This window comes from Lactiplantibacillus pingfangensis, from assembly GCF_005404945.1.
Lineage (GTDB): Bacteria > Bacillota > Bacilli > Lactobacillales > Lactobacillaceae > Lactiplantibacillus > Lactiplantibacillus pingfangensis.
On record NZ_BJDG01000008.1, the window covers coordinates 57,672 to 115,342 of the forward strand.

At 44.5% G+C, this 57,671-nt stretch carries 56 protein-coding genes (1 of these 56 only partly in view); 37 read left to right on the plus strand and 19 right to left on the minus strand.

Annotation, left to right across the window (positions count from 1 at the left end; all coding sequences use genetic code 11):
* From FFM74_RS05245 to FFM74_RS05330, 18 genes are all read left to right on the plus strand, one after another.
* Positions 1-181 carry the 3' portion of an HU family DNA-binding protein gene (locus FFM74_RS05245; RefSeq protein WP_137625582.1) on the plus strand. Its footprint begins 98 nt before the window's first position, so only the last 181 of its 279 coding nucleotides appear in the window; its start codon lies beyond the left edge, outside the window; its stop codon occupies positions 179-181.
* Between the two features lie 119 nt (positions 182-300).
* Positions 301-1,569, plus strand: coding sequence for a tetratricopeptide repeat protein (locus FFM74_RS05250; protein WP_137625583.1), 1,269 nt, complete (start codon positions 301-303; stop codon positions 1,567-1,569).
* 67 nt (positions 1,570-1,636) lie between these two features.
* Positions 1,637-2,434 carry a Cof-type HAD-IIB family hydrolase gene (locus FFM74_RS05255; RefSeq protein WP_137625584.1) on the plus strand — a complete coding sequence of 266 codons (798 nt, stop codon included), beginning with the start codon at positions 1,637-1,639 and terminating at the stop codon, positions 2,432-2,434.
* A 994-nt stretch (positions 2,435-3,428) separates the two neighbouring features.
* Positions 3,429-4,214, plus strand: coding sequence for a 4-hydroxy-tetrahydrodipicolinate reductase (gene dapB, locus FFM74_RS05260; RefSeq protein WP_137625585.1), 786 nt, complete (start codon positions 3,429-3,431; stop codon positions 4,212-4,214).
* Positions 4,211-5,434, plus strand: coding sequence for a CCA tRNA nucleotidyltransferase (locus tag FFM74_RS05265; RefSeq protein ID WP_137625586.1), 1,224 nt, complete (start codon positions 4,211-4,213; stop codon positions 5,432-5,434). The genes dapB and FFM74_RS05265 overlap by 4 nt, the downstream gene beginning before the upstream one ends.
* Before the next feature lie 60 nt (positions 5,435-5,494).
* Positions 5,495-5,947, plus strand: a complete 453-nt coding sequence (locus FFM74_RS05270; RefSeq protein WP_137625587.1) for a hypothetical protein — start codon at positions 5,495-5,497, stop codon at positions 5,945-5,947.
* A gap of 505 nt (positions 5,948-6,452) precedes the next feature.
* Positions 6,453-8,345: an ABC-F family ATP-binding cassette domain-containing protein gene (locus FFM74_RS05275; RefSeq protein WP_137625588.1), complete on the plus strand. Its 1,893-nt coding sequence runs from the start codon at positions 6,453-6,455 to the stop codon at positions 8,343-8,345.
* A gap of 18 nt (positions 8,346-8,363) precedes the next feature.
* Positions 8,364-9,314 (plus strand): thymidylate synthase, encoded by a 951-nt coding sequence (locus tag FFM74_RS05280; protein WP_137625589.1) that lies wholly within the window; start codon positions 8,364-8,366, stop codon positions 9,312-9,314.
* 9 nt (positions 9,315-9,323) lie between these two features.
* Positions 9,324-9,812, plus strand: a complete 489-nt coding sequence (locus FFM74_RS05285) for a dihydrofolate reductase (protein ID WP_137625590.1) — start codon at positions 9,324-9,326, stop codon at positions 9,810-9,812.
* 107 nt (positions 9,813-9,919) lie between these two features.
* Complete coding sequence (locus tag FFM74_RS05290) at positions 9,920-10,771, plus strand: DegV family protein (RefSeq protein ID WP_137625591.1); 852 nt, start codon at positions 9,920-9,922, stop codon at positions 10,769-10,771.
* A gap of 233 nt (positions 10,772-11,004) precedes the next feature.
* Positions 11,005-11,970, plus strand: coding sequence for an SGNH/GDSL hydrolase family protein (locus FFM74_RS05295; RefSeq protein ID WP_137625592.1), 966 nt, complete (start codon positions 11,005-11,007; stop codon positions 11,968-11,970).
* Between the two features lie 13 nt (positions 11,971-11,983).
* Positions 11,984-12,625 carry a YpmS family protein gene (locus FFM74_RS05300; RefSeq protein WP_137625593.1) on the plus strand — a complete coding sequence of 214 codons (642 nt, stop codon included), beginning with the start codon at positions 11,984-11,986 and terminating at the stop codon, positions 12,623-12,625.
* 13 nt (positions 12,626-12,638) lie between these two features.
* On the plus strand, positions 12,639-12,860 hold the full coding sequence (locus FFM74_RS05305) for a YozE family protein (RefSeq protein ID WP_137607135.1): 222 nt from the start codon (positions 12,639-12,641) through the stop codon (positions 12,858-12,860).
* 30 nt (positions 12,861-12,890) lie between these two features.
* The gene (locus tag FFM74_RS05310) at positions 12,891-14,378 is read left to right on the plus strand and encodes a S41 family peptidase (protein WP_137625594.1); all 1,488 of its coding nucleotides are present in this window, start codon (positions 12,891-12,893) and stop codon (positions 14,376-14,378) included.
* Between the two features lie 312 nt (positions 14,379-14,690).
* Positions 14,691-15,041, plus strand: a complete 351-nt coding sequence (locus FFM74_RS05315; protein ID WP_137625595.1) for a hypothetical protein — start codon at positions 14,691-14,693, stop codon at positions 15,039-15,041.
* Positions 15,042-15,065: 24 nt separating this feature from the next.
* On the plus strand, positions 15,066-15,641 hold the full coding sequence (locus FFM74_RS05320) for a transcriptional regulator (RefSeq protein ID WP_137625596.1): 576 nt from the start codon (positions 15,066-15,068) through the stop codon (positions 15,639-15,641).
* A complete protein-coding gene (locus FFM74_RS05325) occupies positions 15,641-16,057 on the plus strand; it encodes a protein-export chaperone SecB (protein ID WP_137625597.1) in 417 nt (138 codons plus the stop codon). Before FFM74_RS05320 ends, FFM74_RS05325 begins: the two co-directional genes overlap by 1 nt.
* A 419-nt stretch (positions 16,058-16,476) precedes the next feature.
* Positions 16,477-16,680, plus strand: a complete 204-nt coding sequence (locus FFM74_RS05330; protein ID WP_137625598.1) for a peptidoglycan-binding domain-containing protein — start codon at positions 16,477-16,479, stop codon at positions 16,678-16,680.
* 224 nt (positions 16,681-16,904) lie between these two features.
* Here the strand turns inward: FFM74_RS05330 and FFM74_RS05335 are convergent, their stop codons facing one another.
* The gene (locus FFM74_RS05335) at positions 16,905-17,174 is read right to left on the minus strand and encodes a Txe/YoeB family addiction module toxin (protein ID WP_137625599.1); all 270 of its coding nucleotides are present in this window, start codon (positions 17,172-17,174) and stop codon (positions 16,905-16,907) included.
* Positions 17,158-17,451, minus strand: a complete 294-nt coding sequence (locus tag FFM74_RS05340) for a type II toxin-antitoxin system Phd/YefM family antitoxin (protein WP_137625600.1) — start codon at positions 17,449-17,451, stop codon at positions 17,158-17,160. The genes FFM74_RS05335 and FFM74_RS05340 overlap by 17 nt, the downstream gene beginning before the upstream one ends.
* Positions 17,452-18,075: 624 nt before the next feature.
* On the opposite strand from FFM74_RS05340, the gene ylqF reads away from it, so the two are divergent.
* The 9 genes from ylqF (at position 18,076) to FFM74_RS05385 (ending at position 28,188) form a co-directional block, all read left to right on the plus strand.
* Positions 18,076-18,930, plus strand: a complete 855-nt coding sequence (gene ylqF, locus FFM74_RS05345) for a ribosome biogenesis GTPase YlqF (protein WP_137625601.1) — start codon at positions 18,076-18,078, stop codon at positions 18,928-18,930.
* A complete protein-coding gene (locus tag FFM74_RS05350; protein ID WP_137625602.1) occupies positions 18,923-19,684 on the plus strand; it encodes a ribonuclease HII in 762 nt (253 codons plus the stop codon). Before ylqF ends, FFM74_RS05350 begins: the two co-directional genes overlap by 8 nt.
* A gap of 39 nt (positions 19,685-19,723) precedes the next feature.
* Positions 19,724-20,590: a DNA-processing protein DprA gene (dprA, locus tag FFM74_RS05355; protein WP_137625603.1), complete on the plus strand. Its 867-nt coding sequence runs from the start codon at positions 19,724-19,726 to the stop codon at positions 20,588-20,590.
* A gap of 89 nt (positions 20,591-20,679) precedes the next feature.
* Positions 20,680-22,842, plus strand: coding sequence for a type I DNA topoisomerase (topA, locus tag FFM74_RS05360; protein WP_137625604.1), 2,163 nt, complete (start codon positions 20,680-20,682; stop codon positions 22,840-22,842).
* A gap of 137 nt (positions 22,843-22,979) precedes the next feature.
* Positions 22,980-24,314, plus strand: a complete 1,335-nt coding sequence (gene trmFO / locus FFM74_RS05365) for a methylenetetrahydrofolate--tRNA-(uracil(54)-C(5))-methyltransferase (FADH(2)-oxidizing) TrmFO (RefSeq protein WP_137625605.1) — start codon at positions 22,980-22,982, stop codon at positions 24,312-24,314.
* Positions 24,315-24,379: 65 nt separating this feature from the next.
* Positions 24,380-25,291: a tyrosine recombinase XerC gene (gene xerC / locus FFM74_RS05370; protein ID WP_137625606.1), complete on the plus strand. Its 912-nt coding sequence runs from the start codon at positions 24,380-24,382 to the stop codon at positions 25,289-25,291.
* Positions 25,292-25,306: 15 nt separating this feature from the next.
* The gene (gene hslV / locus FFM74_RS05375) at positions 25,307-25,849 is read left to right on the plus strand and encodes an HslVU peptidase proteolytic subunit (RefSeq protein WP_137625607.1); all 543 of its coding nucleotides are present in this window, start codon (positions 25,307-25,309) and stop codon (positions 25,847-25,849) included.
* 15 nt (positions 25,850-25,864) lie between these two features.
* Positions 25,865-27,286, plus strand: coding sequence for an ATP-dependent protease ATPase subunit HslU (gene hslU / locus FFM74_RS05380; RefSeq protein WP_137625608.1), 1,422 nt, complete (start codon positions 25,865-25,867; stop codon positions 27,284-27,286).
* Between the two features lie 23 nt (positions 27,287-27,309).
* On the plus strand, positions 27,310-28,188 hold the full coding sequence (locus FFM74_RS05385; protein ID WP_137625609.1) for an aldose 1-epimerase family protein: 879 nt from the start codon (positions 27,310-27,312) through the stop codon (positions 28,186-28,188).
* 261 nt (positions 28,189-28,449) lie between these two features.
* Here the strand turns inward: FFM74_RS05385 and plsY are convergent, their stop codons facing one another.
* Complete coding sequence (plsY, locus tag FFM74_RS05390; RefSeq protein ID WP_137625610.1) at positions 28,450-29,067, minus strand: glycerol-3-phosphate 1-O-acyltransferase PlsY; 618 nt, start codon at positions 29,065-29,067, stop codon at positions 28,450-28,452.
* A gap of 368 nt (positions 29,068-29,435) precedes the next feature.
* Between plsY and parE the strand changes: the two genes are divergently transcribed.
* The 6 genes from parE to msrB all read left to right on the plus strand — a co-directional run bounded on the left by parE (position 29,436) and on the right by msrB (position 36,907).
* Complete coding sequence (parE, locus tag FFM74_RS05395) at positions 29,436-31,442, plus strand: DNA topoisomerase IV subunit B (RefSeq protein WP_137625611.1); 2,007 nt, start codon at positions 29,436-29,438, stop codon at positions 31,440-31,442.
* Positions 31,443-31,454: 12 nt separating this feature from the next.
* A complete protein-coding gene (gene parC / locus FFM74_RS05400) occupies positions 31,455-33,905 on the plus strand; it encodes a DNA topoisomerase IV subunit A (RefSeq protein WP_137625612.1) in 2,451 nt (816 codons plus the stop codon).
* 186 nt (positions 33,906-34,091) lie between these two features.
* Positions 34,092-35,051, plus strand: a complete 960-nt coding sequence (locus tag FFM74_RS05405; RefSeq protein ID WP_137625613.1) for a LysR family transcriptional regulator — start codon at positions 34,092-34,094, stop codon at positions 35,049-35,051.
* Positions 35,052-35,072: 21 nt separating this feature from the next.
* A complete protein-coding gene (locus FFM74_RS05410; protein ID WP_137625614.1) occupies positions 35,073-36,002 on the plus strand; it encodes a manganese-dependent inorganic pyrophosphatase in 930 nt (309 codons plus the stop codon).
* A gap of 162 nt (positions 36,003-36,164) precedes the next feature.
* Positions 36,165-36,407: an AbrB family transcriptional regulator gene (locus FFM74_RS05415; RefSeq protein ID WP_223877169.1), complete on the plus strand. Its 243-nt coding sequence runs from the start codon at positions 36,165-36,167 to the stop codon at positions 36,405-36,407.
* Between the two features lie 71 nt (positions 36,408-36,478).
* A complete protein-coding gene (gene msrB, locus FFM74_RS05420; RefSeq protein ID WP_137625616.1) occupies positions 36,479-36,907 on the plus strand; it encodes a peptide-methionine (R)-S-oxide reductase MsrB in 429 nt (142 codons plus the stop codon).
* A 50-nt stretch (positions 36,908-36,957) separates the two neighbouring features.
* On the opposite strand, the gene FFM74_RS05425 is transcribed toward msrB, so the two are convergent.
* From FFM74_RS05425 to FFM74_RS05450, 6 genes are all read right to left on the minus strand, one after another.
* Complete coding sequence (locus FFM74_RS05425; RefSeq protein ID WP_223877170.1) at positions 36,958-37,161, minus strand: YozE family protein; 204 nt, start codon at positions 37,159-37,161, stop codon at positions 36,958-36,960.
* A 151-nt stretch (positions 37,162-37,312) separates the two neighbouring features.
* Positions 37,313-38,164, minus strand: a complete 852-nt coding sequence (locus FFM74_RS05430; protein WP_137625617.1) for a phage integrase N-terminal SAM-like domain-containing protein — start codon at positions 38,162-38,164, stop codon at positions 37,313-37,315.
* 651 nt (positions 38,165-38,815) lie between these two features.
* Entirely contained in the window at positions 38,816-39,826 is a 1,011-nt protein-coding gene (locus FFM74_RS05435) for an alpha/beta hydrolase (RefSeq protein ID WP_137625618.1), read from the minus strand.
* A 23-nt stretch (positions 39,827-39,849) separates the two neighbouring features.
* Complete coding sequence (locus FFM74_RS05440; protein WP_223877171.1) at positions 39,850-40,293, minus strand: zinc-binding dehydrogenase; 444 nt, start codon at positions 40,291-40,293, stop codon at positions 39,850-39,852.
* 90 nt (positions 40,294-40,383) lie between these two features.
* A complete protein-coding gene (locus tag FFM74_RS05445; RefSeq protein ID WP_137625620.1) occupies positions 40,384-41,025 on the minus strand; it encodes an NAD(P)H-binding protein in 642 nt (213 codons plus the stop codon).
* Positions 41,026-41,028: 3 nt separating this feature from the next.
* Positions 41,029-41,439, minus strand: a complete 411-nt coding sequence (locus tag FFM74_RS05450) for a DUF2255 family protein (RefSeq protein WP_223877172.1) — start codon at positions 41,437-41,439, stop codon at positions 41,029-41,031.
* A 162-nt stretch (positions 41,440-41,601) separates the two neighbouring features.
* Between FFM74_RS05450 and FFM74_RS05455 the strand changes: the two genes are divergently transcribed.
* On the plus strand, positions 41,602-42,486 hold the full coding sequence (locus FFM74_RS05455) for a LysR family transcriptional regulator (protein WP_137625621.1): 885 nt from the start codon (positions 41,602-41,604) through the stop codon (positions 42,484-42,486).
* A 53-nt stretch (positions 42,487-42,539) separates the two neighbouring features.
* Here FFM74_RS05455 and FFM74_RS05460 read toward each other — a convergent pair whose 3' ends face one another.
* The 3 genes from FFM74_RS05460 to FFM74_RS05470 form a co-directional block, all read right to left on the minus strand.
* The gene (locus FFM74_RS05460; protein WP_223877173.1) at positions 42,540-45,077 is read right to left on the minus strand and encodes an AAA family ATPase; all 2,538 of its coding nucleotides are present in this window, start codon (positions 45,075-45,077) and stop codon (positions 42,540-42,542) included.
* Positions 45,078-45,316: 239 nt separating this feature from the next.
* Positions 45,317-46,894, minus strand: coding sequence for a hypothetical protein (locus FFM74_RS05465; protein WP_171000656.1), 1,578 nt, complete (start codon positions 46,892-46,894; stop codon positions 45,317-45,319).
* Positions 46,895-46,899: 5 nt separating this feature from the next.
* Entirely contained in the window at positions 46,900-48,198 is a 1,299-nt protein-coding gene (locus FFM74_RS05470) for a glycosyltransferase family 2 protein (protein WP_137625622.1), read from the minus strand.
* A 313-nt stretch (positions 48,199-48,511) separates the two neighbouring features.
* Between FFM74_RS05470 and FFM74_RS05475 the strand changes: the two genes are divergently transcribed.
* Positions 48,512-48,871, plus strand: coding sequence for a hypothetical protein (locus FFM74_RS05475; protein ID WP_137625623.1), 360 nt, complete (start codon positions 48,512-48,514; stop codon positions 48,869-48,871).
* A gap of 41 nt (positions 48,872-48,912) precedes the next feature.
* On the opposite strand, the gene FFM74_RS05480 is transcribed toward FFM74_RS05475, so the two are convergent.
* From FFM74_RS05480 to FFM74_RS05510, 7 genes are all read right to left on the minus strand, one after another.
* The gene (locus tag FFM74_RS05480) at positions 48,913-49,434 is read right to left on the minus strand and encodes a GNAT family N-acetyltransferase (RefSeq protein ID WP_137625624.1); all 522 of its coding nucleotides are present in this window, start codon (positions 49,432-49,434) and stop codon (positions 48,913-48,915) included.
* Positions 49,435-49,454: 20 nt separating this feature from the next.
* Positions 49,455-51,335, minus strand: a complete 1,881-nt coding sequence (locus FFM74_RS05485; protein ID WP_137625625.1) for a CDP-glycerol glycerophosphotransferase family protein — start codon at positions 51,333-51,335, stop codon at positions 49,455-49,457.
* 14 nt (positions 51,336-51,349) lie between these two features.
* Positions 51,350-52,465 carry a CDP-glycerol glycerophosphotransferase family protein gene (locus FFM74_RS05490; protein WP_137625626.1) on the minus strand — a complete coding sequence of 372 codons (1,116 nt, stop codon included), beginning with the start codon at positions 52,463-52,465 and terminating at the stop codon, positions 51,350-51,352.
* Complete coding sequence (locus FFM74_RS05495) at positions 52,453-53,478, minus strand: ribitol-5-phosphate dehydrogenase (RefSeq protein WP_137625627.1); 1,026 nt, start codon at positions 53,476-53,478, stop codon at positions 52,453-52,455. Before FFM74_RS05495 ends, FFM74_RS05490 begins: the two co-directional genes overlap by 13 nt.
* A gap of 1 nt (position 53,479) precedes the next feature.
* On the minus strand, positions 53,480-54,181 hold the full coding sequence (locus FFM74_RS05500) for an IspD/TarI family cytidylyltransferase (protein WP_137625628.1): 702 nt from the start codon (positions 54,179-54,181) through the stop codon (positions 53,480-53,482).
* Positions 54,182-54,412: 231 nt separating this feature from the next.
* Positions 54,413-54,832 carry a MarR family winged helix-turn-helix transcriptional regulator gene (locus FFM74_RS05505; RefSeq protein ID WP_137625629.1) on the minus strand — a complete coding sequence of 140 codons (420 nt, stop codon included), beginning with the start codon at positions 54,830-54,832 and terminating at the stop codon, positions 54,413-54,415.
* A gap of 248 nt (positions 54,833-55,080) precedes the next feature.
* Positions 55,081-55,557, minus strand: coding sequence for a GyrI-like domain-containing protein (locus FFM74_RS05510; RefSeq protein WP_137625630.1), 477 nt, complete (start codon positions 55,555-55,557; stop codon positions 55,081-55,083).
* 81 nt (positions 55,558-55,638) lie between these two features.
* On the opposite strand from FFM74_RS05510, the gene FFM74_RS05515 reads away from it, so the two are divergent.
* Together FFM74_RS05515 and FFM74_RS05520 are read left to right on the plus strand one after the other, a co-directional pair.
* On the plus strand, positions 55,639-56,586 hold the full coding sequence (locus FFM74_RS05515; RefSeq protein ID WP_171000657.1) for a helix-turn-helix transcriptional regulator: 948 nt from the start codon (positions 55,639-55,641) through the stop codon (positions 56,584-56,586).
* Between the two features lie 245 nt (positions 56,587-56,831).
* The gene (locus FFM74_RS05520; RefSeq protein WP_137625632.1) at positions 56,832-57,662 is read left to right on the plus strand and encodes a hypothetical protein; all 831 of its coding nucleotides are present in this window, start codon (positions 56,832-56,834) and stop codon (positions 57,660-57,662) included.
* Positions 57,663-57,671 lie beyond the last annotated feature (9 nt).

Consider the following 57,671-nt stretch of genomic DNA (forward strand, 5'->3'; position numbering starts at 1 on the left):
AATTCAAAGCACTCTTGCAAAGGGTGAAAAAGTTCAATTAATCGGATTTGGTAACTTCGAAGTACGTGAACGTGCCGCTCGTAAGGGCCGCAATCCACAAACTGGCGATGAAATCCAAATTCCTGCAAGCAAAGTACCTGCATTTAAGCCAGGGAAAGCTTTAAAGGATGCAGTTAAATAAGCGTCATTGAGTTTTACTCGAGAAGTCAGTATAGCAACCGTTATACTGGCTTTTTTGTTGTCGTTTGCGTTATGATAGTAAGTCGAGTTATAAGACAAAATGGCTAAAGGATGGGTGCGATGACTTATTCAGAAAAAATGCTCGCGGCATTATCCAACGGGCAACTAGAAAATGCCAACAAGCATTATGCTTGGGCGTTGCGTAAAGATGATGATGAGACACTATATAGTTTGGCGGAAGAATTATACGGATTAGGATTTCTAAAGCAATCTGCCCGTATTTATAAAAAATTATTGGCCAAGTATCCAGATGAAGATGATTTACGGACTAGTCTGGCCGATATTGCGATTGATGAGGATGATACCGACTTAGCTTTGAACTATTTGTCTGAAGTGAAGCCGGAGTCGTCTGCATATGTCCAGGCCTTGCTGGTTGAAGCAGACCTCTATCAAACCCAAGAGTTATTTGAAGTGAGTGAACAAAAATTGGTTGAAGCGTACCAAATTGACCCAGATGAACCCGTGGTTGAATTTGCTTTGGCTGAATTTTACTTTTTGATTCGTAATTACGCCAAAGCGGTGCGATTCTATCTTGATTTAATCAAGAAGGGGCAATTAGAAATTTCTAAAGTCAACTTAGTTGAGCGACTGGGTGTGTCATATGCCGAATCCGGTCACTTTGAACAGGCGGTCGGCTATTTAGAGCAGATTAAACCGGCTAAATTGACGCCAGATAGTCAATTTGAATTAGGTTTCACCTATTTGCAACTGGACGAGCCACGTAAGGCAATTGATATTTTCAACAAGTTACGGGAACAAGATTCGCAATATGCGACGCTTTATCCGTATTTAGCCGAGGCTCAGGAGAAGTTAAATGAGTTAGACCATGCGTTGATGACCTTACAAGAAGGACTAGCGGTCGATCAATATAATGAAAAACTATATTTGCAAACTGCTCGAATTGCTTTGAAACTAGATGATCAAGATTTGGCAGAAAAGTATTTACGTGAAGGGTTAAGCATTGATCCAGACAATTTGACGACGGTACTGGAACTGTCTAATTTACTCGTCAAACAAGAGCGGTATCAGGATAATATTGATCTATTAGACCAATACTTGCAAATTAACGAATTTGATCCGCAATTTTATTGGAACTTGGCGATTTCAAATGATCACTTGGATCAGGTTAAGGCGGCCAAAGACAATTATTTGGCGGCTTACCCATTCTTCGAACATAACGAAGACTTCTTAAAACCAGCCATTTACTTCTTCCGTGAGGCCGGTATGCCTGAACAAACCGTTGCAGCCCTGCGCAACTACTTGGCAATCGAACCGGATGATGGCGAAATGGTCGCGATGTTGGAAGATTTTGAAGATCAAGGCTACTAGGCGATTGAAAATGCTTACAAGTTTGGTAGAATAAAACAAGAGATTGACTAAACTAGGGGGCATTGGATTGAAAGTAGCGTTAATTGCATCAGATTTAGATGGCACTTTTTTACGAGATGATCATGGTTTTGATCACGCGCGGTTTCAAGCACAATTGACTAAAATGATGGCGAATGGGCAACATTTTGCCGTTGCCAGCGGAAATCAACTCCAACATTGTATTGAAGTGTTTGACAAGATTGACGGCGAGATTACCTATGTGGCCGAAAATGGTGGCTTGGTCATCGACAATCATGGCACTGTTTTGAGTGAAAGTCTGCTAACGCCGACCGTTTTACAAGAATTGCTGACCTTTGTGGCAACTGCTCCCGAGTTAGCCGGTGCCGGGGCGTCGCTCTCTGGGAAAAATGGTGCTTATATTCGGCCGCAAGATGACAACGAAGTGATGCAGTACTTTTTGAGCAATCTATCAGTAGTCGATGATTTAGCCGCGGTCGATGACCATATTTATAAGGCCACGTTCGGCTGGCAAGATCAGCGAGCTGAATACCACGCTGACATCATTAATGCGCATTTTAAGGGGCGTTTACGGGCGACTGCGAGTGGTTACGGTGGTTTAGACGTGATTGCCCCCAATGTGGACAAAGCGTTTGGCTTAGCTTTCTTACAACGTCACTGGGGGATTGCTGCTAGCCAGACGGCCGCTTTTGGTGATAATAGCAATGATTTAGAAATGTTGCGTGAGGCTGATTATAGTTATGCCATGCGTAATGCCATTCCAACGGTCAAAACGATGGCCAATTATGAAACGGCCTTAGACAATAACCATGACGGTGTATTGGATACGATTGATGGGTTAATTTAATATACTAATTTTATCTAAGTGTTAACTTAAATTAGGATTGCTAGTGTGACTAGTAGTCCTTTTTATTTGGGGTAAGAAAGGGTCGTTTAAACGCGTTAAACTGTAAATTTATCACAGTTGTTGCACTAACGAAGGTTGTAAGATCAAAATCGAAAATCGTTAGTAACTACCGCTATGTCCAATGATTAGGGCCGCTTCCAGTCGCCACTGATCACATGCGGCCGTGGGACCGGGGCAAGCCTGAGGAACGTCTTGACCCTCGCCCGGAACCCTTGCCAAAATCGCAAGTGTCCCGGACCGTCCGTGGCGTAACGCCGGCGAGAAACATGCCGACCCAACGCCACGGTCACGACCGATGGGATCAGCGGCGACTTCCAGCTAATTTAACTGTTTTTAGGCTAGGTTTAGCGGAGGCCGGTAGAATCACTGTCCCACCATAGCACAGCGATGTCCGTCTGCCGGAGCGGGATCGCGACTAATTGGGAAGTAGCGGTTGCCTATGTGACCGTGTTTACGAGCCCTTTTGTCCTTTCAACCTTCAAGCACTAATCTGTCAGTCCAACCACCACAGATGAAATGGTCTGTTGTGTCGACTACTTTTAACTGTCGATTGTTTGCCGGTGGGTATCTGTCTAAGAAATTTAGGTGGCTGATCTTTCGAAACAATGCACGTTCTTAGCCGTGAGGGGGCTTCGTTTGGGGCTCAGCCGTGGCGTTTGACTTAGCGCGGGTTTTGTCCGCGGTTAGTCAAAAACCAGCTTTTGAGACCGCCCTTTGGCTCAAAACTGGTTCATGGCGTTCCAGCCCCAAACGCCCCCCCCGGTAGGCGGAAGTCGACCCACTCGATAATAAATTTAGAAAAAAACGAGGAAAACTTTACGATGAAAGGTTGACGATTAACCAATGCGTGGTTATCTGTTAAACTATAATAGTGATAAATTAACTGGACGCAGTTTTTTTGACTGAGACAGTTAAATTTGAGGAGGAAATTAATTTGGTTAAAGTAATAGTTGCCGGCTATCATGGTCGGATGGGTAGCACGGCTGCTCAAATGGTGATTGATAATGCTGATTTTGACTTGGTCGGGGTTTTTGATGCCCGCGGTAAGGATCGCAACTTGGGTGAAGATGATCGTTTTAAAGGTCAAGATGTGCCTGCTTTCCATAATTTAGACGCCATCAAAACAGATGCAACGGTTTGGATTGATTTTACGATTCCAACGGCGGTTTATGAAAATGCTAAATTTGCGATCAATCATGGGATTTCACCAGTGATTGGGACGACCGGGATGACCGATGAACAAGTCGCAGAGTTACAAAAGCTCGCTAAGGACAAACAAGTTGGTGGTCTAATCGCACCTAACTTTGGGATTAGTGCCGTCTTACTCATGCAATTTGCACAGCAAGCCGCTAAGTATTTCCCAGATGTTGAAATCATTGAAATGCACCATGATGACAAGATCGACTCACCTAGTGGGACGGCAATCAGCACGGCTAAGAAGATTGCTGAAGTGCGCAAGCCGAAAGAACAAGGCAACCCCGATGCTACCGAAACCATCCCAGGCGCCCGTGGTGCAGAATATGAAGGGATGCGGATTCATGCCGTGCGCTTGCCTGGTTTAGTTGCCCATGAAGAAGTGATGTTCGGTGGTCCCGGTGAAGGCTTGACGATTCGCCAAGATTCTTATGACCGGATTTCATTCATGACTGGTGTGAAGGTCGCGGTTGAAAAAATTAATCAGTATCATGAACTCTTCATTGGCTTGGAGAATTTACTATGATTTTGACGCCATTACCGACTGAGTTCGAACAAGCCAAGCCGATTATCGAGACGATTGAAGCGGCCGGCTATGAGGCTTACTTTGTTGGTGGGAGTGTCCGGGACACCATTTTAGGCAAACCGATTCACGATGTGGATATTGCGACGAGTGCGTTTCCAGCCGAAGTCAAGGGCCTGTTTAAACGAACCGTTGACACCGGGATCGAACATGGGACCGTCATGATTTTAGATCACGGTAACGGTTATGAAACCACGACGTTTCGGACGGAATCCGGCTATCAAGACTTTCGACGCCCTGATCAGGTCACCTTTGTTCGTTCATTAAAGGAAGACTTGAAGCGACGTGATTTTACGATCAATGCGTTAGCAATGCGAGCGAATGGCGAAGTCATTGATTTATTCGATGGGCTCGCTGACTTAAAGGCCCAAGTCATTCGTGCCGTTGGCGTTGCTGAAGATCGTTTTCATGAAGATGCATTACGCATGATGCGCGCGGTTCGTTTTGCTAGTCAACTCCGATTTAACATTGAACCTGCCACGAAACAAGCGATTGCGGATAACGCGCCACTGTTATCGAAAATCGCGGTTGAGCGTACTCGGGTTGAATGGGAAAAGTTGTTGATGGGGCAATGTCCGGATCGTGGCATACAGGCGTTGGTTCAAACTGATCTGTACCGCTACATGCCTAAGATGGCGACGCAGTTACCGATGCTAGAAAAACTAATCGCGCTACCAGCGTGGCAGTTGGACAGCATCGAAAGTACCTGGACGCTGCAAGCTTGGTTGATGGCATTGCCAGATGAAGCCGCAATCAAGCAGTTGTTGAAGGCTTGGAAGACGAGCAATGAGTTGATTGACCACGTCACGGCGGCTTGGACGGTCATGCGGGCACTACAGCGTGATGCCACGCTTGCACCCATGACTTTATTCAAGGCGGGGGCAGCGGCGCTTAAAACGGCTAATACGGTCGCGAACTTGTTAGGCTTTGGCCGGCCACAGTCAGAATTGGTGGCAGCTTATGCGGCATTGCCGATTCAAGATAAGCATGCGCTGGCAATTAATGGCGGTGACTTACTTAAACAACAAATTGTGCAACCAGGACCACAAATGGGCGCTGTTTTGGCCCAACTGTTAGTGGCCGTAGTGACCAGCCAAGTGCCAAATGAGCCTGAAAAATTACTTGATTTTGCAAGGATGGTAGCGGATACAGAAAATAATTGATATTTTCTGTTAATCTGTTACGATTGAGATGAAACTAATTCTTCAATGAGGTGATCATATATGGATAGAGCATTAGAAGCATTAAAGTTTTATTTCCGCAATGGTGATACTTGGGTCGTTAATCATAAAGACATTTCCGACCTTTGGATTAGCCGGGTTACGACCAGTTATGGCCGAATCAAGGGTGGTAAGATGACGATTATTCATCCTTGCAAGTCATTTAAGGCTGAATTTGAACCAGATGCTGACGCCGTTGATCCTGATACAACTCATTTGGCATCCGTTACCAGTGGGATGTTCGAACGGGTGACTCATTTCCAAGATATTGAAAAAGTTGATATCTTATTCGGTGACGAACGTGGCAGTGAACAAGTTTACTTGCCATTCAAAGCCAAGGATGTTGATGGCTTAGATAATGTCTACCAAACGAGTTCATTATCATCAGATGGGTTATTACATTTAGTTGTTGATGCTGAAAACACGGTTTTAGATGTTTACGGTGATCAAAAATAAGTTTCAATCAAATGAAAACTTGCGGTCGATATTGGCCGCAAGTTTTTTGTTGCAAAAAAATAATGTTGCACGGTTGTGAGTTGTGTTTTTAGTGAATTCTAGCTAAGATAGAACGTAATGATGCATTTTTGTATTAGTGTATAAACTGTTCTAATGCCGCCTGCCGGTCGGAAGTTAAAATGTGGTCCTCCAAGCGAGAATTTAACTAGGGAGGTAAACCCACCGATTGAGATAAAAGGTGTCTCTGAGCTATTTTTTTCAGATGACATTGACTGCCAGCGCAAATCTAGCCGAGAGGTTGGGGGCTAAAATGCTCAGCCATGAAATTGGTCTTAGTGCGGGTGGGTTTTCCCGGACTTAGACCAAGGCTGGCTTTGAAGACCGCTTTTTGGCTTCAAAACGGCCCATGGCGTTCCAGCATTTTAGCCCGCAACCGGTAGGCGGAAAATAGTACACAACACAAGTACAAAAAGTGCAATGATGACAAAAGGGTGGATCGTAGAAGATGCAAACATTAAGAGCAGAAAATCTGACCCGCACATACGGTGAGAAAACACTATTTAAGGACATTTCATTTATCATTAATGAACATGACCGGATCGGCGTGATTGGCGTCAACGGTTCTGGCAAAACGAGTTTGTTAGATGTCCTAGCAGGCATCACGACGCCAGAAGCTGGCGAACTAGTCATGCCCAAAAATTATGAAATTGGTTATTTGAAACAACAGCCTGATTTGGACGAAAACTTGACCGTGATTGATGCAGTGTTAGCGGGTAGTCAACAAGTTTTCCGAACGATTCGGCACTATGAACAAACCTTGACGGTCTATGGGCAACATCCCGAAGATCCACAGGCACAACAAGCCTACATGGACGCAGAAACGATGATGAACCAAGAAGATGCTTGGACCGCTGAAAGTGATGTCAAGACGATTTTAACCCAACTACACATTACCGATTTGAGCCAGCAGGTGAAAACGATGTCTGGTGGTCAACGGAAACGGGTTGGGCTCGCACAAGTGTTGATTCAGTCACCTGACTTATTATTGTTAGATGAACCGACCAACCACTTGGACTTTGACTCAATCGAGTGGCTTGAAACATACTTGGCGGCGTATAAAGGCGCCTTAATGGTCGTGACGCATGATCGGTATTTCTTGGATCAAGTTGCCAACCAAATGTTTGAATTATCTTTCGGTGCGTTGTATAAATATACCGGTAACTATCAAGCTTTCGTTCAGGCGAAAGCCGAGCGGGTCGCTCGTGACGTGACCGCCGAGCACAAACAACAACAGTTGTATAAAAAAGAATTGGCCTGGATGCGAGCGGGTGCGCCGGCCCGCAGTACGAAACAACAAGGTCGGATCAACCGCTTCAACGATTTAAAGGACAACCTAAATACGTTGCAAGTTGATAGCGATGTCGATATCTCACTTGGACAGCAACGTTTAGGTAAAAAAGTGATCGAACTGAAAAATGCTAGTTTAAAGTTTGACAATCAGACTATTTTGAATGATTTTTCAATGTTGATCCAAGCGAATGATCGGATTGGGATTACTGGGATCAATGGTGCCGGTAAATCCAGTCTACTGAATGTGATTGCTGAACGGTTGCCACTTGACTCAGGGACCGTCATGATCGGTGAAACGGTCAAAATGGCTTACTATACCCAACAAACAGAACCAATTCCAGGCGATAAGCGGATTATCACTTATTTGCAAGAAATTGGTGAAAACGTCTTGAACAAACAAGGGGAACGGGTCTCGGTCACTGAGCTGTTGGAAGAATTCTTGTTTCCACGGTCAATGCATGGCACGCTAATCCGTAAGCTCTCTGGTGGTGAAAAACGCCGGCTCTACTTGCTCAAATTATTAATGCAACAACCGAATGTGCTCTTGCTGGATGAACCAACGAATGATTTAGACATTGGCACGTTAACAGTGCTTGAAAATTACTTAGCGAATTTTGCTGGGACCGTGATTACCGTGTCTCATGACCGTTATTTCTTGGATAAAGTGGGCACGAAGCTGTTGATCTTTGATGGTCAGGGCCATATTGAGCGTTATGCCGGGCGTTTCTCAAGCTATTTGAAGGATCAAAAAACCGCCGCTAAGCCAGCGGCCAGCAAGTCGAAGCCAGTTGAAGAAAAAACAACGGCCAAAGCCGAGAAACCGAAGGAAAAGGTCAAGTTGACTTATGCTGAGCAGCTTGAATATGACAAGATCGAAAGTGTCATTGAAGGCCTAGATAATCATAAAAGTGAACTTGAAACTGCAATGGCTGATAATGCCAGTGATTATGGTAAGCTAGCTGATTTACAAAAAGACTTAACCGCAACCGAAAAGTCGATTGATGAAAAAATGGATCGTTGGGATTATTTAAGTCAATATGCCGATTAATGAGAGGATGTCTGTCGAATGTTAGAGGAACCTTATTTGCAAGTAGCCCGCGATATTTTGGATCACGGGACATACAAAGATGACCGGACTGGCACTGGAACCTATAGTCTTTTTGGGGCTCAAATGCGATTCAATCTCGCGGATGGCTTTCCGATTCTGACGACGAAAAAAGTCCCCTTTGGCTTAATTAAAAGTGAATTGTTGTGGTTCTTGCATGGGGATACCAATATTCAGTTTTTATTAAAACATCATAATCATATTTGGGATGAATGGGCCTTTAAGAATTGGGTGACTAGCCCAGCTTATCAAGGACCCGACATGACCAATTTTGAACATCGTCGCTTAGATGACCCGGATTTCAAGCCAGTGTATCAAGCGACGATGCAACAATTTGATGATCAAATTTTGAACGATGATGACTTTGCTGCTAAATTCGGCAACTTAGGCGATGTCTATGGAGCCCAGTGGCGGCATTGGCAGACGCGTAGTGGTGAGACGATTGATCAAATCGCCAACGTCATTGACATGATCAAGCAGACGCCAGATTCACGGCGCTTAATTGTCTCAGCGTGGAATCCAGAAGATGTGCCCAGCATGGCGTTGCCACCTTGTCACACCTTGTTCCAGTTTTATGTGGCGGATGGCAAGCTGAGCTGTCAACTCTATCAACGTTCTGGTGACGTGTTCTTGGGAGTACCCTTTAACATTGCCAGCTATGCATTATTGACAGCATTGATTGCGAAGGAGACTGGTCTCCAAGTTGGTGAGTTTGTGCATACGTTGGGCGATGCACATATTTATACGAATCACGTCGATCAAATTAAGGAACAACTGCAACGGACGCCAAAGGCCGCGCCTAAGCTACAATTGAGCGGTGATCATCAAAGCATTTTTGATTATCAAATGCGCGATATTAAACTCGTCGGTTACGACCCGGCACCGGCCATCAAAGCGCCGGTTGCCATTTAGGAGGGCGTCATGATTGCCTTAATTTGGGCGCAAGATGAAAATGGCCTGATTGGTGCCAACGGACAAATGCCGTGGCACTTGTCAGCCGACCTCAAACGTTTTAAAGCCCTGACGAGTCATCATACAGTCGTCATGGGGCGCAAGACCTTTGCCGGCTTTAAGCGGCCGTTGCCGAAGCGGCAAAACATTGTCTTATCGCATCAGTCCTTAGACTTGCCGGCGGGGGTGCAACAATTTAAGACGCTCGACGACTTGTGGGCCTTGAATGCCAAGCAACCGGATGAGGTGATCTTTGTGATTGGTGGCGCAACGGTGTATGCGGCCGTCTTACCACAGGCTGATCTGTTATACCAAACGCAGATTCAACATGCCTTTGACGGCGATACTTGGATGCCGGCGATTGATTATACACAATGGGAAGTCACGGCTAAGCAGACGGTTGCCGCTGATGATCAGAATCCCTGGACGTTTAGTTTTACCGATTACCAACGGCGTTAAATCGAGAAGTAACAGTGAAACTAACGGCTATTTCTGCTATACTAAAATCATTAATTTTATTGTAATGGTTCCGTAAACATTACAGATATAAGAAAGCGTGGCAAAGTATGACGAAAATCAAGATTGTGACCGATTCTTCGGCAAATTTAACGGACGCCGAAATCGAAAAATATGAAATTACGGTAATTCCGCTATCCGTCATGATCGATGGCACAATTTATATTGAAGATGAAACGATTACTCGCGATGAGTTTATCGAAAAAATGGCGACCGCTAAGTCGTTACCGAAGACTAGTCAGCCGGCCCTAGGCACATTTATTGAAACTTTTGATAAATTAGGCGCTGATGGTTCGGCGGTGGTCTGCATCAATATGCTCGAAGCCATTTCTGGCACCGTGCATACTGCTGAACAAGCGGCATCGATTACTAAGACAGATGTCACGGTTATTGACGCCCGGACGACCGATCGTGCGATGGCCTTTCAAGTAATGAACGCTGCCAAATTAGCGCAAACGGGTGCTGACAAGGATGCGGTGGTTGCGATGGTACATGCGACCCAAGCGCATACGAAGTTATTCATGGGCGTGATGACTTTAAATAACTTGGTTGCAGGTGGCCGAATTAGTCGGATCACCGGTGCGATTAGTACCTTGTTAAATGTCAAAATCGCCTTGGAAGTTGATGATGGCGCGCTCGACGTCAAGATGAAGGGGCGCGGCGTCAAAGCGATTAACAAGTTCTTCGACAAGGTCATTGACGAAATTATTAACACGCCCAATGTCGTTGAAGTGGCGATTTCACACGTTGGGGCAACGGAACGGGTTGAAGAATACAAAGCACGGCTGCAAGCGGCACTTCCAAGTCTTAAAGTGAGTGTTCAACCAACCGTACCAATTATTGCAACCCATGGTGGTCCTGGAGCATTTGCGGTGGAATATCACACGCAGACACCGGCTTAAAGAGCGGTCGTTTTAAAAGCGAATAGAACTAAAGGAAAAGGCAGGGGTGCTACTGAGCATAACCTAGGAACTGAATGATTGGAGCCTTTCAATCGTTTAGCTCCCGTAGCTCTGTTGCATCCGTGCCTTTTGTTAAACGTTTTGGCGATCATCGTCGGAACCAAAAGAGAGTCTGGGTGTTATTCCAGACTCCTTATTTTAAGTTAACCCCAAAAGAAAGGTTGTTGGATCGCATGCGAAAAGTATGGGAAGTTGTTAAAATTGTGCTCGTCTTGGCAATCGTTGGTGGTGGTGCTTTTTGGGGCTTGAATCATGTGTTACATCCAGCACCAGCAACAACAACCACCACGACGTCTAAAAAAACGACCAAAAAGACTAAAAAAACGACGGCCAAGAAGCCAACGGTCGCGCATAAAAAATCAATTAAGTTGGTTGCCGTCGGAGATTCTTTGACGGAAGGTGTCGGTGACGAAGCTGAAGGCGGTTATGTTGGTCAGATTAAGCAAATGTTGACGAGCAAGCAAAAGCTGACGGTTTCAACGACCAACGCCGGCAAATCTGGTGACCGTAGTGATCAGATCCTAGCTCGAATCAATCAGTCGAAGGCTTTGCAAGCCAAGATTGCGGCAGCAGATGTCTTAACGGTGACAGTCGGTGGCAATGACTTGTTGCAAACTTTAGAAGGGTCGATTACGTCCAATAATACGACCAAAAATGATGCGACGGTCACACGGGCCCAAAATACGTATGCCCAGAAGTTGACAAAGTTATTTGATAAGTTGAAGAGTTTAAATGCCAATGCGTCGATCTTTGTCTTTAGTATCTATAATCCAATCTATGTGAATTTCCCAAATGTCACGGCAATTACCCAATATGTCGATCAGTGGAATCATCAGACTGAAACAACGCTGGCGAGTTATCCGCATGCTTACTTTATGGATATTAATACGGCGATGTCACATGGCCAATATAAGACGGCTGCACAGATCAAGCAACTCGAGAAGTCTTCAACGAATACCGATTTGACGAAGATTACCAATTCGAAAGCTTTGGGGACGGCCTTGACGGCTGAATCCAAAGATAACGACTTGATTTCGAATAGTGATAACTTCCATCCAAATAAGCGTGGTTATCACGTCTTTACGACCAAGCTTTACAATACGATGTTGGCACATGACGCTTGGTTGATTAAAAAGTAAGGAGGGCGTTAAGATGAGAGAAGCAAAACGGGCGGAGAAGCAACCGCAACCGGCACCCAAAAAGTCCCGGGGTCCCGTTAATTTTTGGAAATGGCTGGCCATTGTCTTACTAGCCCTAGTTTTAGGTGGCGGTGCGTATGTTGGCAGTCAGATTTTTCGGACCCCAACTGAAGCCCAGTTAGTGACGAGCACGAAGACGACGGATGCCGCGAGTGTCCCAATCAAAATGAATCGGCAACAGCTCAATGCGTTGGCAGATTATTATTTGACGGATTTGCAAAAAGGTCAAGATTTAAAGTATCGGTTTGTGGTCCGTTCTGACGCAGCCTACTTACTTGGTACGACGCAGGTCTTAGGCCAAAATGTCTCGTTTGTCATTACGATGCAACCGACCGTGATTAGCGATGGGAATATTTCACTGAAGGCCACGAAGCTATCCGTTGGGACAATGTCGTTGCCAATCAGTTTTGTGATTAATTATATTAATAATAATTACAAGCTGCCAAAGTGGGCAAAATTGAGTGCTAAGAATAAGACGATTAATTTATATTTGAATAAAATCGTTGGGAAAAATGATGTGCGATTTAGTGTCGATAAATTAGATATCGCCAAAAACGAATTTAATTTTGAAATGCACATTCCCAAGACTAACTAAGTGAGGCGTGTTCATGCACAAAACGTTTTATCAATATTTAATGACCCAACGGAACCCTGACAGCACGGAGAGTGAGGCTGAGTTTGCCAACAACGCCTTCTTCGATCCACAATTTCCGAAGCAGAGTAAGGATTTTCACGAGGTGTCACAATATTTAGAATTAAATGCTGGTTATTTGCCATCAATGACGATTTTCGATGACAGCTGGCAGGCCTATTTGGCGAGTGAAGCCTAAGCCAATTTAGTGAGGAAAGAGGAGTCTGGCATGCCAGAACAACCAAAGCAAACAGAACCAACAAAAGCGGAACAACCACCCGTTCAACCTAAAAAGGCCAAGCGGCGCGTCGGTTTATGGACGTACATTATTTCAGTCGTGGTCGCGTTAGTTATCGGGATTGGCGGGACTTACTGGGTTTTAGGCCGTGCCGTGACGCAGCAAATCAACAGTATGCAACAGACCAATAGCGCCATGAAAAAAATTCAATCGGTCTATGCGACGATCAGTGATAACTACTATGAACCCGTCAATGCTAATAAGTTAGCGAACGGGGCCATCAATGGGATGGTCAGTTCGCTAGGTGATAAGTTCTCGGAGTACATGGATAAGAGTGAAACTGAGAGCTTGAATGACACCATTGACAGTTCCTTCTCAGGCATTGGCGCGCAAGTGCAAAAGTCTGGTAGTTATATCCAAATTATTTCACCAATTGCGGACACCCCGGCGAAAAAGGCTGGTTTGAAGCCCAAGGATATCATCAAGAAAGTTAATGGTAAGTCGATTGCGGGTAAGACGCTGACACAAGCCGTTAACTTGATGCGTGGGAAAGTTGGGACATCGGTTTCACTAGAGATTGAACGGGCGGGTAAGACGTTCACGATTAGTTTGAAACGGGCGAAGATTCCGGTCACGACGGTTAATTATAAATTGGTCGGTGGCGACAAGAAGATTGGGTATATTACCGTTTCAACCTTCTCAACGAATACTGCCAAGGAATTTAAGACCGCTTTAAAGGCACTGGATAAAAAAGGTGCCAAGAAGTTGGTGATTGACATGCGCGGTAATCCTGGTGGCTTGATGACGGCGGCCTTGAAGATGGCGTCAATGTTTGTGAAGAACGGCAAGACCATCATGCAAGTTCAAACCCGTGGTGCCCAAGCCGAAAAATATGTTGCTGGTAAGAAGTACGACGGCGGCTACAAAGTCACCAAGCCAACGACAGTGTTGATTGATGGTGGGAGTGCTTCGGCAGCTGAAATCTTCTCTGCGGCTTTACAACAGTCTGCGGGGGTTAAGTTGGTCGGGTCACAATCCTACGGGAAAGGGACCGTCCAAACGGTGACGAGTTTCAATGATAAGACCGAAATGAAGATTACCGTTGCCAAATGGTTAACCCCAGATGGCACTTGGATCAACAAGAAGGGCTTAACACCAGATGTCAAAGCCACTGAACCAAGTTACGCCAATTTGACGGTCATCAGTAAACCAGACGATTTGAAGGCTGGGAAGGTTAACGATGATGTGAAGACCTTCCAAGAATACTTGAAAGCGATGGGTTACTTCAAGGATGACGTCAATGGTTACTTTGGGAGTTCAACGACGGCTGCTGTGAAGGCCTATCAAAAACATGCTAATATCCAGGTGACTGGCGACGTTGACAAGAACACGTTAACGAAGTTGGAAACGGAATTAGCCACTAAGATCAGTGACAACGACAAGGCTTATGATGCTGCGTTGAAATTGATGTCAGAATAGTTTTGTAATTAAAAATTTCGGATAAAAGCCTAGATTTTCAAAGAATAAGTGGTGTCGATTGTTGATTCGTGGCGAGTGGCACCACTTTTTGCTGCTCACGGGTGGGGTGTAGTAATCTAATGGCTATTTTAGAAACATTCGTAAAAACTATGGTTTAATGGACTTAGATACTGAAGTTTCAAAATACCAATTGAATAACTATGGTTCTTGATCAATTATTAGGCGTTGATATCGAAGTAATATTGTTTTCTGTGAAAAACAGATATGGTAATATAATACAAGAGAATCAGATCGAGGTGGGTTATAATTGAAATGACTACTGAGGATGACGCACGTGAAATTGTCAGAAACATAAAAAGCAGACGGCAAAAATGGGCCGTTTCAGCACGTGAAAAAAATGAACAATTAGTTTCTATTTTGGCCGTGACTCAAGAAGAAATACTCAACGAGATTTATTCAAGATTGACTTGGATTAATTATAGTTCTGGGCCAATGGCAGATACTAGTCGCCGGCATCGTCAGGGGAATGTCTGGATATTTGGCCTAACAATCTCAGATATAGATTGTTATTTAAAGTTTCAGGATAGGCCGGATGCAAATGGACTTGTCATGTGGATTTCGATACATGAAGCAGAACGGCCATTGTATTTTCCGTTTCAATGATTGGCACCTTTTGGAGGTATTATTATGATTAGAGCAGGCGAAAATAAAAAAATTTACAATGAAGAGCTTGAAACTGAAGAATGGTATACCGGCGTAAAAAAGCTTAAAAAAGTACGCGTAAGAAATCGTGATGATATTTATGTTTATCATTATTACTGGATGGATAGTTATGGTGACTTGTGGTCAGATTTTGAAGCGCCCCTGGCCAATAATCAGCGGGATTTCGATGCTTATAGAAAAGTTGAAGGGTACATGACGCCGAATCAGATAAAAGAACTAATTGATGTGTCTGGTAAGTCTTTACGTGGCTTTTCAGCATATGCGAACTTAGGCCTATCCACGTTATCCCAGTTAATAAATAATTTGCGAGTGCAAACGCCGCAACAGGAAAATTTCTTTAAAATGGTAAGTAATTACATGAATAAAAATGGTAAATTGCCTATGCTACATGAACCTAACGATCTAGATCAGTTAAATAAAAAAATTGCTTTGGATGCTGATTTGGTTCAAAATATGGCATTCCAATATAGTATTGAGAACAATATGAACTACGATTTCTCTCTGGAATCCCCAAAAACATCAATAAGTGAGGCGGCCTAATGAGTGTCTTAAAATTTAAAGGTTATGTCGTTAATGACATGATTTATAGAAAGAATTCAAAATTTGAGAATGAAAATGGTAAAATAAGTCTAAAACCCAAACTTCATGAACATGATAAAGTTCAGGATGAGACTATTTTCGTTACTTTGGAAGTGACAGCCGGCTCGCTAGAAGATAAGCGTATGCCATTTGAGGCCAGCGTTTCTATTCAAGGAGAATTCGAATATATTCCTGAAGAAGATAAGGATGATTTCGGAATCACAACATTTATCAAACAAAATGCTGTTGCCATCTTGTATCCCTATGTTAGAACGCTAATGTCAAATTTGACATTAGCTTCAAACGAAAATCCGGCGTTTCTGTTACCAACAATTAATGTTAGTGAAGTTTTAGAAAGAGAACGTCAGAAAGATTAAATCTGAGTATGATTCAAGTATCAAATTAGTTATTAGGCAGGAATCAGTGCAATTCTTTTGAAATTTACGCAGTTGTTCAAGAATTGCTGGAAATCTTGAAGTTGGTTCAACGATAAGTGTTAATCAGAAATTTTAGTTCTAAACTTTTCTTGTCTGCTAGTAGCGGTCCTCGTGATGAAGGTTGACATCACGAGTGCCGCTTTTAATTTGGTCGGTGATTTCATAGCTGGTTGGTAATCAATCACATTTTGCTTAGGCCAGCTATTATCAAAACAAATTAAGTAAATAAATAGGCCTTGCATTATGATGCATTCAGCACTAACGATAGGGGTATTATCAGTAGTGTTGTTACAGCAAAGGGACTGTGTCAGTTGTCACGGCCCCTTTAGTGGCTTTAAACAGTGATTGGCGGGGCTCAGATGGGTTACTTCAAGGATGAGGTCAACGGTTACTTTGGAAGTTCAACGACGGATGCTGTGAAGGCTTATCAAAAACATGCTAATATCCAGGTGACTGGCAACGTTGACAAGAATACATTAACGAAGCTGGAAACGGAATTAGCCACTAAAATCAGTGACAACGACAAGGCTTACGATGCTGCGTTGAAATTGATGTCAGAATAGTTCGTATTTTTAGCGTAAAGGGATCGTGGCGGTTGTCACGGTTCTTTTACTGTCTTTAAACAGTGATTGGTAGTCAGTTAAGCGTCAGCTTGGCTGATGAAGCGAGATTGTATCGGACTTAACAAAAAATAGCCACTAGAATGCCGTTTATAGGCGTGCTAATGGCTATTACGATGGTTCTGTTTTTAGTCAGTTACGACATTGCGTTTGTTTGGCTGAGCGTGTTAGTCGTAATGGTATTTTAACTGCACAATTTTGATGCTGGATTCAGTCGTGAGATAAACAAGTCGATTTTGGTCATCGATACGTCGTGACCATGCGCCAGCCAGATTATATTTTAAAGGTTCTGGTTTGCCAATCCCCTCAAAAGGTTTCCTTTTAATCTCATTAATTAGTTTATTGATGCGTTTCAACGTTTTTTTATCTTCTGTTTGCCAGGCTAGATACTCGTTCCAAGCAACTGGTGAGAAAACAATATTAATCGCTTTCGTCATGCTGGATTTTCTCCCATTCTTTTGGTGTTAGTACATGTCCAGCACCACGATTGAGTTGATCTAGAGAGGTTTGAAGCGCATCGCGATTAGCTGAAGTGGCGAGTAAATAATTGGTTTCCTGAAGCGAATTATAATCTTGCTCGCTAATTAAGACGACATTTTTTTGTTTGGGGCGAGTAATGATTAATGGTTCATTCAAATCACTGACATCATCTGCATAAGCCTTAAACTTTTTTCGAAAATCGCTAACACTAGTTGCAGAAATACTCATGGTCATATTGCGACGCCTCCTTCTATATTGATAACGCTAGTATAAACCAAGTTTGGATATTTGTACACAATTATGTACAGGCTTGATGAAGCATCGTTATTTCCAGAGAACTAATGAATGAACCCGCACACTTTTGCGCTAATGTCAGCGTGCAGAGATGACTTAATTGATAATGACAGTTCAGGAGCGTATCAGCACTTATGTTCCAAATTACTGCGAAACGGAAATGATTCTCAGTGTGATTTTTAGCCGCCCAGCAGCAAAATGATCGCACTGATCATATCGGTCAATGCTGAAAGACAGCGTGGTTAATCAAGAGATGTGTTAAAATAGAAACTGCTAATTTGGAATTTAAGTGGGGTTCCATCGGATATCTCATTAGTTTTTTCAAATAGATCTGTGTTAATGAAACGCGCGGGATAAACGTCCTGTTAGGTTACGGGCAACCCAAGCTGAGAAAAGTATGAGTCGGCAACGTGTATTAAGGCGGATTTATGGTCATTAGTCAGAGGGGGTCATATACAGTTAGCCCATTTTTTTAAGCGAAAAAGTGTCCCCAAAGTGTCCCCAAGACAGAAAAACAGTAAAACAAGGGTGTCAAACCCTTGCTACGAAAGGAATTGAAGCATTATGGCAAATATACAATGGTATCCCGGACATATGGCTAAAGCGATTCATCAGGTGGAGGATAAGCTCCATTTGGTCGATTTAGTCTTTGAGCTCGTTGACGCGCGGATTCCTGAAGCTTCACGGAACCCAGCAATTGAAAAAGTCATTAAAAATAAACCCAAGCTCGTCATCATGACGAAGAAGGATCTCGCTGATCCACAAATGACTGCGGCTTGGGTCGCCCATTATAAGGCCCAAGGGCAAGTGGCGATTGCGGTCGATTCACGTAATCGTAATACGGCTAAACAGATTACGGATGCGGCGACGACAATGTTGGCTGACAAAATCGCCAAGATTGAAGCGCGCGGCATTACGAATCGGGCGGTTCGTGCCGTTTGCGTTGGGGTACCCAATGTTGGTAAATCAACCTTACTGAATCACATCGTGAATAAGAAGATCGCCCAAGTTGGTGACCGTCCCGGTGTCACGAAGAGTCAGCAATGGCTGAAAGCGTCCAAAAAATTGGAACTCTTAGACACACCAGGGATTCTCTGGCCTAAATTTGAGGACCCAATCGTGGGCACTAAGTTAGCGGTCACGGGTGCCATCAAGGAAAATATCTATCCGAATGATGACGTGGCGCTGTATGCCTTGACCTTCTTTAAAACGTATCATCCCGATCAGTTGGTCGCCCGTTACCATGTGACCCCCGATCAACTCGATTTGAGCGAACCGGAGCTACTCGTTGCAATGACTCAAAATGTTGGGATGCGCGATGACTGGGAACGGTTCTGTGTGGCGTTCTTACTAGATATTCGTAAAGGGCGTTTAGGCCGCTTTACTTTAGACTTGACTGGGGCGCAACCAGATGCCTGAGTATACCGTGGCGGACTATCAGCGCTTATTGGCAGTGCAGCCGAGTGATGCTGTGCTGCAGGCAGCTCAAGCCGATCCGCGTAAAGGTGTGCAACAAGCGTATCGACGCTATTTGAAACGGGCCGAAAAACAAGCGCAATTACTGGCACGTTTCAATCAACATATGTCTTTAGAGCGCGAGTTTTGGCAGGCTGGTGGGCAATATGTTGCCGGGATTGATGAAGTTGGTCGTGGGCCATTAGCCGGGCCAGTCGTTACGGCCGCCGTGGTCTTGCCGCGTGACTTCGACCTGGTTGAGGTCAATGATTCTAAACAGTTGACCGCCCAAAAGCGGGCCGAACTGATGCCCAAGATCTTGTCGGAGGCAGTGTCGGTGAGTCTCGGTGTGGCGGATGCGCCAACGATTGATCGCCTAAATATTTATGAAGCAACGCGGGTGGCGATGTGCCAGGCCGTTGAAAATTTGACGGTCACGCCAACGTTATTGCTAGTCGACGCCATGCAGATTCCGCTACCCATTCAGCAAAATCGGCTAATTAAGGGTGATGCTAAGAGCGCCAGCATTTCCGCGGCGAGTATCGTGGCTAAGGTCGCCCGTGACCACTTGATGGTCATGTACGATCAAGTCTATCCCGGTTATGATTTTGCCGATAACATGGGTTATGGTACCGCGAAACATCTGGCAGGCTTACGAGAATTAGGCGTGACCCCGATCCATCGCCATTCTTTTTCACCGGTGCGAGACGCAGAATAAACCCGTTTGCGTAGTTGTGCCTTAAAGAGGTGACAACACATGCAGTTACGGAGTTTATTGATTCGGCTTCACTTGGCCGAGGGAATCGGGTATGCTGGGATGGCAAAAGTGTTACACAGTTGTTTACGACAGCATCGGGTTTTAACGACCGTTGCCGAACTGACTAAGGCGGCTCACTTATCGACTGCGGATGCGCGGCGGTTCCGTGCGGACTGGGAGAGTGCGCGGTTTAATCAGGCCGTGGCCCGTCATCAGGAATTACAAATTTTAACAATCTTGGATACTGATTATCCCATAACACTAATGGAAAGCTTCCAGCCACCATTAGTGTTATTTTTGCAAGGAAAACGCCAATTGCTGGCGACACCGCAGTTAGCAATCGTCGGTGCGCGCCAAGCGAGTCCGTATGCCGCGCGTTGTGTGGCACAGTTGCTGGAGCCATTGGCAGGTAGTGGGCTTACGATTATTAGTGGGTTGGCACACGGCACCGACAGTTGTGCCCATCGTCAGGCGCTACGGGTTAAGTTACCCACGATTGGGGTGATTGGGACGGGGCTGGATGTGGTTTATCCACGTCAAAATAAAGACTTACAACGAGAAGTTGGTCAGGTTGGCTTACTAATTAGTGAGTATCCACTCGGCAGTGCACCGGCTCGCTACCACTTTCCGGAGCGTAACCGGATCATTGCCGGCTTGTGTGCCGCACTGGTTGTCGTGGAGGCCCGTGAACATTCTGGGAGCTTAATTACGGCCAACTTGGCGTTACAAAACAACCGCAATGTCTTAGCAGTCCCCGGTCCAATTGATGCCCCGATGTCCGTTGGTTGTAATCAATTAATCTTAGCGGGAGCCAAACCAGTACTAAATTCGCGACATATAATAGAAGAGATTTATCACAAAATTTGACAAGACTTAACTTTTGAAATATGATTACATGGATTTGCAAGAGCAAATGCCCCAAATAATCATGATCAAAAGCGTAAGGAGCTGATCAAGTGGCTGCTAGTACAACCAAAGCCAAGCAGGCGGCAACAAAGAAGCCTAGTACCCGAAAACCAGCCAAGAAGACCGCAACGAAGCGGCGCACTCGACAAACGGGGAAAAAATTAGTGATCGTCGAATCACCATCAAAAGCAAAAACGATTGAAAAATATTTAGGCCGTTCTTATAAGGTCGTGGCCAGTTTAGGTCATATTAGAGATTTACCAAAAAGTAAAATGGGTGTCGATGTCGACAATAATTATGATCCCCACTACATTTCGATTCGTGGTAAGGGTGATGTGATTAAAGGGTTACGCCGTGAAGCAAAAAAGGCCAAAGCCGTTTATCTCGCATCTGACCCGGACCGTGAAGGTGAAGCCATTGCCTGGCACTTATCTTACCTATTGGGCTTAGACCCGAAAGATAAGAACCGCGTGGTCTTCAACGAAATTACGAAGGATACGGTTAAGAATGCCTTCAAGGAACCACGCTCGATTGATATGGATTTGGTCGATGCCCAACAAGCGCGTCGAATCCTAGACCGATTAGTCGGTTATTCGATCAGTCCATTGTTGTGGAAGAAGGTCAAAAAAGGTCTCTCTGCCGGCCGGGTACAATCAATTGCGTTAGATTTAATCATCCAACGTGAAAAAGAAATCAAAGCATTCGTACCGCAGGAATATTGGACGATTGAAAGTGAGTTCCAAAAGGGCCGGTCGAAATTTATGGCGAGCTTCTATGGCACCCATGGGAAGAAACAACCGTTAGATGATAATGACGCCGTTCAAAAGATTTTAGGCCAACTCGATCGCAAAGGCGATTTTGACGTGGTTAAAGTCGTCAAGAAGGAACGGAAACGTTTCCCAGCACCGCCTTTTACGACGTCAACCATGCAACAGGATGCGAACCGTAAGCTAAACTTCCGGACGCGTAAGACGATGATGGCGGCCCAGCAATTGTATGAAGGGATTAACGTTGGTGGTAAAGAAGGTAGCGTCGGGTTAATTACCTATATGCGGACCGACTCAACCCGAATCTCCTCAATTGCCAAGCATGAAGCGTCACAGTTCTTGCACAAAGAATATGGTGCCGAATACGCCGCGACGAAGCCGGTCAAAGGCAAGTTACCAGAAGGCGCGCAAGATGCCCATGAAGCGATTCGGCCGTCATCCGTCTTCCGGACGCCTGCAAGTATTAAAGACTACTTGTCGAAAGATCAATTCCGTTTGTACCAATTAGTTTGGTCACGTTTTGTTGCCAGTCAGATGACCCCAGAAGTCTTAGACACGATGGCCGTTACGATTGATCAAAATGACGTGCAATTCCGGGCCAATGGGTCGAAAACGAAATTTGCCGGTTTCACGAAGATTTATGATAAGACGGAAAAGAATAACGTGCTGCCTGATTTAGCCGAGGGCGATGTGGTCAAGCTCAGCAAGACTGATCCACAACAACATTTCACTCAGCCACCGGCACGCTACTCCGAAGCCAACTTGATTAAGGCGTTGGAAGAAAATGGAGTTGGACGCCCATCCACGTATGCCCCAACCTTGGATACGATTCAACGGCGCTACTACGTGAAATTAGAGGCGCGGCGCTTTGTGCCGACTGAACTTGGTGAAATTGTCAACGACATCATCTTGGAATATTTCCCGGATGTCGTCAACGTTGGCTTTACCGCCAAACTGGAAGAACAATTGGATGCGACCGAAGAAGGCGAAGAAGACTGGGTTAAAGTCGTCGATAGCTTCTATCAGCCGTTTTCAAAGGAAGTTACTAAGGCTGAAGAAGGCATGGAGAAAATCCAAATCAAGGATGAACTTGCCGGCTTCAACTGTGAACTCTGTGGTGCGCCGATGGTAGTTAAGATGGGACGCTATGGTAAGTTCTTTGCCTGTTCGCGTTTCCCAGACTGTCGGAATACGAAGCCAATCGTCAAAGAAATTGGCGTCATTTGTCCGCAATGTAAAAAGGGACAAGTCATTGAACGGAAATCAAAGAAGAACCGGCTTTTCTATGGTTGTTCGCGTTTCCCAGAATGTGACTTCGTTTCTTGGGATAAGCCAATCGGTCGTGATTGTCCAAAAGATGGTCACTTCTTAGTTGAGAAGAAGGTCAAGGGCGGTAAGCAAGTCCTGTGTCCTAACGGCGATTACAAAGAAAATGTGCAAAAATAATTAAACGTGAAGCGTTATTAAGGTTCGGTTAAAAGCCAATCCTTGGTAACGCTTTTATTTGTATCAGACCGGGATTTCCGGTATGATTAGCATCAAGTACTATCAAGGGTACTGTTAAATGAAAAGAGGAATTCTGGATGGCATCAATACCAACAGTTAATGTAATTGGCGCGGGCCTCGCTGGCTCCGAAGCCGCGTGGCAGATTGCGAACATGGGCGTCAATGTGCGGCTTTACGAAATGCGGCCGACAAAAATGACCCCGGCCCATCATACGCCTCAATTTGCGGAGTTAGTTTGTACGAATTCACTACGGGCGAACCAGCTCAGTAATGCAGCTGGCTTGTTAAAGGCTGAGATGCGTCAGCTAGACTCCGTCGTGATGCGTTCCGCGGAACATCATGCGGTCCCAGCCGGTGGGGCACTGGCAGTTGACCGAGACACCTTCTCACAAGAGATTACGGATCAGATTACGGCCTTAGCCAACGTTGAAGTAATTAACCAAGAGATCACGACGATTCCTGAAGGGATTACCGTGGTTGCCACTGGCCCACTAACAGCGGCTTCGTTAGCGCAGTCGATTCAAGCGTTCAACGAAGAAGATGATCTGCATTTCTTCGACGCCGCTGCGCCGATTTTGATAAAAGAGTCAATTGATATGGACAAAGTCTATTTGAAATCACGCTATGATCGTGGTGAGGCTGCCTACCTCAACTGTCCGATGACTGAGGCAGAATTTGATGTCTTTTATGACGCCTTGATTCATGCCGAAATGGCCGAAGCGCATGATTTTGAAAATTCAGATGTCTTCGAAGGCTGTATGCCGATTGAAGTCATGGCACAACGTGGTCGTCAAACGATGCTGTTTGGACCCTTGAAGCCAGTCGGATTAGAAGACCCTAAGACGGGCCGGCAACCATTCGCCGTGGTTCAGTTACGGCAAGACGATGCCTCTGGTGAGTTGTATAATATCGTTGGCTTCCAGACGCATCTCAAGTGGGGCGAACAAAAACGCGTCTTCGGTCTGATTACAGGACTTGAAAATGCTGAATTTGTACGTTATGGTGTCATGCATCGCAACACCTTCATGAAGTCTCCGAAACTACTGGAACCCACTTATCAAACGAAGCAACGGCCGGACTTGTTCTTCGCTGGACAAATGACCGGGGTTGAAGGCTATATTGAGAGTGCCGCCAGTGGAATCGTGGCGGGGATCAATGCCGCGCGTTTGGCATTAGGCTTAACGCCAGTGGTCTTCCCTGAAGACACGATGATGGGGGCCATGGCCCACTACATCACCCACACCAATGCCAACAATTTCCAACCGATGAATGCGAACTTCGGGATTGTGCCCAAGTTGACTAAGCGGATTCGGGATAAACGGGAACGAAATACGGCAGTCTCGGAACGGGCCTTAACAGAACTCACGGCATTTAAAGCCAATGCCTTAAATTTGACTAAAGTTGACCAATAATCAGGATACTTAATTGTGTTTTCCTCCAGACTTTGCTAAAGTAGCAACGAATGGAGGTTTTTTGATTGGCAGAATCTGAATTAGACTTATTTTTAAAGTATATCCGCGTGGAGCGTCAATATTCAGAAGAAACCGCTGAGGCCTACCATGAAGATATTCAAGCCTTTCACGATTTTTTAGCGGCGAATGGCGGCGCCAAAGCGTATACTAAAGTTGACCACTTGGATGTGAACGTTTACTTGAGTTCACTCTATGACCGGCACTTAACGCGTAACTCGATTGCGCGTAAGGTGTCCAGTCTCCGGTCCTTTTACAACTTTCTCGTGAAAAATGATCTCGCTAAGTTGAATCCGTTCGTGTACGTGCAATTAAAAAAGCACGCGCCACGCTTGCCGCGGTTCTTTTATCAAAAAGAACTGGACGTCTTATTTAAGACCGTCTATGCAGATGATTCAGTGATGGGCACCCGCAATGCCGCGCTGTTAGAAGTGTTGTATGGCACCGGCATTCGTCTGAGTGAGTGTGTGAACTTACAACTGGCAGACGTCGACTTCGATCTTAAAATGATGTTGATTCGTGGGAAAGGTGACAAGGAGCGCTATGTGCCGTTTGGTCGCTATGCCGCCCATGCCCTGCGTCAGTATTTTGAGAGTTGCCGGACACCCGTGATGGCCCAGTATGAGCAAGTCCATCAAACGGTGTTCATTAATCGTCACGGCGGACCAATTACGGGTAAAGGCGTGGAATACGTCTTGAATCAGCTGGTGAAGAAAAGTAGTTTAACGGCGGATATCCACCCGCATATGTTGCGGCATACGTTCGCCACTCAGATGTTGAACAATGGGGCGGATCTACGGACCGTCCAAGAACTATTAGGTCATACGAGCCTATCAACCACGCAAATTTATGCGCACGTGACTAAGGAACATTTACAACAAGATTATCGAAACTTTTTTCCCCGCGCAACGCGGAAATAACTAAGGAGCGTTTTTATGACAGTAAAATTTGAAGCAACTACAATTTGTGCCGTCCGTCAAAATGGTCACAATGCGATGGCCGGCGATGGCCAAGTCACAATGGGTGAAAAGGTCGTCATGAAGGGCACGGCTCACAAGGTCCGTCGGATTTATAATAATGAAGTGGTCGTCGGCTTTGCTGGGAGTGTCGCGGATGCCTTTAACTTGGAAGAACGTTTTGAAAAGAAACTTAACGAGTTTTCTGGCAATTTACAACGTTCGGCCGTTGAACTTGCCCAAGAATGGCGGAGTGACCAGGCACTGCAAAAGTTAGAAGCCTTACTCATCGTCATGAATAAGGACGAGATGTTGCTGGTTTCTGGGAGTGGTGAAGTCATCAGTCCAGATAACGACGTTTTAGCGATCGGTTCAGGGGGCAACTTCGCCTTAGCGGCTGCCCGTGCCATGCAAGATCACGCTAAAGACATGAGTGCTAAAGAAATTGCTGAAGCCGCCATCAATTTGGCTGGTGACATTGATATCTTTACGAACCACAACGTTATTTCAGAAGAATTATAAAAAGGAGCAACCTCGATGGAAATGATAAATAAGACCCCGAAACAAATCGTGTCCGACCTTGATAATTACGTCATTGGTCAAGGCGCCGCTAAAAAAGCCGTCGCCATCGCTTTACGGAATCGGTATCGGCGGATGGAATTGTCAGCTGATATGCAAGAAGAAATTACCCCGAAAAATATGTTAATGATTGGGCCAACCGGGGTTGGGAAGACTGAAATCGCTCGGCGTTTGGCTAAGATTGTTAAAGCGCCCTTTGTTAAGGTAGAAGCGACTAAGTTTACCGAAGTCGGCTACGTTGGTCGAGATGTTGAATCAATGGTCCGTGATTTAGTTGATATTTCAATTGAAATGGAAAAAGCCCAGGCCTACTCAAATGTGCGGTCATCTGCTGTTCGTGAAGCCGACAAACGCTTAGTCAAACTACTCGTGCCTGCTCAGAAAAAGCAAACCAAGTCAAATGGTAATGATTTCCAAAGCATGATGAGCATGATTAATCAGATGCAACAGACGGGGCAAATGCCGACAGCCGACAACAACGATAATGAAGAAGTGACGGATGATATTCGTAACTCGCGCTTATCGGTTTCCGATCAACTGAAGAATGGCTTATTGGAAGACTCCGAAGTCACGATTGAAATGGATGATCCCCAACAAGCCGCGGCTGGAAACAATAACATGCTTGGTCAGATGGGGATTGATTTAGGCGATACTTTAGGCCAAATCATGCCCAAGAAGCGAATCAAGCGCTCAATGCCCGTTTCAGAAGCGCGTGAGATCTTAGTCAAGGAAGAATCAGAAAAGTTAGTCAACAGTGCTGATATTTATCATGACGCGATCGTTCGGGCCGAAAATACCGGGATTATCTTTATTGATGAAATTGATAAGATTACTGGTGGTGGGCAACAAAACTCTGGTGAAGTGTCACGTGAAGGGGTTCAACGGGATATTTTACCAATCGTCGAAGGCTCACAAATTTCAACCAAGTATGGTCCGATTAACACTGACCACATTCTCTTCATTGCTTCCGGGGCATTTGCTGAAAGTAAGCCAAGTGATTTGATTGCGGAACTTCAAGGACGTTTCCCAATTCGGGTCGAATTAGATGACTTGAGCAAGGAAGACTTTGTCAAGATTTTAACAGAACCTAAGAACGCATTAATCAAGCAATATATCGCCTTGATTGGCACGGATAACATCAAGGTCACCTTTACGATCGAAGCCATCGAAGCGATTGCTGAGATTGCCTATAAGGTTAACCATGAAACGCAAAACATCGGTGCTCGGCGTTTGCACACCGTCTTAGAAAAGTTATTGGAAGAATTGCTATATGAAGGCCCAGATATGGAAATGGGTGACGTGACAATTACAGAAAATTACGTCAATGAACGGATTGGGAATATTGCTAAAGACAAGGATCTCAGTCGTTACATTCTTTAATTAAATCAAAGGAGTCAGGGTGAATGACAGTTGAATTAAAAAATGACTTTCTCACGGTCAAGATCAATGAAGCTGGGGCTGAACTCAGCAGTGTGAAATCAGCAGATGGTATTGAATATATGTGGCAGGCGGACCCTAAATATTGGGGCCGGCACGCACCGGTGTTATTTCCAATTGTCGGTCGGTTAAAGGATGATCAGTATACCGTTGCTGGCCAAGCTTATCCAATGGGGCAACACGGTTTTGCTCGCGATCATGAGTTTCGCTTAGTTGCGGAGACGGCAACGAGCGCCACCTTGGAATTAACGGATAGTAGTGAGACCCGTGCCATTTACCCGTTTGCGTTTCGACTACGCTTGCATTACACGTTAACTGGCCAAGAATTGACAGTCGGCTACGAAGTCCACAATCCAGCTAACCATGACTTACTGTTCTCGATCGGTGGGCATCCCGCGTTCAACGTGCCATTAGCGTCGTCTACGGGGCGTTTGACGGATTATCGACTCACAGTTACGCCAGGGCAGAAGTATCAACATATCCCATTACAGGCGCCGTATAACGATGTGGCGAATGCGACTGAGCTTGATTTGAGTCAGCCATTACCATTGACACGCGACTTCTTTAAAGACGATGCGGTCATCTTAGGGCTAGATCGGCAAACGACGACCTTGAAATTGAGTTCTGATTTGGATGACCATGGCGTGGCGATGACGATTGAAGACGCTCCTTACGTGGGCATGTGGTCACCATATCCCGCGGATGCACCATTCGTTTGTTTGGAACCATGGTGGGGCATTGCGGACAACGTTGACCATGATGGCCAGTTGAGTCACAAGATGGGAATTAACCAGCTAGCGGCTAATCAGACCTTTAATCAGCACTATGCGATTAAATTCTTCTAGTTTTGGACTAATGCGATTGATTTGACCTGATGCTATTGGTAAAAATGAATCTAAATGAGTTGTCAGTAACCTTAATTGGGTGCTGGCAATTTTTTTGTGGACGGAAATTGCGTTGGAAATGTATGATACTTGTAACATGTTACTTTAACTAAATGTCGAAATTCAACTGCAAACCCAACCACTAGCATACCAGCTTCCCGAAAGAAGGCGTAAAAAAAGGAGCAATGAAAGTCATCGCTCCCTGAAATCTCGAACAGTTACTTAATGCTGTTTAGCTTGATAACGACGCCATCCCAGACCGAAGTGGACCAATGATTCAGTTCCCGCTTTAATCCGGGCAATGTTTGCACGGTGGCGGTAAAAGATGAAAATGGTCAAGGCAACGGCGACAATGGATAAAATCCAGTCTTGGTAATAGAAAATCGCAATCAAACTGACTAACGTGAGCGAAGCCATACTAGCGACACTCACCATGCTTGTCAAATAAACCAAGGTGAACATAATGGCACTGGCAATCAAGAAGAACTGCCAATTATAAGCGAGTAAAATCCCGGCACTGGTTGCCACGGCCTTGCCACCTTTAAATCCAATGAACACTGAGAAGGTGTGTCCGAGAATAGCAGCAAGCCCGATCAGTAGGGCATTAACTGGTAAGTGAAAGATTGCTGGTTGCGCAGCAGCCAAAGTACCCTTTAAGATGTCCATGGCCATAACAACTGTGCCAGCGACGGGTCCCAACACGCGATACGTGTTAGTCGTCCCAATGTTACCACTGCCAGCTTGTCGAATATCTGTATGAAAGAAAAGCTTGCCAATAATGACACCCGAAGGAATCGAGCCGAGTAAATAGGCGACGATTAGCATAAGTATGATTTCCACGATTGAAACCTCCTGCAATAGAGTCAACCAATATTTTAGCATGCTTTGCTAGTTGATGGGTTAGTTTTCCTCAAAAAATTTGTATTGACAAGCAGGGGGCGGAGTCATTACAATATAGTGAACGTATGTTCGGTGGTGAATCTAAAAGTCGCCCTAATGTTTAAATTTATTATTTTAGTTTAAATTTGGCTGAACCGACGCTTAAAAGTCGTCTCAGCGACATTAAAAAGTAAAAAAGAATCTTATTTTTTAACTTGCTGTGCTATAATTTAATCTGCATGGCTTACGTTAGCGTTGTCAAGCCTAGTAACTAGGCAATCTGACTAATTAACCGGTTATGACCAGAAACACGAAGGAGCAATTCATGAATGGCTAAAAAAGACTTAAAATATGACGATTCTTCAATTCAAGTGCTTGAAGGATTGGAAGCCGTCCGCAAACGACCTGGGATGTATATCGGGTCAACGGACGGTCGCGGTTTACACCATCTGGTTTACGAAATTGTCGATAACGCGGTCGATGAAGCTTTGGCTGGTTTCGGTAAAGAGATTAATGTTGTGATTCATGCGGACAACAGTATCACGGTTGTCGATCATGGTCGTGGGATGCCAGTTGGGATGCATGCCTCTGGGATTCCGACCCCAGAAGTTATCTTGACGGTCTTGCATGCCGGTGGAAAATTCGGCCAGGGCGGCTATAAGACTTCCGGCGGGCTGCATGGCGTTGGTGCGAGTGTCGTGAATGCCTTATCAACTGAATTGACGGTCACGATTATCCGTGACGGTTATCGCTATCAAGAAAAATTCAAAAATGGCGGGCAGCCAGTCGGCACCCTTGAAAACAAGGGTAAAACGGCTAAACCAACCGGAACGACGATTACGTTTAAACCTGACGCAAGTATTTTTACAACGACGGTTTATAATTTTCAAACGTTGTCCGAACGATTACGCGAATCAGCCTTCTTATTGAAGGGCGTTAAAATCACTTTGGCTGATGAACGTGAAGGCCAACAACAAGAAGAAGTTTTCCATTATGAAGAAGGCATCAAAGAATTTGTCACTTATCTCAACGAAGATAAGGATACCCTCGGTGATGTCATGTTCTTCGATGGCACCAAGGAAGGCGTTGAAGTTGAAGTCGCGGCGCAATACAACGACGGCTATTCTGAAAACTTGCTTTCCTTTGTCAATAATGTGCGAACGCCAGACGGTGGGACCCATGAAGCTGGGTTCCGTAGTGCCTGGACGAAAGCTTTCAATGAGTATGCCCGAAAAGTTGGCTTGCTGAAGGAGAAAGATAAGAATCTGGAAGGCTCTGACGTGCGTGAAGGATTGTCAGCGGTTATTTCATTACGGATTCCAGAAAATCTCTTGCAATTTGAAGGCCAAACTAAGGAAAAACTAGGTACACCGGAAGCCCGGACGATTGTCGACAGTGTCATCAGTGAGCAATTACAGTTTTTCTTGATGGAAAATGGTGAATTTGCCCAAATGCTGATTCGTAAATCGACGAAGGCACGCCAAGCACGTGAGGCCGCCCGTAAAGCTCGTGATGAGAGCCGTAACGGTAAGCGAAAGCATAAACAAGAACGGCTGTTGTCTGGTAAATTAACGCCGGCACAGTCTAAGAATGCCAAACGGAATGAACTTTTCCTAGTTGAAGGGGATTCTGCCGGTGGGTCGGCCAAGCAAGGCCGCGATCGGAAATTCCAAGCAATTTTGCCACTCCGCGGGAAAGTTTTAAATACCGAAAAGGCCAAACTACAAGACATTGTTAAAAATGAAGAAATTAATACGATGATTTATACGATTGGTGCGGGTGTCGGGACTGAATTTGATTTGAAAGCTAGCAATTACGACAAAGTCATCATCATGACCGATGCCGATACCGATGGTGCCCATATTCAGATCCTGTTGCTCACCTTCTTCTATAAATACATGCGGCCACTGATCGACGCTGGGAAGATTTATATCGCTTTACCACCGTTGTATCGTCTACAAAAGAAGCAAGGCAAACAACTGCGAACTGAATATGCTTGGACCGATGAGGAGCTTGAACTTCGGACTAAGACATTCGGTAAAGGGTATGCGCTACAACGTTACAAGGGGCTTGGTGAAATGAATGCCGAACAGCTCTGGGAAACGACGATGGACCCGGAAAAACGGACCTTGGTTCGTGTCCGGATTGATGATGCAGCCTTAGCTGAAAAACGGGTCACCACTTTAATGGGTGATAAGGTTGAACCACGTCGTAAGTGGATTGAAAACAATGTTCAATTCAGTCTCGATGAAGACGGCTCATTACTCGATAACCAAGCGCTTAGTTCGGCACATGAAAAGGCTGATGAAGAATTAGCGCAACAATTAAAGCAATAAGGAGGTCGCAATTTGACAGTTGAACAACCAAAAATTCAAGAATTAACCTTGGAAGACGTCATGGGCGACCGCTTTGGCCGTTACTCTAAGTATATTATCCAAGAACGGGCGTTGCCGGATATTCGTGATGGCTTGAAACCCGTTCAGCGGCGAATTCTCTATGCCATGAATCAGGATGGCAACACCTATGACAAGGCCTTCCGAAAGTCTGCAAAATCGGTCGGAAACGTCATGGGTAACTTTCATCCTCATGGGGATTCTTCAATTTACGAAGCAATGGTTCGCCTGAGTCAAGATTGGAAATTACGCGAACCACTCATTGAAATGCATGGTAATAATGGGTCAATGGATGGCGATCCAGCCGCCGCAATGCGATATACCGAGGCACGCCTCAGCAAAATCGCTGGTGAAATGTTACAAGATATCGATAAGAAAACCGTCGATATGGTTTTAAACTTCGATGATACGGAGTACGAACCGACAGTGTTGCCGGCCCGTTTTCCAAATCTCTTAGTCAACGGTGCGACTGGGATTTCAGCCGGTTATGCGACGGAGATTCCACCGCATAATTTAGGCGAAGTCATTGATGCAGTGCTCTATTTGATGAACCATCCCAAGGCCGAGATGGCTGATTTGATGGACTTTGTCAAAGGACCCGATTTTCCGACCGGCGGCATTATCCAGGGGATTGATGGGATCAAAAAAGCCTATGAAACTGGTCGTGGTCGAATTGTCGTCCGTTCACGGACACAGATTATGCCATTGAAAGGCAATAAATCCCAAATTGAGATTTCGGAGATTCCTTACGAAGTGAATAAGGCCCAACTGGTTAAAAAGATGGACGAAATTCGCATCATGAAGAAAATTGAAGGCATTGCGGAAGTTCGTGATGAAAGTGACCGTAAAGGGTTATCTATTGTGGTTGAACTAAAGCGTGACGTCAATGCAGAAGGTATTTTAAATTATTTATTTAAGAATACTGATCTACAAATTACGTATAATTTCAACATGGTTGCCATTTATCATCAACGGCCAGAACACGTTGGCCTGAAAACGATCATTGGCGCTTACTTGGAACATCAGCGTGATGTGATTACTCGGCGGACCCAGTTTAATTTGCAAAAAGCTGCTGATCGGCAACATATCGTCCAAGGGCTCATCAAAGCGATGTCCATTTTGGATGAAGTCATTGCGACCATTCGTGGCAGTAAAGATAAAAAAGATGCCAAAGCAAATTTAGTCGCAAAATTTGACTTTTCAGAACTGCAGGCAGAAGCCATTGTGACGATGCAATTGTATCGTCTAACTAATACTGATGTGACGCAGTTGGAAAAAGAAGCCGCTGAATTAGCCGAAGCCATCAAGCGCTATCAACTTATTTTGGCGGAACCTAAAGAGCTGGATAAGGTCTTGCGGCGCGAATTAAAGGCAATTCAAAAGGCTTATCCAAGCAAACGGTTTACTGAGATTCAATCTGAGGTTCAAGAATTGAAGATTGACACTGAAGTGGTCGTTCCACAAGAAGACGTCGTTGTCATGATTAGTCATGATGGGTATATCAAACGGACTAGCTTACGGTCATATACGGCCTCTGACGCTGCTGATAATGGGCTGAAAGATGAGGATTTCCCAATTTATTTGGCGAAAAACAATACGCTGGACCATCTGATGATGTTCACGAATCAGGGCCATTTGATCTATCGTCCCGTTCATGAGATTGCTGATGCGAAATGGAAAGACACCGGTGAACACATTTCACAAACGATCGGCTTGGCAGCTGACGAACGGATCACCTGGGTCTTTAATTTTACCGACTTAAAAGCCACTGGCAAGTTCTTAGTGGCAACGAATGACGGTTACATTAAGCAGACCGATTTTGCTGACTACACGCCGGGGCGGACGTATAAGACCCGCGCCAGTCAATTCATCAAATTGAAGTCTGACACATCTCAAGTTGTGACAGTCAAGTATTTGCCAACCGTGCCAGAGGGTACCTTGGTCTTGTTGACACAACATGGTTATGGCTTACGCTATGATCTGAGTGAAGTCCCAACGGTCGGTGCGAAGGCAGTTGGGGTAAAATCAATGGATCTGCGCGACGACTTAATTGTTCGAGCAGCGATTGCGGGTGAAAATGATTTACTGGCGATGATTACGCAACGTGGCTCATTTAAACAGATGAAGGTCAGTGATATTCCAGTCACCAGTCGTGCGCGTCGTGGCGTGCAAGTGCTACGCGAGTTGAAGAGCAATCCACATCGGCTTGTTGATGCGGTATTGATTGGCGCTAATCAGACCGGTGTGGCACTAGAAGTGTTGACGGATCGACTGAAGCAGCATTCGATTCTGAGCGATGATCACCCAGTGAGTGCCCGCTATTCGAATGGCTCATTTGTCGTGGATACGGATACTGAAGGGATTCCGGTTGCCATTCAGATTCATCCCATCCCGTTGACCGTTTAAAAAATAGAACGCCCAACGCTTGCAAGGCTTTCAGCATTAGCTTACTATGAAAACAGGTTAAAAATGATCACTTAATAATTAGGTGAGGTTTATTTACCGATAACAATCGCTTGCTTTAAAATCTAATCTTGTATATATTATAGACATCATAAGATGAAGATAAGACGAAAGGATCAGGTAAAATTCATGAAAACAACTCAAGAAAGTATTTTCTCTTCAAAAACGTTGACCTATTTCTTGCAATTAGCTGAAACAATGAATTATACGCAAGCTGCACAGATCTTAGGCATTACCCAGCCTGCGTTGACACAACAAATTAAAAAGTTGGAACGGACGGTTGGGGCACCATTATTTTATTCCGTTGGTAAAAAGTTACGCTTGTCCGACGCTGGTTATACGATGTTAAATGCGACGCATAATATTTATAATGTGTTGAATAAAGCCACCGATGAAATTCAGCAGACCACAAGTGCCACTCAAGGATCAATTAATATTGGGGTCTTGGCATCTATTGAGGATCATGTTTTTGAGGACTTTGCAATCAAGTATTACGAAGCCAATCCGAATGTGGTTATTTCGTTTCATATGTTAACCCGGAAAGAAATCTGGGAACGTTTAGAAAACAACCGAATTGATTTAGCGGTCATGTATTTACCCGATGAAAGCATCAAAAACTGGAAACCTTATCAATCGAAAAAGATTGTTCAGGAAGACTTGTTATTCATCACTAGTGATCCAAAGCAAGCGAAAAAGAAGCGCATCAAGTTTAAAGATACGACCAGTGAACCTTGGGTCAGGTATCCTGAAAACTATTATTTAGATCAAGTGATTAAGGAGTCCTACAAGAATCAGCTAGCTGATTTACCGACCCCGATTGCCCGGTTTACCACACCACAACAGATTTATCGTTTCGTGGCTGCAACTGGAACGAACACGGCATTGCCAAGTTCATTTATGGTCGCTAACCCTGCCAATGATAATCTGCATACGGTCTCGTTTGAACCAGCAATTAAGTTTGATTTGAATTTCGTCTTCCGTAAAGATAAAGATCAGATTCCACGAATCAAGAATTTCTTGGATGAATTTGATAACTATTTGCGTAAAGAAGACTATATCTCACGGTTACAAAAAATTAATCAAAAATAGACTAAAAGGAGTTTTTCGAAAATGAGTAAAGAACTAATTTTTGGTCACCAAAGTCCTGACACTGACGCTATTGTGGCGGCCAAAGCCTTGTCATATTTAGAAAATAAGTTGGGTAATGATACTGAAGCCGTTGCTTTAGGTGAACCTAACGAAGAAACCAAGTTTGTTTTAGATCACTTTAACGAACCGGCACCACGGATTATTACTAAGGCTGCGCCGGAAGTTGACTCAGTGATGTTAGTTGATCATAACGAACCGCAACAAAGTGTTAGCGATATTGCTGATGTGACTGTGACCGCGGTCGTTGATCATCACCGGATTTCTGGGTTCGAAACGTCACAACCATTGTTCTACCGTGCAGAACCACTTGGCTGCTGCAGTACGGTTATTTATAAGATGTTCAACGAACAGCACGTTGAAATTCCTGCTAAATTAGCTGGTTTGATGTTATCTGCAATCATCTCTGACACCTTGTTATTGAAGTCACCAACAACAACGCCAACCGATGTTGCCGTTGTGAAAGACTTAGCTAAAATCGCTGACGTTGATTACGAAAGCTACGGTTTAGCAATGCTTAAAGCTGGCACAAACTTAGCAAGCAAGAGTGAAAAAGAATTAATTGATGCTGATGCTAAATCATTTGAAATGGCCGGTACGACGGTCCGTGTGGCACAAATCAATACCGTTGACTTACCAGAAGTATTTGATCGCCAAGAAGCCTTAGAAGCTGCCGCAAAGGCCGAAAATGATGCTGATGGTTACGACTTATTCTTAATCTTAGCAACTAATATTTTAGACAGCAATTCTGAATTATTAGTCGTTGGTGCCCCAACTGCACCCGTAGAAAAGGCTTTTGGCAAAACGCTTAAAAACAATCGTTTGAGCTTGCCAGGTGTCGTTTCACGTAAGAAGCAAGTGGTGCCACAATTGACTGACGCCTTCAATGCTTAATCTGAATTTTCAAAAGACATCCTTAGTTGGATGTCTTTTTTGTTATACAGATCAGTATTTTAAGGATTAATGGCAGTGAAACTGTCTCTCAGGCGTTAGTAATTGACTTCGTATGTCCATAGAAGTAGTATGCACATACGTAAGCTGAGAGGAGGGATTTCAGTGACTAAAGCAGATAGTGTGAAGCCATTTAAAAGTGGCGAATCATTAGCATTTCGAATTTCTGAAAGTGACCGTGAACACTTGCAAATGGATACGACAACTGAGTTTGAAAAAATTATTTCTCCAGATGGTCAAGAAATCACTTTTCGCAAGCTTGGAGCAGTCCGTCCCAATATTTTGAAATTAGCGAATAGTCAATATGATCAGCATGCAGATTTAATGAAACGGCTCGAAAAATTGTGAGCTTTCTTTGAAGTAAAGTAATTTTTATGACAGTTGACTCAAGACAATGTCCGTTAAGGAGATGATTACGTTTGGATCAGGAAAAATTAAAACAAAAATTGACTGCTGAGCAGTATGCGGTCACACAAGAAGCTGCTACCGAACGGCCATTTAGCGGTCAATATGATGATTTTTATCAGGAAGGCCTCTACGTGGATGTTGTGAGTGGTGAACCGCTATTTAGCTCACGTGATAAGTATGATGCTGGTTGTGGCTGGCCATCATTTACTAAGCCAGTGACGAAAGCGGCCCTCAAAGAAAACTTTGATGACGCTTATGGGATGCACCGTACCGAGGTCTTGAGTCAGCAAGCCGACTCACACCTGGGCCATGTGTTTACTGATGGCCCTCAAGATCAGGGTGGTTTGCGATACTGTATTAATTCGGCAGCATTGAAGTTTATTCCGGTCGCTGAGTTAGCACAGGCAGGTTATGGCTCTTATGTCGCATTATTTAAATAAAGGCAGTAAAAAATTCCGCTTAGTTATGTTAACTAGGCGGAATTGCTTTTTTAGGCGGCTTGATAGGCATCTAATGCCGAATATAGCGAATTTTTAACGGTATCACGTGTATTCAAATAAGTAATATAATCAGATAATTCGGTGATGTTGCTCGTTCGCGGAAAATCAAAGTCAGCATGTGCGTAGCAAGCGGCCGAATTATAAGGTCCCCGTTGGTCGATAAATGGTTCCAGCCAGCGATAAAATGTCATCATCTCAAAATCATCCTTTCAAAACTCGATAATCCTAGTCTAAAGGCATTTAAAGCTGATGTACAGGATTCGACGGAAGCTTAACCAACTTGCAAATCAGTTGTAAGGTTTGTGATACGACTGTAAATTATTGTAAAGAAATTGCAACACAGTGTTAGTTTCTAGCTGCACGCAATTGTCGAAGTTCTTGCTGACGGGCTAGGTTTTGATAATAGCCTAGGCTGGCCAAATCCAATCGTAATGTTGTCATGATAACTGGGAGTTCGGTGTCGCGATGACCACGTAAGTACCACAGAATGAAGCTCTGACGCAGCCACACTGGTTTTAACGGCATGCCGGCCCGTTGACTGTCGCCACTGAGGTATTTATGCAGTGCCGCGAGACTGAGTCGTGGATCAGCGCCGCGTTTACGCTGTTTCAAAAATAAATCCCGAGTCTGAAACTCGGCCTGTAAGGGCGCTAAAAAGGTCTTAAATTTCGTCAAGAACACTTGTTCGTCAGCTGAAAAAGTGAGAGACTTAAGTTGTTGATAAAAATTAGGACTTAGGATTTCACTGGCCGTAAAACTATGACAAGTAAAGCACAAGAATGCCCTGGTATAGACGTGTAAGTCGTCGTTTGAGAGCAATTTTGACAGTTGCACTGGCCAGTCATCAGTAGTCTGATTTCCCGTTAGCGGTTGGCCCTTGATGGTAAATGTTGGCAGTGTCGTAATCCGACGATGCGCGAACAAGAAACTAAAATAGCCATTTAAATTGGATAAACTTTTATTTAACGTGCTGGTTTTAAATTGACGTTGTTCTTTGAGCATGCTTAAGTAGGCTTGAATATCATTTTCAGTAATATCGATCAGCAAACCGCTGGCTTGATAAGTGCCGTTAAAGTGTTGCTGATAGTTGAAAAAATCACGTAAGGTCAGTTGGTATTGAACGATTGTCTGTGGTTGTTTCGCATCAGCAGTCAACTGATCAACAAAACTTTGTTCATAAGGAAATGTTGGCGTCATAGCAGGTCACAAGCCTTTCTAATTATAAATTGTTACTTTAACTTAAACACAAATTCAAATCAAAAACAAGCCATTAGCGGAGATGCTGTGAGACGCATTTTAAGGCTCAGTTGAGTTAACACACGGATAAGTTATCGTCAAAGTTAACTGAGCTGACGTGATTAAGTTAGTCTAAAATACTGTCATTAACTCAGTTTAGGTTTAACGCCATTTTTTGCTAGTAATTAAAGTCAACACTAAAAACAACTTATTGAACATGAATTAAAGAATTCGACTCAGAAAAGTTTTTCAAAAAAATAAACCGAAAGTCTGAGTCACCAAATTATAAGTGACAGATCAATTTTTTTACCAAAAGTGCCAAAATTTGCTCAGGGGGTCTAAATTGGGTCATGGGGGAGGATTTTAAATCCAGCTTCTACTTCGTATAATATATATTATGTAAACTAGAATACTTTAAAAAAGCCCCCCGCTTAAATATCTGCCGTAATTAGCCTAATATGTTAAAAGACCGTTCTTTTAAATGTTTTACTGCAATGTTTTCTCACGACAGATTTCAATTGCTGACGGGTTTAAAATATTAGTAATTCCCACACAAATAGCCAGTAAAGTTGGCGATTTGTTTTCCAACTTTACTGGCTATGAACCCAGCAGTTATTTTAACGCTTGTTTAAAGAATGCTTCAATTTTATCAAATGGAATCAAATCTTTTCGGTCATATAAATCAACATGATCTGCATCTGGTACCACAACTAATTCTTTGGGTTCATTAGCGGCTTGATAAATGTCTTGCGAATAATATAGTGAATGTGCATTTTCACCAGCAATTAACATCAATGGTCTTGGTGAAATCTCTTGAACATTAGTCATTAACGGAAAACTAAAGAATGACATTGGCGTGGTTGCTGTCCAGGCACCAGTCGAGTTAATCGAATTCTGATGATACCCGCGTGGCGTTTTGTAGTAATCGTAAAATGAGGCCAAGACTGGATTCGGGTTTTCCGGTAAAACATCTGGCAAGCCTTTGGTATGCATGATTTCGCCATTTTCGTCAAAGGCAACTTCATGCGGTCCAATGGCTGGTTCACCATTTTTAGCGTCCTCCCAGCGTTGTTGGCTGAGATAATTCTTAATTTTTTGACGTTCTGCTTTAGTATAACTGTCATGATAACCACGACTAATACTGCGAGACATATCGTACATTGATGCCGTAGCAACGGCCTTAATCCGCGTATCGGTCGCGGTTGCGGTGATGGCCATCCCACTTAGACCACAAATCGCCATGGCACCAATCCGGTCACGATCCACATAGTCTAATTGGCCAAGATAATCGACTGCGGCACTAAAGTCTTCAGTATTAATGTCCGGTGAGGCAACGTTTCTGGGGCTACCTGAACTTTCACCGGTGTACGACGGGTCAAATGCGACGGCAACGAAGCCCCAAGTGGCCATCTCTTGAGCATATAAACCAGAGGATTGCTCCTTAACCGCACCAAATGGCCCACTAACGACAATTGCTGGTGATTTCTTCGTCGCATAGTCAGTTGGTAAATAAACATCACCAGCTAGAACTAAGCCGAACCGGTTTTTAAAATGAGCTTTATGCATTTCTATTTGGGGGTAAGTTTTAAATATTCGTGTATCAGCGTTGTTTGTAGTTTCCATAATTAAATAACTCCATTCACTCGTTATTTTAAGGTGTCCATATCAATGACAAAACGGTAATGAACATCACTGTCGATAATTCTTTGATAAACAGTTGGGACGTCATCAATGCCAATCATTTCAATCTGTGGCCTAACTTGATGTGCGGCTGCAAAGTTCAGCATTGCTTGTGTCATTGGGATACCACCGCCGTTTGAAACGGTGATCGTGCCCTGCTTGCTGAACAGACTGAACAAGTTAAATTGTTGTGCTGCCATCGTTAACCCAACAAAACAAAAGATACCATTGACCGTTAATAATTTAAGATAATAATCTAAGTTTAATTTAACCGCAGCAGTGTTCAAAATGAAATCAAATTGACCCGCAAATCGATCAAAGTCGGCATCATCGCGTAAGATTTCATAACCGGTAGCGCCAAATTTTTCTGCTTCGGCCCGCTTCCGCTCTGAATGGCCGTGCACTGTCACTTCCGCACCTCTCCCAATTTGATAGTGAACTAATGGGCTAAGACTACCAACCCCTGCCCTGTCGCCGACTTTGAAATCCAGTCCCAACCATTATAGCCAGCTAGGTTTATCGCCATCAGTATTAGGCTTATTTAAGCCAACGCTATGACGGGCCGCTAATTCCGGATGTTTAATTAATTTAAAGGCATAATCGGCAACACTGGCCCGTGAGACTTCAGTCCCCTTGAATGACTCACTAACATCAGTCGTTTCATAAGCCACTTCAGTTTGATCTGTTAGCCAAGCTGGCCGTAATTCAGTGTAGACAATATCCGACCCAGCCAATAATTTAGCGGATTCACGAAACCCCGGTAAGTATGCCGCAATGGCTTGTTCATTCCACTCGCCAAATTTACCTGGGACTTCATGATGCGCACCGAGCGCGCTAATGAAAATTAGTCGCGTTTGCTTAGCTTCGTGCATCGCGGTCAGGATACTTTGCGTTTGTTGTCCTAAATCGGTTCCGCCGACGTTGGAATAAACGAGATCGACGTCTTGCATTGCCAATCGCAGGGCCTCAGTGTCTAAAACATTACCATCAACTAACGTCACCCGTGGATTGTCCTGGTACTGTGACAATCGCTGAGTTTGTCGTAAAAACAACACCAGTTCATCTGTAGTTTCGTCTAATAATCGGTTAATGAGGATACGAGCGGTACCGCCATTAGCACCAATAATCATAATTTTTTTCATTAGTTAGGACTTCCTTTCTGATCTGGGGACAATTTCCAATGTGGATTCCCTAGGACACTTCTGAATCATTGACGCGAGATAGGGGCTATCCGCGTATTTCTTTTGATAGGCGCGGTCAATTTTGCGATTTAAGTCGGCATTGGCAACGTCAACAAAACCGATTTCGTAATTTGCACCAGCCAAATGCATACGACCGGCGCGCTGTTTAACTGCGGAACGGTGCCAGCGCGAGTTCACCCCATGCCACGCGCGGACAAACAAGTGACCAGCGACCACCACTGACCAGATCCACGTTGGTGTGCCGTAAGTCTTGCCATCACTATAAAATGGTGATACCTGGAAATCGTCAGCCACGGAAAAAGCCGTTAATTGTTGTGCCTGCCAGTGCGGAATCATTTCAGTTCGAGGCATCATTTCAACCCCCTCCTTTAAATTGGTTATCATTCGCCGGTCAGTCAACGGTGCCCGGAGAACGGCTCATTTCTTAACAATTACTAGCATAAGGGTTGACAAGTACTATGTCTAATGCTTAGATTAAATCAAAACATATACTTAATAAGCATGGGAGTGACTGAAATGGAATTACGGGTTTTACGCTATTTTCAAGCGGTTGTGCAAGAACGCAATATTAGCCGCGCGGCCTTACAACTGCATGTTTCACAACCAACAATTTCGCGACAATTACATGACTTGGAAGAAGAATTAGGAATCGTTTTGTTTGAGCGAGGTAGCCGTAACATTCAATTGACCGATAGTGGCGACTATTTTTCAAATCAGGTTAATCAAATTCTAGCTTTAACGGATAAAACGTTGGCAAATATTCATGAAGATCAAGATATTAGCGGCAACATTGTCATTGGTAGTGCGGAGGCACGGAGTTTTTTGACGATTGCCCAATCTTTCAATGGGTTACAAAAAAAGTACCCGCACATTCAAATTGATGTGATTAGTACCAACGCCGATCAAATCAGAACGAGTCTCAAATCTGGTTATTATGATTTTGGCATCATCATGGAGCCTGGTGATAAAACCGGCTATGATTTCATGCGCCTACCTGGCGAAAGTCGTTGGGGATTGCTCGTTTCGAACCACTCACCATTAGCGACTCAGGATCATATTGAACTGACAGATCTGGCCAATGAAAAGCTGATTATTTCTAGTCAACGTGGCATGACTGAACTTTTAAATGACTGGCTGGGTGGCAGTGCGACTAAGTTAACGATTGTCGCAACGTATACCTTGCTCTACAACGCCTCCCTAATGGTTTCTGCTGGTGTTGGCAGTGCGCTGTGTATCGACGGCATCGTCAATACAAATCAATCTGACTTAACTTTCATTCCAATCAAGCCACGGTTCACGGCTGGTACTAGTTTGGTTTGGCACCAAGGACAACGACATTCAGCCGCGTCGGAAGCTTTCTTAAAACAACTTTCAGCGGATATCGACCAACCACTACCATGAAAAAAGCTCACCGATTCGAATTCGGTGAGCTTTTTTCATGGTAATTTAATTTTCTAATCTGACATTAGTGAAAACTTTTCAAAATGAGCTTTCAAATAATCAAGCGTCAAACTGTGTGCCTCTTGAATGAGCGCTTGTGGTCGACCACTTGCCATTAATTGTCCACCCGCTTGGCCGCCTTTAGGGCCTAAATCAATGAGGTAATCAGCGTTGGTCATCAAATCAAGATCATGGGTAATGATAATAACCGTGGCCCCCTTAGCCTTTAAGCTGTTGATGACCCCTAGTAAAGTTTGGACGTCTTGCGGATGCAGGCCAACGGATGGTTCATCAAAAATAAATAAGGTCTTGCTCTGACGCTTATTTAAATGACTCATGAGCTTTAACCGTTGGGCTTCGCCACCAGAAAGACTGGGAGTGCTTTCACCTAAATGTAAATACCCCAGTCCCATTTCGTCAAGTAACTGTAGTTGTTTTTCAATCTTAGGGACCGTTTCAAAGACGTTTAAGGCGTCACGAACGGACAAGTTTAATAAGTCCACGATTGTATAATCGTGCCAGCGAATCCGTTGAATCTCGTCTTTATAGCGGGTGCCATGGCAGTAAGGACAAATTTCTTCCATATCAGGCAAGTATTGAATATCCAACGTAATGGTTCCGAGTCCCCCACAGTGTTCACAGGCGCCCTGCTTATTGTTGTATGAAAAATAAGCAAGACCGTACTTTTTAGCTTTGGCAGCTGGTAGCGCCGCAAAAAGGCGTCGCAAATTATCCATAATTGTCGTGTAGGTCGCAATCGTGGAACGCGTATTTTTACCAATCGGTTTGGCATCTACAGAGACGACGTCTGTCAAATGCGTCTTTAGGCGCGTCACTTGTTTTGGTAATGCAGCGTGCGCAGTCAACGCTTTAATCGCCGGAACTAGACTGTCTAAAATTAGACTGGTCTTCCCTGCGCCCGAGAAGCCCGTGACCGCGGTAATTTCATTGCCTGGGATTGTGACGGCAACATCATGCAAATTAAAGTAATTTTTGACTTCAAAGCTGGTGTCGAGCGTGCTGGCGTTCTTAGCCGTCGGAACTTTCGCGTGCAGAATATTAGCGGTACCCGCGATATATGGCCCGATTAAGGACTTCGGATTCCCAACCAAATCCTTGGGCTTTCCTTCGGCAATGACTGTCCCACCAGCATCACCTGAACCTGGGCCAATTTCAATCACCCAGTCCGCCGCTTCAATAATATCGACCTCATGATCGACCACTACGAGTGAATTTCCTTGGGCAATCAAGGCTCTAAAAATCCGAATCAGCCCTTTAACGTTATCTGGATGTAACCCAATTGAGGGTTCATCTAGGACGTACAACACGCCGGTGGTCTCTGTACGAATGGTTTTTGCCAATTGCAGGCGTTGTAGTTCCCCGGTTGATAAAGTATTACCATTACGTGACAGCGTCAAATAGTCCAACCCTAGTTCAAGCAGTGGACGCAAGCTGTCCGTTAAATTCTTGAATAGAATGGTCGCCATAGCTTGCATCTCATCTGGCAATTCAGCCTGTGCTTGGGCTTGCCAGTGAGCTAATTTTCCGAGTGATAAATCCGCCACTTCAGCAATATTTTGACCACCGACCAATTGGGTTAATAATTCTGGATTTAAGCGGGTTCCATGGCAAGTTGGACAGACCGAAAAATGGAAAAATTGATTGACCTTATTGATTGCCCGGTCACTTTTGACCGTTTTAAGTGAATCATAAACGGCGGCATGGGCATTTTCATACAACGTTTTGTCGGTATGGAAAACCCGCCCCGTTGACGTTCGAAAATCAACTGGGTATTGTTTTTTCTCACCATTCAGCACGATGTCTTTTTCGTGATCGGTCAAGTCTTTGTAAGGCACGTCCAGCCGAACACCTAATGTTTCCGCGACTGTCGGCATGAAGTTCCGCCCTGGTAAGTGCCAAGCTGCAACGACACCTTCAGCGAGCGTCAGGTTTTCATCGCCAATCAGTTTACTTTCGTCTAATTCACGAACTTTACCAGTACCGTGACATTCAGGACAAGCGCCACCCGAATTAAAGGCAAAGTCTTCGGCCGATTTCGCCATAAATTCAACGCCACATTCTGGGCAAGTCAGCAGACCCATTTTACTATCTGGTCCACCGGGCAAATCCATCGATTGGGCCACTTTTAAACTTGGTGCGATCCGATGACCATTCGGACAGACTAGTGACCCTAAACGCGAGAAAATTAACCGGACGACATTGAATAACTCACTCATTGAGCCCACCGTTGAACGCTCGGAAGGCACACTTGGTCTTTGACGCAACGCGATCGCTGATGGAATGTGCTTAACTTCCTGAACTTGCGACCGTTTTGCCTGTCCAATGCGGCGTCTAGTATAAGTTGATAACGCTTCAAGATACCGTCGTGATCCTTCCGCATACAAAATGCCCATCGCTAAAGAACTTTTCCCAGAACCGGAGGGACCCGAAATTGCGACAAATTGATTTAGGGGAATATCAACATTAATATTTTTTAAATTATGAACATTACCGCCACGAACGCTAATGTGCTCAGTCATTTTTTCACTCATCGCATATCTAACCACCTTTAAGCTAATCTTAGCGCAATCTGAACGGTTTTTAAATTAAACTAACGTTGAGACCGCTGGATAACTTTAATGATAAACTATCCCGTTCGGTGACAGTCAAGCAACTATTGGCCGTTTGTGTCTGTATAGTTAATCACCGATAAACCAGTTGCCACACAAAAAGTGATCGGCGTAGTTTACTCATGTAAACGGCGACGATCACTTTTGTCTCAGGTTGATATTTAAACTGCGTGAGCCTTCGATTCAATTGCTTGTATTGAACGCCAGGCATGTGATTTCAGCGTTGCGAGCCCACAAATACTTAGGAAAATTAATGGCAAATATAAAATGACGTGATAACGGCCCTGAACCTCGACTAATAGGCTACCGGTTGTAAAACCAGCTAGTAGTAACGCGGCATAGAAGAAATACTGCGTCAAATAATGGTTACGTTTTGACCATAACAGATAAAGCCCTAAGCCGCTACTCAGCAATGCGGCGCCCATTAATAGCTCAAAGTAAATCAAAGCTAGCCAGTTCCAGAAACCACGACTCCATTGCCACCAATGGTTGTTGGCGCGCTGAGACCGCTTTGGACTGAGATTATAGAGTACCCAGTCATAGCCGTAGTCTTCAGCCATGAAGTTTTGCATTTTTTGCTGCAGAAAGCCGCCCCATTGTCCGGTTCGTGCAAGCTCATGAAGCTGCTTTTGCGTGGCTTGACTCATTTTAGTGGCAATTTTGCTGTACGCAACGGTCGGAACCGGTTCAACTTTCAGTTCATGGGTTACGACCCCCATCAAGGCAGCATCATAGGCACCACCAGTTTTGGGGTCAGTCCCGGTTGCCATACTATAGGCCGTGCTCACGCGGTTAGGCGCAACCTCAAAACCGTACAGCCAACTATAAATGGTTGGGGCAACGAACATCAGACTGGCAAGCGACACGACAAAGAGACTAAAAAGTTTGAATGGCTGTGGTTGTCGGACCCCCCTGCCGCGTAGCCAAACCCCAATGCCTAAAAAGATTAGGGCAATCAGCCAAATCGCAACAATTGGACGCACCATATTGGCGGCAAAACTCGCAAGCAACGCAATTGAAAAATTAACCCAGTGATCACGTGGCGTGGCGGTGACGAGTGGTTGGACCATATTCGTTAGTGCCAACATTGCAATCAATAGAAAGGTTAGAAATACTGGTTCTGCCCCGTTTAGCAGACTCCCATATAACCAGAATGCCGGAATCCAGTAGAAGATCAGTGCCGCTGCAATGCCCAGTGATCGCGATAACCAACGCGCAACTAACCAATAGAGCAAAAACATGTCTAACAAGCTACAAGTAATATTGATCAGTTGACTAATCACGAAGGTCGATCCCCAAAAGGCCGCACCTAAGCTGAAAAGCGAGGCAATATTAATGGCATGCGGAAAAATGACATAATTCCCAATATCACCATTCACGAAGAGTTGTTTCCAGGTCAATCCTTGGGCGCTGAATGCAGCCAGCGCATGGTAATTCCAAAAATCTGAAGTGGGCTGTATTTTGAAAAGCCCTAGCAATGGGAGTTTGAGTGCAGTCAGGCCGATAAAAGTGGCAACCAGCCAACTCGTTTCGCGTCGTGTTAACCAGTTAGTCAGCAAAACGACACTACCTAGGATCAGGCCGATGACCACCACGGCAATCACGAGGGCCCAGTTGAATTGCAGCCCACTATTTTTTTGTGCATTGGTCGCAGTTGCCACCATCATCCAACCAATTAAGCCAATCGTGATGGTCAAGGTTAGCGCCTGCATCGTCATTAAAGTCCGTTGTTTTAACATAGACTTCATCCCCTTTGGTAGGAGCGTTTCAGGTCATTGGCAACGTGTGCCGCGCCATGCTGTGTCTTAGTCCAATTAGTTTGGCCAACCAATTGGCGGGTGATGGCTGCATAGGGCGTTAAACCGATAATCAATAAATACACTTGAAAACTAAAACTGTCCAAGAGTATTGACCAAAGCTTAAAGGGTAAGTGCGCGTCGGTGGCATTGCGTGCAAATAAGTTGGTGAAAACCAGACAACTCAATAACGTAATCACGATGATCGTTGCCAATGCTAAATGGTGCCAGCCGTCTGACCAATTTTGCAAACTGTTACTAATCAAGGTAACGAGCGCGACCAAGCTCGTCACCGGCACGATACAGCCAGTTATCGGCATCACGATCCAAAAAGTAGTATCAAATTTTTGAAAATTATTGACGAAACGTGACCGCCAAAGAACTGGTAAGTAATGTAAACACTGCACGGCGCCTTGACACCAACGGACACGCTGGTTGAAAAATGACGGTAACTGACGAACTGCCTCCTGTTGAACGACAATCGTATGTGTAAACCGGACTTGACCGCCGAGTAACCAAGTTCGCAAGGTGTACTCCAAATCTTCCAATAAGCTGTTTCCCCAGGCGTTATTTTGGGCTAAGGATAAGCGGACAAATTGCCCGTTTCCAGAAGCAATTCCTTGGCCCAGCCGGTTACGCAACTGTTGCGTCGAACTATTAACACACATAAATTCAAAATTTTGCATACGGGTTAACCAGTTTGTTTGATTGTTGATGCTGACTCCGGTTTGTAGCATCGCCATTTTGGGCAGCGCTTCGAACTGGGCCACGACTCGTGTTAAATCTTGAAAATTCATGTAAGCATCGGCATCCAGCACCCCAATGACCGTCGTTTCCGGTGAGGCTTTCCGGGCGAGTGTATGTTGCAAATAATGGACCGCGGTATTGATGACGGCCCCTTTTCCCTGCCGATCATTGCCAGCGCGATGCAAGATTTGTAGAAATGGTGATTTGGACGCAGCTAACTCCGCCAAACTACGATCGCTAGAGTTGTCATCTACCGCAATAATCTGCGGTTGAATGCTTATGGGAAGCTTTGCCAATTCCCGCGATAGCCGATCAATTGTCGTGGTAATGACTCCGGCTTCGTTTAAGACTGGAATGATCAAGTAGAGACGATAAGGTTGGGGCCCTTTTTGATAGTGCTGGCTTGGTTCACGATAATGATTAATGAGTAAAATGTTCAATAAGAAATAGCCATAAAACAAACTGGAAATTGTAATTGCAATGCGGCCTAAAATTATCATAGAAACTCCCCTCGAAACTTGTGCGCGACAATTTAATTAATTGTGACTGGTTTACATTATAAGCAGTCGGGCACTTTATCCCTACTAAATGGGGTGTGATAGCATAGTGAACTAATGAAATTGTTTGTATCCTGTTGTTTTAGCACAATCCTTTACAGCATCTTTACCTGAATTTAACGCCAACAAGCTAGTTGTCGACTTATGGTGCGATTAAACTAAACGTATCATTAATCGGAAAAAGGGTGAAAATTCGACTAAATTTCGATGGGGTTTAATTGGCCTAATACTTGGACAGTCGGTATTAGTAACGCTTTTGAGAACGAAGATTCAGCCGCCTGTTGCGACGCATTATGGCTTATTTGGGCCGGATGCTTGGTTGGCCGGCTCTGAACAGACTTATTGGGTGGCACTTTCATTGGTCATTTTAGTCCCACTGGCAACGCTGGTACTGACGACATTGCCACGGCCGGTCGTTAGGTCAAGGCACTGGTGGCTCCAAGCGCCGCGGACTGTCCTCATCGGCTGGTTGGGTTTGAGCAATTTTCTAATTTTAGCTGAGTTATTTAGCAACTCGATGGTACTCAGAAACATTGGCTTAGGGCTCAATTTCCTGGTGCTGACGGAGTTGCTTGGTTATGGCTTATGGCTGTTTTGGCGCCTAAAACGTGCCTAAAAAAACCGACTGGCCAGTGACGGTCAGTCGGTTTGGTGGGATTATTGTAAGGCCTTTTTCAGTAGAAAATCGGTTTGCGTATCCGTTCCCATCACAAAATCATGTTGATTAAAACGTTCGAAGCCCCACTTTTGATAAAAACGTTTAGCTGGTTCGTTGTGTTCCCAAACGCCTAACCATACGCCCGTCTTCCCTTCACTCTTTGCGAGTTCAATGGCGAACTTTAGAAACCGACTGCCCAAGCCTTGATGCTTTTGGGTTGGGCGGATATAGATTCGTTCAATTTCTAGGTTGTCGGCGCCCATGACTTCAGATTGGGCTGGATCAACATTCAATTTTAGATAACCTAATGGCTGACCATCAAGTTCAATAAAGTAAAAACGTGATCCGGGTTGTTGTAACTCTTTTTTGAGTTTGGGTAAATTGTAAGCGCTAGTTAAAAAAGCTGTCATATTTGCCGCCGTATTTTGAGCTGCAAACGTATCTTGAAACGTTTCGACGCTGAGTGCTTGTAAAGTTTCAGCATCAGCGAGTGTTAACTGACGAATTTTGGGTGTTGCCATGGTTGTCCTCCATCTAAGGGTTATGATTTAGGCGTCGTTTTGCCCCAGTTTGGAATCGCTTTGCCATCTTCACCGGCCGTTGGCTGATTTTTCTGGCCAGCTGGTTTAAATTGATTTTCTAGGGCATCAACAAAGCGTGCACTGGCCTTGCCATCAAGTTGATCAAAGAAAAAGTGAACAAATCCAGCCATTTTTTTCTGATTGATGACGGGCTGTTTCAATTGTTTAATCAGACTCTCAGTCGTCTCGGCTAACGGTCCCGGGATGAAGTCAAAATAGTCAAAATAAAAGTTTCGCGACTGCATGTAATCTGCTAAATCTGGGGCGAAAAAAATCATCGGTCGATTGAGTAAGGCATATTCAAAACAAACGGATGAATAGTCAGTAATCAACTGATCTGCCACTAAGAGTATATCATTGATTTCGCGATAATCTGAGACGTCATAATAAAAATTAGCATATTCATACGGCAATGTCGGTTTATTCTGAACAAATGGATGAATCTTAAGCAAGAAAACATAGTCCTCGTGCAGCGCCTCATAGATTGCCTTGAAGTTGAGCATTTCAAATGGATAGTAGGCAGATTGTTGGCCGTTACCACGAAAAGTTGGTGCGAACAAGATGACTTTTTTGCCTTTAATAAAAGGCAGTTCCAGTGTGACCCGTTCACGAACGGCTTGTTGTTTGGCTTGATCAAAGAAGATATCCGTGCGCGGAATGCCAAGGGGAACGATCTTATCTTCGCTAATGCCAAAGCCTTCCGCATATTTGTCGGCAATGTGTCTGGATGAGACTAACGCTTTAGTATAATTTCGATGGTTTAAGGATTGTGCTTTCGGACCGCCTGGCATGCCTAACCGGCTGTAGCCAAAGGTTTTAAAAGCGCCAACCGCGTGCCAAACTTGAATTAAATCGACTTTTTCTCGGATATGTAACGGATAAACCAACGGATAAAAGTCATCCAAAATGACATAGCGGCTAGTTGCCAATGCTTTGGCGAGCGTTCGAATTTCATGCCAGGATTTTTTGGCTTTAATGCTGGGTTTTAAATAAAATGACAACTTAAAGTCAGTGTTTCGACGTCTTAATTCTGCGGCGATAAATTCAAAGTTGCCAGAAATTGATGCACGACTATCGGAAACAAACGAAATTTGTTTCTGGCGCACAGGTTGTAAACAATACCAGTGGTACCAGAGCTTTAAGGCCCGGCGCTTGATGCCACGCATTGCCCGACTTTCGAGTGTCTCCCCAGAGGTAAAAGAATTTTCCAATGGATTAAGGTCACTCAACTGATGTGCAGTTACGCGTAGTGCTTGGGCCGCCAAGTTGTAACGAAAAATCAGGCTATAGGTCTTATTGCGTTTAGCTGAGTAACTGGTCATCTTCGTGGTATAAGTCAAATCTTTAGTCGTCTCGGCCACTTGCCCAATTGTCGTCCGGCGAATAAGCCAGCCATTAGTTAAGTATTGCTTTAATTGCAATTTAATGTCGTAAGTTCCGGGAATTAGCGGCTTGCCGGCACTGATCGTTGAGAAGTTAATTGCGCCACGATAACCGGCCATGGGATATTTTAAATCATCACAGGCCTGATTAACTAAGGGTATTTCGATTTCTTCACGTTGGTCACCAACTAAAATCAGACTTTTAATGAGCCGTTCTGGATCTTTTTCGGGGTAACTTTCGAAGTAGGCCTCACCCGCAATTTCCAAATAGGAGCGATTGAACGCTAACCGCGTCACTTTTCGCTTAATGAGTGATTCGGCATTTTGATCCAATCGTGGTTCATTCAAGTACTTATCACGGGCGTCAACCGTCACGTCATCTAATGAGACTGGTTGCACGCGCGCTGATTGTCGTCCAATTAAAAGGCGACGGATAAGCCGTTTTAAACGTTGTAACATGTGTAACTAACCTCCTACGACGATTTTATAATATGACTCAAATAGTCGTAAACACGTTGACTATTCTGCCGATCCTGATGGGCAAATGTGCTTGCTTTCAAGGCGCTGACGTACGACAAATCCAAGGTCGACAACTCTTGATTGATAAACTGGACGAGTTGGGTGGCGGCGTCAAAGTGTGGTGCGCCGATGGCTTGATAATAATCAACGTAAAAGCCAGTTTTTTTAAGATAATCTTGATAATCAGGTGTTAGTAATAGAATGGGCCGCTCGAAATAACTGAAATTCAATGATAATGACGAATAGTCCGTAATAAATAGCGCCATCGACGGCATCAGTGCCTTGACTTGCTGAGCATCCTGAAAAATATGATAGTTTTTCGGTAAGTTCAGTGCCGGTAAGCTTAAATATGGGTGTAAGGAGATGTAGATTTCCCAATCCGAAGTGAGCGCTTGGCCGGCGGTGACGAAATCTTGGACGTATGCCAACACTTGCTGTTCGCCGTCTAATCCTGGCCGATAAGTTGGCGAATACAATAAGCGTTTCGGCCCGACTAGCGTCTGAGGCGTTTGTGCCAACAAAGCGTCCAACATCGGCGCACCGGTGACTAGCACCCGACTGGAGTCAATTTCAAAGGCTTGCTCATACGCTGCCCGATTTTCCTCGCTGTTGATGAAGACCCAATCATAATTAGTGTGTGGCTTTAAAATGCTCTTTTCAGCACCAGGTAGACTGAGTCCGAACTTTTTCAAGGTTCCGACCGCATGCCAAAGCTGGACAACCTTGTTTTGCGGCTGCTTATTAATGGCATACAAGGGGAAAAAGTAATCGTCGACAATAAACAGTTCTGAGCGCGAAAGCGTGTTCAGGGCGCGCAGTGAGGCCCATAGAAAGCCAAGTTTACTTTTAAAACTGTGATCATAATGATAGCAACTCACCTTAAGATTAGGTGTATTCGCCCGTTCAAAGGTTTGATAAACCGCTTGTAGATTGTCAGCTAGGCTAGTACTGCGCATCGTGGCAAAGGTGATCTGTTGCTGTCGGCCGCGATTGACGTAATAGCAAATCTGGTAGCAAGTATTCAGGCCGACCTTCAACAACTTGAGTTTAAGTGTTTTTAGACCTCCCATGCCATCACCGCCTTGCCCCAGCAATGACTCAAATTACTTTCAAAAAATTCGGTGATGTCTTGTACCGTCCGCACTTTTCGGGTCAAACCGATCAAACTCTGTAATCGTTCCCGTGTCACCGGACTCGCAGCTAAGAGTGCAATGGCTTGTTCAAAATCGGCGCGGCTACTCCGACTGGTGCCACGTAAGGTGATCCCTTTTGCTAACAAGTCACGGGTATCAATATCGACTGGATCTTCTGACACGCCCATTAAGATCGCGGTACCCATCGGTCGAAGATGGTTAATAATCTGATCAATGGCCAGTTCACTGCCACGGCCGCCGGTACACTCAATGGCTTGACTGATTTGTAACGTTGCTGGAATGGCGTCCACTAAGTAGGTTTGGTCTGCGAAAGAAAAATAATCTAATTTTGATTGATGACGACCAAAAATAATCAATTGACTCTCAGTAAATAGTTGTTTTACCAGGACGGCCGTAATGTAGCCTAAGTTGCCATCACCCCAAATACCGATTCGTCGATCATCGGCATCCATGACCGTTGTTAGCCGCGTTAACCCTTGAACCCCAACCGACACCATCTCCAGAAAAGCAGACATTTCGGGGTCAAAATTACTTGGCAATTGAATGACCCGATCCCGTTTCATGCAGACATATTCTTGCATGAAACCATCGTAGCCACTTGAACGAAATTTTGAAGTCGGCAAATAGTTTTCTTGAATGACGTTGTCAGTTTGTTCCGGGGTATTTGGAATCATTGTGACTAGCGCGCCCGGTTTAAATTGGCCCTGTGGATCAACAATGACTTCGCCGACGCCTTCATGAATTAACGCCATCGCTAACTTTTGACGTAAAACGGCTTGCGGGCGATTACCCGTAAAATATCGTTGATCCGCATGACAAACGGATAAATACTTTGGACGCACGATGATGTCATTAGATGTCACTGTCTCAGTGACTGTCTGAACTTCAAATTGGCGGGCTGAAACCAGCCGATAAACTTGATTTAACATGCTAAGACCTCTCTTCGATTAATGCCGTTGCAACCCGTAAATCATAAGGTGTTGTAATTTTAATATTGAAAGCTTCACCACGAACGCGACTAACGGGATAACCAGCCAGTAAAACAATTTTGCAAGCATCGGTTAAACTCGCCTTTTGATGGGCCGTCAAGCTATCATAAGCCTTGACCAAGATACTAATTTTAAAGCTTTGTGGGGTTTGACCCTGATACATGGTTGAACGCACCGGGATCGCATCAACAGCTGTCGTCGTGCTTTGGATGATCGTATCGGTGGCCGGAATCACGGTATCCACGGCATCATGCGTTAAGACCGCCGCAATATTGTCATTAATAATTCGCTCGGTCACAAACGGCCGCACAGCATCATGAGTGATCAGGATGTCGTCTTCATGGATCCCATAATGGTCACGAATAAAGGCGATACCTTTCATTAAAGTGTCATTTCGATCACTCCCGCCAACGACGACTTGGACACGCTTATCGTGAATATATTTTTTGATCAATTCGTTAGTATGGCTTAGCCAGTCAATCGGACAAACGACGATGATTGCGTCAAATCGGCGTTCTAAAACGAATTTTTCAATCGTATGAATCAAGATTGGTTTATCCGCCAAAGATAAAAATTGCTTTGGCATGGGAACATGTCCCATTCGGGTTCCTTTGCCACCCGCTAAGATTTGTGCATAGATCATATTTTGTCTCTCTCCATTCCTCGTTCGGTTAATAGAACCAAGCATAAAGATAAAATGTGATTTTTTCGCATGGTAATATGATGAAACTATGATGATAATCATAGAAATTTTCGAATGTGAATTGGGTTGATGACGAGATTAATCAGCGACAATCCTTGTATTTCCGGACTTTAGCATGCAAAAACACACCATTGCAAAATTACACAATGGTGTGTTGGGTTTTAGACAAACTTAATTTTTTAAATTCATCATCAACTTGTGGGTCAAGTGTGACAGGGTTTGCCACTCCTCGGAACTTAACTCACCACGATCTAAGAGTAACTCGGGGACTTCACTAACGGCTGCCCGCTTATGACGTCCGGCGACAGTTAAGTTGACACTGACTTGCCGTTCGTCAGCTTGACTGCGTTGTCGGGTGATCAAACCGTCCTCATCCAAGCGTTTAAGCAACGGGGTGACTGTCCCAGTGCTTAAGTCCAGCCAATTACCGACTGATTTTACCGTCAGATCGGGATGTTCATCTAACAAGACTAAAACTAAATACTGCGGATAAGTCAATCCTTGAGCCGCTAATTCTGGTTGATAGGCCCGTTGAATGGCGCGTGACGTGACATACATCAAAAAACAAAAGTGGTCTTCTAATTTACGCATGGTGACTAGGGCCCTCCTTCAATGGTCATTATTATTATAAAACATTTATCCCTACTAGACAATTTAATTGTTAACAATCTAATGACATCTTTCAAAATCTTGTCTCAATGATTGTAGCCGGCGTCCGCGCCACTGATTAAGTCTGTCCTTATCATACCGACTATTCGTGATTTTGACTTAAAAAAGCACCGGCAAGCGTCATAAATGATGACGACTACCAGTGCAATTTATTTGTTAACTGTTGAAAGTTATTTAGTGACGATTGGAATCCACATTTCGCCTTGAACTTGATTGTCCTGATGATTGGTGATGACGGTTGTATTAGGACCACCAACATAAGCATAGTTGCTCAGACTGGGGAGTGCTTCGCCAAATGACTGCCCTTCCAGGAGTTCGAATAAGGCCGTCTCAGATGCGGCTTCCCCCGTGACAACTAAGTAGTCACTCGTCGGGAAACTGATTGCGCGTTGGTTTTCCCCGACTTTAACGTTGGCATCAGTTTGAACACCGGCGTAGAAGAACATCTTGCCGTCAATCGCTTCGTTCACGGCAAATTGTTGCTGATTTTGTGCCAGCGTCATTAAATTCGTAAAGCGGCCATCTTCGTGAACGGTCTGCCAAAAGGCCCGCTTTTGACTGGGCAGCGCTTGATAGTCCCCTGAAAGCGTGGTCCCAAGTCCTAATACTGTAAAGGCGTCTTTTTTGATGATTTGTGATTTTGTCATTGTAATTGTTCCTCCTTGAATTGAATAATGTTATTATATGGCGTAATCATGTCAAAAATTGAACCTATTAAGGAGCAACTAATGAAAAAAACAACTCGGATTAACACGGAAATGCGTTATATCAACAATCGACAACAATTTACCATTCCGGATTTAATGGCCGAATTTGAGATTTCTCGCAGTACGGCCGGGCGCGATGTCGCTGCGATTCAAGAATTGGGCATGCCCTTAGTCTCAACTGTTGGCCCGGATGGCGGTTTTTCGGTCATGCGCAACCAATTACTGCCTGCGGTTCAATTTAATACTGACGAGTTAAAGGCCTTGTTTGTGAGTTTTATGGCTACGACCAACCAACAGCTGCCTTTTTTACAGAATCGGCAAACTCTGACCGAAAAATTACTGGCAATCGCGTCACAAACGCAGCAAGACAGCCTAATTGCCTTACAACAATTGTTGCGTTTTGAACAGACTAATCCACGTAATACCCAGTTATTAGAGTTAACGGATACTGGCAGCCCACTACTGCGGCAAGTGATCACGACGAGTTTACAAACCCGCCATTTGCAGCTCACCTGGCAAAATGGCGTGACCGACGAGATTTATTTGCAATATTTAGGTCACCAACAAGCGAGTTGGCGCTTATTCTTCTACAGTTTGACTAAGCAGCAAGTCAAAAATTTGCCGTTAGATCAAGTTAAAACGATCGCCCCGATTGCGACTGACTTAGACTTAACCAGCATGGAAACAAAGATTAAGCAAGCCACCCCAACGCCAACGATCACACTTAAATTAGGACCACACGCGATCGCGCAATTCAACCGTTACCATCAATTAGCCGACCAGCTTGAATATTTAGATCCCTTTGAACAAAGTGCACGGTACGAAACCTATTTGGATTTGAATGACCAACCAGCAGTGGCCAATTTTATTGACTGGTTCCTCTTTCTCGGCACAGATGTGCAAGTCCTCAAGTTACCAAGTAGGTTAAATAATCAGATCCAGCAACGACTCCGTGATGGGCTAAACTAGTGGTTGTTGTGGGTTTGATTTTGGTCTGAGTTTTTAGTTAAAGTAACAGGTTACTAGTGTGATTGATTGCACCAAGCCGTTGCCGGTTTTAATTTAGCATACTGAACCCCGCTTGCGATGTAAAGTGAAAAAACACGGTCATCCGTTGCGCTGACTTCCGTACAAATTAGTCACTTTAACAGCTTTCGATCGGATTAATTGCTATACTTACTAGTAGGAAATTAACGGAATGGTGCGTGAACTTATTGCAGAAATTACAAAATTCTTTTTTGGACTTTTCGATTGCGACCTTAAATTTTTTGGCCAACATCGGGATTGTGCTACCGTATGTCTTGATTTTATTTAAGTATCAATCGTCTCATAGTGTGACTTATTTAATTGCCATTATTGTCTTCTATATCGCCCGGGCTGCGAGCATCTTCTCCACGAAGCGCCTCGGCTTGAAATCTAGCACCTATCTACTGCTGTGTCTCTGGTTGGGTGTAATCGGGAGCTTAATCTATAGCGTGACCACCAGTTTACCTTGGTTAGTATTTGGTGGTCTCTGTCTAGGCTATACTTCAGCAAACATTTGGCCATACTACCTCACGATCAAGTTACACTTGACCACGAGCACCGACTTTAAATTAAAGCGCCTTTACTGGTTGATTTTCGCTGGATTAGGCTTGCTCTTCGTGGCTGACTTCAGCTTCGATCTCCATTATCAGCTGGCCTTCGTAATTTTAGGCTTACTCTTTCTGGCGGCAATCCCGGCCGGTCGACTGTTGAATGGCTTTTCGATGGCCTTTTATGAGGCTCATACCATTACTGAACGTCGACCAATCAAGCCATGGCGGGTGCTGGGCTTCATTGTTCTTTTTGGGTTAATGGGCGGTTTGACCTTACTACGCAAGATCAGCCTGTCAATTGCCTTACCAGTCGTCTTAGGCGGCGTAGTTCTGGCCATTCTCCTGCTCAACCTTGAACTGGCAGCCGATTGGCATGCGATGCCAGCTAATAAACTACGCATCGTTAATAAAGTGAACCCCCAAGGTTGGACAGAAAAATCCAATTTTGGGGGTTTCATTTATGAGTAAATTTAATTT

What these genes read in the sequence shown, in the direction of transcription:
- FFM74_RS05510 (WP_137625630.1), bottom strand. Translation starts at nt 55,557, where the DNA reads ATGACAAAATCACAAATCATCAAAAAAGACGCCTTTACAGTATTAGGA.
- FFM74_RS05340 (WP_137625600.1), bottom strand. Translation starts at nt 17,451, where the DNA reads ATGACCATGAGTATTTCTGCAACTAGTGTTAGCGATTTTCGAAAAAAG.
- FFM74_RS05315 (WP_137625595.1), top strand. Translation starts at nt 14,691, where the DNA reads ATGACTACTGAGGATGACGCACGTGAAATTGTCAGAAACATAAAAAGC.
- FFM74_RS05450 (WP_223877172.1), bottom strand. Translation starts at nt 41,439, where the DNA reads ATGATGCCTCGAACTGAAATGATTCCGCACTGGCAGGCACAACAATTA.
- FFM74_RS05265 (WP_137625586.1), top strand. Translation starts at nt 4,211, where the DNA reads ATGATTTTGACGCCATTACCGACTGAGTTCGAACAAGCCAAGCCGATT.
- FFM74_RS05465 (WP_171000656.1), bottom strand. Translation starts at nt 46,894, where the DNA reads ATGTTAAAACAACGGACTTTAATGACGATGCAGGCGCTAACCTTGACC.
- FFM74_RS05385 (WP_137625609.1), top strand. Translation starts at nt 27,310, where the DNA reads ATGACAGTTGAATTAAAAAATGACTTTCTCACGGTCAAGATCAATGAA.
- FFM74_RS05310 (WP_137625594.1), top strand. Translation starts at nt 12,891, where the DNA reads ATGCCAGAACAACCAAAGCAAACAGAACCAACAAAAGCGGAACAACCA.
- FFM74_RS05285 (WP_137625590.1), top strand. Translation starts at nt 9,324, where the DNA reads ATGATTGCCTTAATTTGGGCGCAAGATGAAAATGGCCTGATTGGTGCC.
- FFM74_RS05455 (WP_137625621.1), top strand. Translation starts at nt 41,602, where the DNA reads ATGGAATTACGGGTTTTACGCTATTTTCAAGCGGTTGTGCAAGAACGC.
- FFM74_RS05480 (WP_137625624.1), bottom strand. Translation starts at nt 49,434, where the DNA reads ATGGCAACACCCAAAATTCGTCAGTTAACACTCGCTGATGCTGAAACT.
- FFM74_RS05435 (WP_137625618.1), bottom strand. Translation starts at nt 39,826, where the DNA reads ATGGAAACTACAAACAACGCTGATACACGAATATTTAAAACTTACCCC.
- FFM74_RS05405 (WP_137625613.1), top strand. Translation starts at nt 34,092, where the DNA reads ATGAAAACAACTCAAGAAAGTATTTTCTCTTCAAAAACGTTGACCTAT.
- FFM74_RS05280 (WP_137625589.1), top strand. Translation starts at nt 8,364, where the DNA reads ATGTTAGAGGAACCTTATTTGCAAGTAGCCCGCGATATTTTGGATCAC.
- hslU (WP_137625608.1), top strand. Translation starts at nt 25,865, where the DNA reads ATGGAAATGATAAATAAGACCCCGAAACAAATCGTGTCCGACCTTGAT.
- FFM74_RS05295 (WP_137625592.1), top strand. Translation starts at nt 11,005, where the DNA reads ATGCGAAAAGTATGGGAAGTTGTTAAAATTGTGCTCGTCTTGGCAATC.
- FFM74_RS05460 (WP_223877173.1), bottom strand. Translation starts at nt 45,077, where the DNA reads ATGAGTGAAAAAATGACTGAGCACATTAGCGTTCGTGGCGGTAATGTT.
- FFM74_RS05290 (WP_137625591.1), top strand. Translation starts at nt 9,920, where the DNA reads ATGACGAAAATCAAGATTGTGACCGATTCTTCGGCAAATTTAACGGAC.
- FFM74_RS05330 (WP_137625598.1), top strand. Translation starts at nt 16,477, where the DNA reads ATGGGTTACTTCAAGGATGAGGTCAACGGTTACTTTGGAAGTTCAACG.
- FFM74_RS05320 (WP_137625596.1), top strand. Translation starts at nt 15,066, where the DNA reads ATGATTAGAGCAGGCGAAAATAAAAAAATTTACAATGAAGAGCTTGAA.
- FFM74_RS05485 (WP_137625625.1), bottom strand. Translation starts at nt 51,335, where the DNA reads ATGTTACAACGTTTAAAACGGCTTATCCGTCGCCTTTTAATTGGACGA.
- FFM74_RS05275 (WP_137625588.1), top strand. Translation starts at nt 6,453, where the DNA reads ATGCAAACATTAAGAGCAGAAAATCTGACCCGCACATACGGTGAGAAA.
- FFM74_RS05270 (WP_137625587.1), top strand. Translation starts at nt 5,495, where the DNA reads ATGGATAGAGCATTAGAAGCATTAAAGTTTTATTTCCGCAATGGTGAT.
- trmFO (WP_137625605.1), top strand. Translation starts at nt 22,980, where the DNA reads ATGGCATCAATACCAACAGTTAATGTAATTGGCGCGGGCCTCGCTGGC.
- FFM74_RS05305 (WP_137607135.1), top strand. Translation starts at nt 12,639, where the DNA reads ATGCACAAAACGTTTTATCAATATTTAATGACCCAACGGAACCCTGAC.
- dprA (WP_137625603.1), top strand. Translation starts at nt 19,724, where the DNA reads ATGCAGTTACGGAGTTTATTGATTCGGCTTCACTTGGCCGAGGGAATC.
- FFM74_RS05495 (WP_137625627.1), bottom strand. Translation starts at nt 53,478, where the DNA reads ATGTTAAATCAAGTTTATCGGCTGGTTTCAGCCCGCCAATTTGAAGTT.
- FFM74_RS05335 (WP_137625599.1), bottom strand. Translation starts at nt 17,174, where the DNA reads ATGACGAAAGCGATTAATATTGTTTTCTCACCAGTTGCTTGGAACGAG.
- FFM74_RS05500 (WP_137625628.1), bottom strand. Translation starts at nt 54,181, where the DNA reads ATGATCTATGCACAAATCTTAGCGGGTGGCAAAGGAACCCGAATGGGA.
- FFM74_RS05325 (WP_137625597.1), top strand. Translation starts at nt 15,641, where the DNA reads ATGAGTGTCTTAAAATTTAAAGGTTATGTCGTTAATGACATGATTTAT.
- FFM74_RS05470 (WP_137625622.1), bottom strand. Translation starts at nt 48,198, where the DNA reads ATGATAATTTTAGGCCGCATTGCAATTACAATTTCCAGTTTGTTTTAT.
- FFM74_RS05445 (WP_137625620.1), bottom strand. Translation starts at nt 41,025, where the DNA reads ATGAAAAAAATTATGATTATTGGTGCTAATGGCGGTACCGCTCGTATC.
- FFM74_RS05300 (WP_137625593.1), top strand. Translation starts at nt 11,984, where the DNA reads ATGAGAGAAGCAAAACGGGCGGAGAAGCAACCGCAACCGGCACCCAAA.
- FFM74_RS05430 (WP_137625617.1), bottom strand. Translation starts at nt 38,164, where the DNA reads ATGACGCCAACATTTCCTTATGAACAAAGTTTTGTTGATCAGTTGACT.
- FFM74_RS05505 (WP_137625629.1), bottom strand. Translation starts at nt 54,832, where the DNA reads ATGCGTAAATTAGAAGACCACTTTTGTTTTTTGATGTATGTCACGTCA.
- hslV (WP_137625607.1), top strand. Translation starts at nt 25,307, where the DNA reads ATGACAGTAAAATTTGAAGCAACTACAATTTGTGCCGTCCGTCAAAAT.
- FFM74_RS05250 (WP_137625583.1), top strand. Translation starts at nt 301, where the DNA reads ATGACTTATTCAGAAAAAATGCTCGCGGCATTATCCAACGGGCAACTA.
- FFM74_RS05425 (WP_223877170.1), bottom strand. Translation starts at nt 37,161, where the DNA reads ATGATGACATTTTATCGCTGGCTGGAACCATTTATCGACCAACGGGGA.
- FFM74_RS05350 (WP_137625602.1), top strand. Translation starts at nt 18,923, where the DNA reads ATGCCTGAGTATACCGTGGCGGACTATCAGCGCTTATTGGCAGTGCAG.
- ylqF (WP_137625601.1), top strand. Translation starts at nt 18,076, where the DNA reads ATGGCAAATATACAATGGTATCCCGGACATATGGCTAAAGCGATTCAT.
- FFM74_RS05490 (WP_137625626.1), bottom strand. Translation starts at nt 52,465, where the DNA reads ATGGGAGGTCTAAAAACACTTAAACTCAAGTTGTTGAAGGTCGGCCTG.
- FFM74_RS05515 (WP_171000657.1), top strand. Translation starts at nt 55,639, where the DNA reads ATGAAAAAAACAACTCGGATTAACACGGAAATGCGTTATATCAACAAT.
- FFM74_RS05410 (WP_137625614.1), top strand. Translation starts at nt 35,073, where the DNA reads ATGAGTAAAGAACTAATTTTTGGTCACCAAAGTCCTGACACTGACGCT.
- parE (WP_137625611.1), top strand. Translation starts at nt 29,436, where the DNA reads ATGGCTAAAAAAGACTTAAAATATGACGATTCTTCAATTCAAGTGCTT.